Below are 53,932 nucleotides of genomic sequence, written 5' to 3'. Positions count from 1 at the left end.
GTGCGTCGTCCAGGCCGGGCAGCGAGATCGCCAGTTGCACCGAGATGCCGTAGGCCGCGCCGCCGTTCGTCGGGCCGAGGGAGACCTTCGAGTCGATGGCGACTTCTTCCGGCACCTTGACGCTGATCTTCGGGCCGACGGCCTTCATGGCGCCGATGAAGCAGGCGGCGTAGCCGACCGCGAACAGCTGTTCGGGGTTGGTGCCGGGCTTGCCCGAGCCGGGCGAGCTCAGCTTGACGTCGATGGCGCCGTCGCTGGACTTGCCGGCGCCGTCACGGCCGCCGACGGTGTGGGCTTCTGCGGTGTAGAGAACTTTGTCGAGCTTGGTGGTCATGGTGATTTCCTTTGGGCTTGGGGGTGGTGAAAGGGCTTCCTGGGGAGGCCGGGGGAACTAACTCTGGCTGATTTGTGTGTCAGGCGGCTTTGCGGATGCGGTCGCGCAGGGTCTGGATCTGCTGCGTGAGGGCGATCAGCTCGGGGACGGAGCATTCGGCGGCGGCCATGAGGCACTCGGGGACGTTGGCGGCACGGGACTTGAGCTTGCGGCCCGCGGCGGTGAGCGTGATGTGGACGCGGCGCTCGTCTGCGACGTCGCGGACTCGGGCTACGTAGCCGTTGGCTTCGAGGCGCTTGAGGAGCGGGGTGAGGGTGCCGGAATCTAGTGAGAGGCGCTCGCCGAGGGCGGAGACGGTGGGGCCGTCTTGCTCCCAGAGGGCGAGCATCACCAAGTATTGAGGGTAGGTGAGCTGGAGCTTTTCTAGCAGCGGCTTGTAGAGGCGGGTCATTGCCAAGGAGGCGGAGTAGACGGCGAAGCAGAGCTGGTTGTCTAGCTTGAGCAGGTCGTCTGTGTTGGGTTTCGTTGGCATGGGTTGAATTGTAGTTCGCAATTGAATTGTGTGCAATGTAGTTGTTTTGGATTGGTTTTGGGGGTTGCTTTCCGGGGCCGGGACTCGCCCCGGCAGGCGACCTACTTTTCTTTGCTTCGCCAAAGAAAAGTAGGCAAAAGAAAGGCGACCCCACTGTCTGCGACCCCTTCGCTTCGCTACGGGGCAACCTGCGGTGCTCGCGTTTCGCGGGGTCTCGCAGAACTCGCTTCGCTCAAACAGCTGCGAGCCCTGATCCGCGAAACGCTGCGCTCCTCGGCGCAGCCAGAGGGGAGGGGAAATCTCGGGCCGTCGCTTCGCTCGGCCCGGGAACCTCCAACAGCCGGATGCAACGACTGTGCTCGCACTCATGCTGGCGCTGGTGCTCGCAGGCACATCTGCATCTGCATGAGCACACACGCCAGCGGCTCACGCAACGACCAACGCTACGACCAATCCCCGCCGCAGCAGGCGCGAAGCGCCTGCTGCGGCCCACTGGCCGAGCGAAGCGATGGCCCGCTGGTATCCAAATCCCTTCTGTATGCGCCGAGGAGCGCAGCGTTTCGCGGATCAGGGCTCGCCCTTGTTTGAGCGAAGCGAGTTTGGGCGAGACCCCGCGGAACGTGAGCACCGCAGGTTGCCCGTAGCGAAGCGGAGGGACGCAGACAGCAGGGTCGCCTTTCTTTTGCCTACGTTTCTTTGGCGAAGCAAAGAAAAGTAGGTCGGCCGCCGGGCCGAGACCCGGCCCCGGGAAGCAAACCAAGCCAACACCTCAACGAACTACCCCCGAAACCGTTTCCGAGTCAAAGCCAACGCAATCCAAAAAGCAACGACCGCATACAAAGCCAACACACCCGCATGCACCCACCACCCCTCAGGCCACCGATCCATAAACAGCGGCCGCACCAAAGCCACAGCATTCGTCAAAGGCAACCAGGCAGCCACAGAACGCACCACAGAAGGCAACTGCTCCAGCGGAAAAAACACCCCACTCAAAAACATCATCGGCGTCATGAACAACGTGAAGTAGTACGTAAAAAAGTCATACCCCTTAGCCAACGCATTGAAGATCAACGCCACAGAAGAAAACGTGATCCCACACCCGATCAACACCATCCAGGCCACGATCAACTTAGGGCTGTGACTGATCCCGAGCCCAAGCATCACAAACAAGATCGCAGTCACAGTAAAAATCGACTTGAACGCCGCCCACAACATCTCGGCAAGCACGATGTCATCCAGCCCCACCGGCGCATTCATGATCCCGTCCCACGTCTTCTGCACATGCATCCGAGAAAACGCCGAATACAGCGCCTCGAAGCTCGCCGCATTCATCGCACTCATGCAGATCGACCCACTCGCCAGGAACAGGATGTACGGCACCTGCGTGCCATCCACCGTCACCTGCCCGACGAGAGCGCCCATCCCGTAGCCAAACGCCACAAGCCAGATCAGCGGCTCCGCGATGTTCCCGATCAGGCTCGGCAAGGCAAGCTTGCGCCACACCAGCAGGTTGCGCAAAAACACCGGCCACCATCGCATCGACAGCTCGGGCGCGCGCCACACGGAGGGTGAAGGCGGTACAGGTGTCTCGGGAGAAACAGCAGCAGAAGAAGCAGTGGTTGTGTTCATAAAGAAGGCCTAGCCATCCTGGCGAATCTGCCGACCGGTGAGCTTGAGGAAAAGATCTTCCAGATTGGCCGGCCGATGAAAGGTGCGCAGCCCGCCGTGCTGCGTCAGCGCGTCAAGCAGACGCCGCGCATCCTGCGTATAGAAGAACACGGTCTCGCCACTCACCTCCACACGCGCAGCCAGCGCCTGCAGCTCGGCCGACCCGGCCAGCGACAGCGCCCCATTGCCATACACCTCGACCACATCGGGCTCCAGGTGCTCGGCGATCAGGTCACGCGGACGACCTTCGGCGATCTTGCGGCCATGGTCGAGCACCAGCAGCCGCGAACACAGGCGCTCGGCCTCGTCCATGAAGTGCGTGGTCAACAGGATCGACTTGCCCTGCTGCAACAGCACCTGCAACCGCTCCCACATCAGGTGCCGCGCCTGTGGATCAAGCCCGGTGGTGGGCTCGTCGAGCAACAGCAACTTGGGGTCGTTCACCAGCGCACGCGCCAGCGACAGGCGCCGGCGCATGCCGCCCGACAGCTCGCCGGGCTTGGCGTCGGCCTTGTGCGAGAGCGCTGCGAACTCCAGCAGCTGCGGCACGCGCGCACGCACATGCGCCTTGCTGAAGCCGAAGTAGCGGCCGTACACCACGAGGTTCTCGGCACAGCTGAAGTCGGGGTCGAGGGTGTCGAACTGCGACACCACGCCCAGCTGCGCCTTGATGGCCAGCGCGTCGCGCGGCATCTGCAGGCCCAGCGCGTCGATGCTGCCGCCGTCGGGCGCGGTGAGGCCCAGGCACATGCGGATGGTGGTGGTCTTGCCCGCGCCGTTCGGCCCGATCACGCCCAGGCACTCGCCGGGCGCGATCTCGAACGAGAGGTCGTCGACGACCGTGGTCTCGCCGTAGCGCTTGCGCAGCCCACGGACCTGGAACAACGGGGAAGAAGACGAAGAGGAAGGCGAGGAGGGGGTGGTGTGGGATGGCACGCGGCCATTCTGACGCAGCCGGCCGATTGGCGCAGCAGCTACATGCGCAAGCCGCTGAACTCGCTTTTCATCCAGTCGATGAAGGCCCGCGTGCGCGCCGGCAGCAGCCGCGCATTCGGGTAGATCACGCTCACGGGGCGGGGTGCGGGCTCGTAGTCTTCGAGCACCAACTGCAGCCGGCCCTGCGCCACGTGCGGCAGCACCTGGTAGGAGAAGAAGGTGCCGAAGCCCATGCCCGCGGCGCAGGCCTCGATGGCGGGCGCGAGGTGGTTGAACTCCAGGCGGTTGTCAGGCGTCACGTGCACGGTCTTGCCGCCGTCGCGGAACGCCCATTGCGACGGTGCATCGATGCGCCCGCGCACGCAGGGCGCACCCGCCAGGTCGCGCGGATGGCGCGGCACGCCGTGCTGCGCGAGGAAAGCGGGGCTGGCCGCCACCACGCGGCGGATGGTGCCCAGGGTCTGCGCCACCAGCGACGAGTCTTCGAGCGGGCTGATGCGAATGCCGACGTCGATGCCCTCTTCGAGCAGGTTCACGGTGCGGTCGTGCAGCCGCACGCTGCAGCGCACCTTCTCGTGGCGCTGCATGAAGCGCACGATGGCGGGCGCCACGTACATGTGGCCGAACAACACCGGCGCGGTGATGACCAGCTGCCCCGCGGGCTCGCGCGCCTCGGCCTTCAGCGCCTGGTCGGCGGCGTCGGCCGCGAGCAGCACTTCGCGCGCGCTCGGCAGGTAGTGGCGGCCTTCTTCGGTGAGCGACAGGCGCCGCGTGGTGCGATGGAACAGGCGCACGCCCAGGTGCGCCTCGAGCGCGGCGAGCGCGCGCACCACGGCGGGCAGCGAACTGCCGAGCGCCTCGGCGGCGCGGGTCAGGCTGCCCTGGTCGGCAATCTGCACGAAGGTCTGCATGGCTTTGAAGCGATCCATGGCGCGATTAAACCGAAAAACGCAGCAGTCAAATCCGGAAAAGGCTATTCATTCATTTGGTGGAAGAGAGAAGAATCGAGGCCATTCCCACCCGAAGGACTTTTCATGACCGAGAACACCACCACCGCCCGCCAGCCCGCCCGGCCCATCCAGCTCTTCGGCAGCGCCATCTCGGGCCACGTGCACCGCGTGCGCTTCTTCCTCTCGGTGCTGGGCCTGCCCTTCGAGATCGTCGAGCTCAACCTGCGCCAGCGCGAGCACCGCACGCCGGAGTTCCTGGCGCGCAACCCCTTCGGCCAGGTGCCGGTGATCGAGGACGGCGAGGTCACGCTGGCCGACTCCAACGCCATCCTCGTGTACCTCAACGAACGCTACGCCCCCGACCCGGCGCGCTGGATGCCGCGCGACCCGGTGGGCGCGGCGCGCGTGCAGCGCTGGTTCTCGGTGGCGGCCGGCCCGCTGGCCTACGGCCCGGCGGCGGCGCGCATCATGGTGCTGTTCGGCGTGGACGCCGACCGCACCGAGACCGTCAAGCGCTCGCACGCGCTGCTCGCGGTGATGGAGACATGTCTGTCCGAGCAGCCCTTCCTCGCGGGGCCGTCGGCCACGCTGGCCGACATCGCGAACTACGCCTATGTGGCCCATGCGCCCGAGGGCAGCGTGTCGCTCGACGCCTATCCGCAGCTGCGCGCCTGGCTGGCGCGCGTGGAAGCCTTGCCCGGGTTCGTGCCGATGGTGCGTTCGCCGGTGGGCCTGGCGGTGGCGTCATGATCGCCGCACCCTTCCACGCCGGCGAGCGCGCGCTGCAGTCGCTCGTGGGCTCGCGCGAGCAGATGGAGGCGATGGGCCCGCGCGTGATCCGCGACTACATGCCCGACCAGCACCGCGAGTTCTTCGCGCTGCTGCCGTTTCTCGTGGTCGGCAGCCTCGACGCCGACCTGCAGCCGTGGGCCAGCATGCTCGCCGCGCCGGCCGGCTTTGCGCACTCGCCCGACGCGACCCACCTGCGCATCGACGCGCTGCCGGGCGCCGGCGACCCGCTCACCGGCCAGCTCGCGCCCGGTGCGACGCTGGGGCTGCTGGGCATCCAGCCGCACACGCGGCGGCGCAACCGCATGAACGGCACGGTCGAGGCGCTCGACGCGGCGGGCTTCATGGTCGAGGTGCAGCAGAGCTTCGGCAACTGCCCGCGCTACATCCAGGCGCGCGAGCCGGTGTTCGCCGCGCCGCCGGCCAACGAGCCTGCCGTGCAGTGGCTCGACACGCTCGATCTCGCAGCCGAACGGCTCATCGGCGCGTCCGACACGCTGTTCATCGCCACGGCGTATCCCGACGCGGTGGCGATGGGCGACGTGGCCGATGCGCGCTCGCACGGCGTCGACGTGTCGCACCGCGGCGGTCGGCCGGGCTTCGTGCGCGTCGATGCGGGCGGCGTGCTCACGGTGCCCGACTTCAACGGCAACCGCTTCTTCAACACGCTGGGCAACCTGCAGGCGCATCCGCGCGCGGGCCTGCTGTTCGTCGACTTCGACACCGGCGAGTTGCTGCACCTGAGCGCCACGGCGGAGATCGTCACGGACGGGCCTGAAGTGGCGGCGTTCGAAGGCGCGGAGCGGCTGATGCGCTTTCACGTCACGCGCGCGCTGCGCCGTCCGGCCGCACTGCCGCTGCGCTGGGGCGAGGCTGCGTTGTCGCCGCACCTGGCAGGCACCGGCCGCTGGGCCGCGCACTGACTCAGTCGAAGACGGGAATGCGCCCGTTGACTGACGGGCGGTAGTGCCAACTGAGCGCATCGAGATCGGGTGCGCTTCGTTGGCGCAGCAGCGCTTCGAGGCCCGCCGCAGCCAGTGTGCAGGCCAGCGCCTGCCCCGGACACGCATGCAGGCCATGACCGAAGCCAAGCACGCGGCGCCGCGCGCGCACGGGCATGAAGCGGTCGGGCTCGGGGTTGAACGCCGGATCGCGCTGCGCCGAGGCCAGCAGCACCAGCACCGCATCGCCCGCCGCCAGCGAGGTGCCGGCGATCTCGATGGGCTCGATCGCGAAACGGCGCGTGTTCTGCACCGACGGATCGTGGCGCGACGTCTCTTCGACGATGGCGAGCAGCCCGTCGCGCGTGCGCGCCAGCGGGCGCAGCGCGGGCTCGCGCGCCAGCGCAACGAGGCTGTTGCCCAGCAGGCCCGCCGTGGCGTCGCAGGTCTGCGAGAGCAGGCCCACGAGGTTCGCCAGCAGCGCGCGCGCGAGCGGGGCGCTTGCCGCGCTTTCGGCCAGCACCGTCGCCAGCAGCGTGCCGTCGCGCGGCGAGGCGTTCGCGCTCAGGGCTTCGAAGCGGTTCATCAGCGCGCCGGCCGCCACGCTCGCCGCCTGCAGCTGGTCGGCATTCGACAGTGGCGAAAGGCAGGCGACGAAGTCGCGCATCCAGCGGTCCACCTGCGGCAGTGTTGCGTCGTCGAAGCCAAGCAGGTGCGCCATCGCCCGCACGGGCAGCGAAAACAACGCATCGGACAGCGGCGCCTGCGCGGGCACCAGCCGCGCCACGTCGAGCGCGGCGGCGTGCGCCGCATGCAGGTCGAGACCGGCCAGCGCACGCTGCAAGGCCGGCCGGTGCGCCTGGTGCGCCGGGCCGTCGTTCATGCGCACGAGGTGGCCGAACACCTCGCCCGCCGGGCTGCCCACGATCGCGCGCGGGACGGGCTCGACCGCGGGGCGCACGCGCAACGCCCCGTGGGCCTGCAGCACCTGCATGACGACATCGGCGCGGCTCGCGACCCACACGCGCAAGCCGGCGTGCCACGCGAGCGGCGGGCCGTCGCGCAGGGTGGCGTAGTACGGATAAGGGTCGGCATGCGTGGCGGCGGCGACCGGGTCGGCGGGATGAGTGAGCGTGGCGGTAGTCATGGCGCGCAGTGTGCGTTCGCCGCCGCCGACACACTTCGGTCGCGAACGAAGTGTGGGATGCGGCGTCGCTTTAGGATGGCCGCATGGACGACACCACCGCTTCCGACTTCCAGCTCGCCCGCCTCGCCGGCGCCATCGCCGAGCCGGCGCGCGCCCGCATGCTGAACTGCCTGATGGACGGCCACGCCCGCACCGCGACCGAGCTGGCCACGGTGGCCGAGGTGGCGGCCTCGACCGCGAGCGCGCACCTGGCGCGCCTGAAGGAAGAGCGGCTGGTCGAGGTGCTCGTGCAAGGCAAGCATCGCTACTTCCGCCTGGCCAGCGACGACGTGGCCGCCGCGCTCGAAAGCCTCATGGTCGTGGCCGGCGCGCCGCGCCCTGCGGCCACCGTCTTCCAACCCAACACGCCGAGCCGCCTGCGCAGCGCCCGCACCTGCTACGACCACATGGCCGGCACCGCGGGCGTCGCGCTGCACGACCGGCTGCATGCGCAGGGCTGGCTCAGCGGCCTTGCGAGCGGCTCGTACGAACTCACGCCCGACGGCGCCATCGCGCTGGAGAGCCTGGGCGTCGAGGTCGATGCCGTGCGCCGCTCGCGCCGCCGCTTCGCCTGCGCCTGCCTCGACTGGAGCGAACGCCGCCCGCACCTGGGCGGCGCGCTCGGCGCCGCGTGGCTGCAGCTGTCGCTGCGGCGCGGTTGGGTGCGGCAGGAATTCGACGGGCGTGCGCTCACGCTCACGCCGAAGGCGCAGCGCGAAATGCCGGAGTTGTTCGCCTGAGGGCGAAGGCGCTCAGGCCTTGAGCTTGAGCAGATAGATCAGCGGGCCGGCCATCGCCGTGTCGAGTTCGAGAAAGCTCTCGAAGTCCTTGCCCGCCATCCAGTACGGGTCCCAGTTGTTGCGCTTGATGGTCTTCTGCCAGAGGTCGTGCGTGGTGGCGCGTTGCACCGCCTCGAGCAGCTGGCCGCGGCGGTAGGGCGGCACCTTCTTGCCGGTCATCACGCCGCGCCAGTTGGCCAGGTCGGCGTCCACGCCCTGCTGGCGCACCGAGGCGATCCCCTGGAACGGGTGCTTGGACGACACGCCGATGGCGCGCAGCTTGCCGTTGGCGATGTTCTCGGCGAACTCGCTGTAGCCCGAGATGCCGACCGCCGCCTTGCCCGTCTCGAGCGCCTCGACCACCTGCGCGCCACCCGGGTGCGGCTGGTAGTTCAGCGACGCCGAGGCGCCGGCCACGCGCGCCAGCATGCCGGCGAACATGTGGTCCACGCCGCCGGCCGAGCCGCCCGCGATGACCGTGTTGGCGGCATCGGCGCGCAGCTGGGCGACGAGGTCCTTGGGGGTCTTGATGGGCGAGTCGGCCTTGACGGCGACCACCTCGTAGTCGCTGGTGAGGCGCGCCACGGGCGACACATGCGCCAGCGTGACGGCGGGCTTTTGCAGCGCCACCGCGCCGACCATCACCATGCCGCTGACCAGCAGCGCCTCGGGGTCGGCGTCGTACTTCTCGACGTACTTGGCCAGCCCGATGGTGCCACCCTTGCCGCCGATGTTCTCGTAGGTGACGGTGCCCACGGCGCCCGAGGCCAGCAGGGCGGCGCCGAGGGCGCGGCCGGTCTGGTCCCAGCCGCCGCCTTCGTTGGCGGGAATGACGATGCGCAGCTTGCTGCTCAGCGGCGCGTCGGCCGCGCGGGCGTTGCCGGCCCACAGCGCGGCCTGGCCCGCACCGGCGGCAGCGGCCGAGGCTGCCAGCCAGGTGCCGAAGCGGCGGCGGGACAGGGGAAGGGCGGCGGCAGGCGGCGAAGACGGGCGCATCGTGTTTCCAGTTGTGTACGTGACAGCCAATGATGTCCGCGAAACAAGGCAAACACGCCCTCGCCCGCACAGGGAGAAACCCTGAGGGGACAAAGGGGCGAAAGGCGTCGGAGCCTACTGGAAAGCCACTTCCGCGAAGCTTCGCAGCTTGCGGCTGTGCAGCCGGGTGGTGCCTTCCTGGCGCAGGATCTCGATGGCGCGCATGCCGATGCGCAGGTGCTGCTCCACGCGCTCGCGGTAGAAGTGGTTGGCCATGCCGGGCAGCTTGATCTCGCCGTGCAGCGGCTTGTCGCTCACGCACAGCAGCGTGCCGTAGGGCACCCGGAAGCGGAAGCCGTTGGCCGCGATGGTCGCGCTTTCCATGTCCAGCGCCACGGCGCGGCTCTGGCTGAAGCGGCGCTGCGGCTGGTTGCCGGGCAGCAGCTCCCAGTTGCGGTTGTCGGTGCTGGCCACGGTGCCGGTGCGCATGATCGTCTTCAGGTCGGGGCCCTCGCACTTCGTGACGTCGGCCACCGCCTGCTCGAGTGCCAGCTGGATCTCCGACAGCGCCGGGATCGGCACCCACAGCGGCAGCTCCTCGTCGAGCACGTGGTCCTCGCGCACATAGGCGTGGGCCAGCACGTAGTCGCCCAGCTGCTGCGTGTTGCGCAGGCCGGCGCAGTGGCCCAGCATCATCCAGGCGTGCGGGCGCAGCACGGCGATGTGGTCGGTGATGGTCTTGGCGTTGGCCGGGCCGACGCCGATGTTGGTCATGGTGATGCCGCTGTAGTCCTCGCGCACCAGGTGGTAGGCCGGCATCTGCGGCAGGCGCGGCGGCGCGGTGCCCTGGCTGCCGTCCAGCAGGTGGGCGAAGGTGTCGCTGTGGCCCGCGGCCAGCCCGCGCCGGCGCGTGATCACGTTGCCGGGCTCGATGAAGGCGATGTACTCGCTGTTCTCGTCGGCCATGGCCTCGTGGCCCAGGCGCACGAACTCGTCGATGTAGAACTGGTAGTTGGTGAACAGCACGAAGTTCTGGAACCACTCGGGCGCCGTGCCCGTGTAGTGGCGCAGGCGGTGCAGCGAGTAGTCGACGCGCGCCGCCGTGAACAGCGACAGCGGCTGCGGCTCGCCGGGCAGCGCCTCGAAGGTGCCGTTGGCAATGCCGTCGTCCATGGCGCCCAGGTCGGGCAGGTCGAACACGTCGCGCATGAGGGCGCGGCGCTCGGCGCTCATGGTGCCTTCGATGTGGTCGTTCTCGGCGAAGGAGAAGTGGATCGGAATGGGCTGCGTGCTGGTGCCCACCTCGATCTCGACCTGGTGGTTTTCCAGCAGCAGGCGGAACTGGTCGAGGTAGTAGCGCGAGAACAGGTCGGGCCGCGTCAGCGTGGTCTCGTAGCGGCCGGGGCCGGCCACGAAGCCGTAGCTCAGGCCGGCGTTGGCCGGCGGCGTGTGGCGCGAGACGGTGTGCGTGTGCACCCGCACGAACGGGTAGCAGGCCCGCACCCGGCCCGGCAGCGCCTCGCCGGCGACGAAACGCAGCATCGATTCGCGCAGGTGGGCGAGGCCGCCCTGGTAGATGGCTTTGACCTGGTCGAGCGCCTCGGCGGCGTCGGTGAAGCGGGCGGGAGCGACAAAGGTGGGCATGTAGGGCATGCCGTCATTGTGCAATGCGGGCGTGACGCGTGGGCGGTCGCCGCGCGGCGGTGTCGTGCATCGGCGTGCGCTCCGGCGCACCGGGCGCGAAGTGATTAACCTCGATGGTTTCCGCTGAACGAATGCAGGAAGGTGAAGGAATGAAAGTCGCAGTCATGGGTGCCGGCGCGGTCGGCTGTTACTACGGCGCCATGCTGGCGCGCGCGGGCCACGAAGTCGTGCTGATCGGCCGGCCTTCGCATGTGGAGGCGGTGCGCGCGAACGGGCTGCGGCTGGAGACCAAGGCCTTCGATGAACAGGTGCGCCTCGAGGCCAGCACCGAAGCGGGCGCCGTGCAGGGCGCCGACCTGGTGCTGTTCTGCGTGAAGTCCACCGACACCGAATCGGCCGCCGCGCAGATCCAGCCGCACCTCGCGCCCGGCGCGCTGGTGCTCACGCTGCAGAACGGCGTCGACAACGACGCGCGCGTGCGCGCGGCGCTGCCGTCGCACGACGTGGCCGCCGCCGTGGTCTACGTGGCGACCGAGATGGCGGGGCCGGGCCATGTGAAGCACCACGGCCGCGGCGAGCTGGTGATCGCGCCCTCGCGCCGCAGCGAGGAGGTCGCGCAGGCACTGATCTCCGCCGGCGTGCCCACGCAGATTTCCGGCAACGTGCGCGGCGCGCTGTGGGCCAAGCTGGTGCTCAACTGCGCCTACAACGCGCTGTCGGCCGTGTCGCAGCTGCCCTACGGCGAGCTCGTGCAGGGCACGGGCGTGACCGATGTGATCCGCGACGTGGTTGCCGAATGCCTCGCGGTGGCGAAGGCCGAGGGCGTGGTGATCCCGGGTGACGTCGACGCCGCGGTGCGCGGCATCGCACAGTCGATGCCCTCGCAGTATTCGTCGACCGCGCAGGACCTCGCACGCGGCAAGCGCAGCGAGATCGACCACCTCAACGGGCTGGTCGTGCGGCGCGGCGAGGCGCTGGGCGTGCCGACGCCGGCGAACCGGGTGTTGTTCGTGATGGTGAAGCTGCTCGAAAGCAAGCAGCCCCAGGCCGGCGCCTAGCCGGGCATGGGTTCGCGCATCGTCACGAACTCTTCGGCGGCGGTGGGATGGATGCCGATGGTGCTGTCGAACAGCGCCTTCGTCGCACCCGCGCGCATCGCCACCGCAAAGCCCTGCACCACCTCGCCCGCGTCCGCGCCCACCATGTGCAGGCCCACCACGCGATCGCTCTTCTTGTCGACCACGAGCTTCATGAAAGTGCGCTCGCTGCGGCCCGAGAGGGTGTGGCGCAGCGACTTGAACTCGCTGGAGAACACGGTGACCTCGCCGAACCTCGCGCGCGCGTCGATCTCGCTGTAGCCGCAGGTGCCGATGTTGGGATGGGTGAACACGGCGGTGGGAATGAACTCGTAGTCCATGCCGCGCTTGCCCTTGCCGAACAGCGCATCGACCACCACCATCGCCTCGGCCAGCGCCACGGGCGTGAGCTGCACGCGGGTCGACACGTCGCCCACCGCGTAGATCGACGGCACCGAGGTGCGGTAGTGCGCATCGACCGCGATCGCGCCCTTGTCGTCGAGCTTCACGCCCGCGGCTTCGAGGCCGAGGCCCTGCGTGTTGGGCACGCGGCCGGTGGCGAAGAGCACGGTGTCGGCCTCGATCTGCTGGCCGCGCGCGAGCGTGACCACGAGGCCGTCGGGGCCGCGCGCGATCGACGAGGCCTCGCAGTTCAGGCGCACGTCGACGCCGGCCTTGCCCATCTCGTTGGCCAGAAACTGGCGCACGTCGTCGTCGAAGCCGGTGAGCAGGTGGGCGCGGCGGTGCAGCTGCGTCACCTTGGACCCCAGGCCGTTGAAGATCGACGCGAACTCGCAGGCGATGTAGCCGCCGCCCACCACCAGCAGGCGCTTGGGGAACGGGTCGAGGTCGAACATCGCGTCGGAGGTCACGATGTGTTCGCGGCCTGGAATTTCGGGCACGAAGGGCGTGCCGCCGGTGGCCACCAGCAGATGGCGCGCGGTGTGGCGCTTGCCCTCTATTTCCACCGTGTGCGCATCGACCAGCTGGGCCCAGCCGGTGACGAGCGTGACGCCCGAGTTCTTCAGCAGCGAGCCGTAGATGCCATTGAGCCGACTGATCTCCTTGGCGCGCTGGGCCTTGAGGTGCGCCCAGTCGAACTGCGGCGCCGACGGCAGCTTCCAGCCGTAGCCTTCGGCTTCCTCGAAAGACTCGGCATAGCCGGCCGCATAGCTGTAGAGCTTCTTCGGGATGCAGCCCACGTTGACGCAGGTGCCGCCGAGCTCGGCGGCCTCGGCCAGCGCGACGCGTGCGCCGGTCTGCGCCGCCATGCGCGCGGCGCGCACGCCGCCGCTGCCGCCGCCAATGACGAAGAGGTCGAAATCGAATGGTTGCATGAGAAAGACGCTCCTTGCGGCCGACTGTAGCGGCGGGGCGGCGGCGGCGCTTCGGCCGGGGGCATGGCCGTGAAGCACCGCGGCCTGCGAGGGTCTTTGGCGGGGGGCGCTTGACCCTGAAGCTGCTTCAGGGAATCCACTGCAGTCAGGCCCGCGGGAATTCATCGCCACCGGCGACGTTGCCATCGGCCTGTTGCACGACGCAAGGGAGAAACACATGGGCATGCTGGAACGACTCTTCGGTGGACATGGCGGCGCGCGCCACGGCGGTGGTGGTGGGCACCATGGCTCGCAAGGCGGCCATGGGTATGGCCGCGACGCACCGCCACCGCCGCCCGGCGGCAGCGCCTGCCCCGCTTGCCGCGCGGTGAACACGGCCGGTGCACGCTTCTGCCAGCAATGCGGCACGTCGATGCTGCCCGCGGCCTGTCGGCAGTGCGGCACGGCGATGGCGCCCGGCGCGAAGTTCTGCGCGCAATGCGGCCAGTCGACGCAGGCGGCGTAGCGCGGCTGACGCGCGAAAAACGGGGCGGGCCGCCAGCGAGAATCCGCGCTTGTCGGCAATGAAGGAGGGGCCCCATGAAGAACGAATCCAACAGGCAGAAGAAAAAGGACGGCGCGGCACTGGCGTGGCTGCCGGTCCTTGCGTTGTGCGCGATGGCCGTCGCACCGGCCGGCGCGCAGCTCGCGCGCAAGCCGTCGTACTACCAGCAGCAGAACCAGCCACAGCCCGAAGGGCCGGCCGCACAACTCGTGCCGCGCCCCGCAGTGCCCGCCTCGCTGCCGGCACTGCGCAGCCAGGGCGATTTCGACACGCTGGCGCGCGTCTACGACGCCGGCACGCCGATGCAGCTGGCCCATGTGCTGTTCGCGATCGACCGCCAGGCGAAGCCGGCGCGCATGCACTACATCGACACGCCGCGCTTCCAGCTGCATGTGCGCTTCCTGCGCGACACGCGGCTCACGCCGAACACGGTCAAGCGCGAGATCGACCGCAACTACCTCGTGCCCGACCGGCGCTTCCTGTTTGGCACGTTGAGCTGGCAGCAGAACATCGGCACCTTCACCTACGAGTTCTGGGAAGGCGACCGGCTCACGGTGCCCTTGCTGCGCGAGGCCGAAGCGCAGGTGAAGGCCAGCTTCTTCGCGCCGGTGAAGTTCAAGACCAACTCCACGCTGCACGAGCGCATCGCGAAGGAGGCCGGCATCGACTTCGTGAGCCAGGAAGCGCTGATCCGCGAGCAGCCCTTCCTGCCGATGAACCTGGGCACCGCCACCGGCCGCGTGCGCATCGTGAACGACGCCTCGGGCCTGAACGCGCTGTTGCCCGACGACATCGCCGTGCTGCGCGAGGTGCCGATCAACCTGGCGCCGGTGGCCGGCGTGCTCACCGAGCGGCCGTCCACGGCGCTGTCGCACGTCAACCTGCTGGCCAAGGGCTGGGGCATTCCGAACGCGTACGTGCGCGATGCCGCCACGGTGCTGAAGGCGCATGCGGGCCAGTGGGTGGCGCTGAAGGTGGCGGCCTCGGGTTACCAGCTGCGCCGCCTCACGCCGGAAGAAATCGCCGCGCTGCCGCCGCGCGCCGTGCGTGCGGCTGCCACCGGCGCGCTGCCCGGCAGCAAGGCCGCGAAGCCGGACCTGCGCGAGACGCGCCTGCTGCCGCTGGCCTCGCTGCGCGCGCGCCACAGCGTGCAATGCGGCTCGAAGGCGGCCAACCTCGGCGCGGTGTTGGCCGCGCGCATTCCCTCGACCACCGTGCCCGACGGCTTCTGCATTCCGTTCGCGCACTACGACCGCTTCATGCGGTCGAACGGGCTGGCCGAGCGCATCGCGCGCATGCAGCAGCAGCCCGGCTTCGCGGGCGACCCGCAGGTGCGGCAGAAGGCGTTGGCGCAGCTGCGCGACGAGATCGTGCAATGGCCGGTCGAGCCCGCCACCGCGGCGGCCTGGCGCGCGGCGTGGCAGGCGCAGCTGGGCGGGGGCGGCGTGTTCGTGCGCAGCTCGTCCAACTCGGAAGACCTGCCGGGCTTCAGCGGCGCGGGGCTCTACACCACGGTGCCCAACGTGAAGACCGGCGACGCGCTCGAGCTCGCGGTGAAGAAAGTGTGGGCCTCGGTGTTCAACCCCGAGGCCTGGGAGGCGCGCAGCGCCGCGGGCTTCGGCGCCGAGTCGGTGCTGATGGGCGTGTTCGTGCAGACCGCCATCGACTCGACCAACGCCGGCGTGATGATCACGCGCGACCCCTTCGACGCGGGTCACCCGCACGTCACCTACATCTCGGCCAAGCGCGGCATCGGCATCCGCGTGGTCGAGGGCAAGCGCGTGGCGGAGCAGGTGATGTACTCGAGCTGGTCCAAGGCCATCCAGGTGCTCAGCCGTTCGGCCGAGGAGACGGCGCTGCAGCTGGACAAGGACGGCGGCGTGAAGGAAGTGCCCGTGGAAGTCGGCCGCCACGTGCTGACCGACGAACTGGTGGTGCGGCTCGCCGCTGTGGGCGCGGCGGTGAAGCGCACCTTCAATGCGGTCGACCAGGACATCGAGTGGGCGACCGTGGGCGACAAGATCGTGCTGCTGCAGGCGCGGCCGTATGTGGAGCGGCGGCGCTAGGTCGCCGCGCCCTCAGCCCGCCGTGGTGCGCGGGCGGTGGCCCGGCAGCGTGTTCAGCGGAATGCGCAGGTAGGCCACGCCGTTGTCGTCGGGCGGCGGCAGGCGGCCGCCGCGCACGTTGACCTGCATCGACGGCAGGATCAGCGTCGGCACTTCGAGCGTGGCGTCGCGCGCGGTGCGCATGCGCACGAACTCGTCTTCGCCGATGCCGTCGCGCACGTGGATGTTGTGGGTGCGCTGCTGCGCCACCGTGCTCTGCCAGCGCGGCTCGCGCGTGGCGGGCGGGTAGTCGTGGCAGACGTACAGCGTGGTCTCGGGCGGCAGCGCGAGCAGTCGGCGCATCGAGCGGTAGAGCTCGCGCGCGTCGCCACCCGGGAAGTCGGCGCGCGCGCCGCCCAGGTCGGGCATGAAGAGCGTGTCGCCGACGAAGACCGCGTCGTCCACGAGGTAGGCCATGTCGGCCGGCGTGTGGCCGGGCACGCGCAGGGCCTGCGCCTCGATCTCGCCGATGTGAAAGCGCTCGCCGTCCTTGAAGAGGTGGTCGAACTGGCTGCCGTCGGGCAGGAAGTCGCGCTCCAGGTTGTAGAGGCTGCGGAAGGTGGCCTGCACCGTGCGGATGTGTTCGCCGATGGCGATGCGCCCGCCGGCCTGCGACTGCACATGGCGCGCGCCCGAGAGGTGGTCGGCGTGCGCGTGGGTCTCCAGGACCCAGTCGACCTGCAGCGCCTGCGCGTGAACGTACGCCAGCAGGCGGTCGGCCGACGCGGTGTCGGTGTGGCCGGAGCGGAAGTCGTAGTCGAGCACCGGGTCGATGACGGCGGCGCGCTTCGTCGCACGGTCCCAGACCACGTAGGACACCGTGCCCGTCGCGGGATCGAAGAAGGCCTGGGTGGTGGCGCGTGGGGGCATGGGGGTCGGGGTCATCGGCGCTCCTTCTGCGGTGCCTGGAAGCCAGGCATTCATTCATTCAATCAAGCGACAAATATTATATGAATTCATATAATGTTATTTCGCGAACTGTCATCCCCCCATGAAGACCCCGACCCACGCCATCGACCCCCAACTGCTGCGCAGCGCCGCCGGCCAGGCCGTCGCCGTGCTCAAGCTGCTGGCCCACGAGGCCCGGCTGCTGCTGCTGTGCCAGCTCTCGCAGGGCGAGATGTGCGTGAGCGACCTCGAAAGCACGCTGGGCATCCGCCAGCCCACCCTGTCGCAGCAGCTGTCGGTGCTGCGCACCGAAGGCGTGGTGGACACCCGCCGCGAGGGCAAGAACATCTACTACCGCGTGGCCGACCCGGCCCTGCTCGAGATCCTGGCGGTGCTGTACCGCCTCTACTGCCCGAAGGAGAACTGAAGATGCCCACCATCGACTGGCCTCATTTCACGCCCTGGGCCGCACTGGCCGGCGGCGTGCTCATCGGTCTTTCCGCCGCGATGTTCGTGCTGCTCAACGGCCGCATCGCCGGCGTCAGCGGCGTGCTGGGCGGCCTGCTGCGCCCCATGAAGGGCGACATGGCCTGGCGCGCGGCCTTCGTGCTCGGGCTGGTCGGCGCGCCGCTCGTGTATGGGCTGTTCGCCGTGCTGCCCGCGGCGCAGATCGACGCGGGCTACGGCACGCTCGCGCTGGCCGGCCTGCTGGTGGGCGTGGGCACGCGCTACGGCGCGGGCTGCACCAGCGGCCACGGCGTGTGCGGGCTGGCGCGGCGGTCGCCGCGTTCGCTGGTCGCCACGGTGGCTTTCATGGCCGCGGGGTTCGCCACGGTCTTCGTGGTGCGCCACCTGTTGAACCTCTGAATCGGGAGACCTGCCATGTGGACCGCCATTGCTTCCTTGCTCGCCGGCCTTGTCTTCGGGCTGGGCCTCATCGTCTCCGGCATGGCCAATCCGGCCAAGATCCTGGGCTTTCTTGACGTGGGCGGGGCCTGGGACCCGTCGCTCGCCTTCGTGATGGCCGGCGCGGTGGCGGTGAGCACCGTCGGCTTCCTGCTGGCCGGCCGTCGCAAGGAGTCGCTGCTCGGCGGGCCGCTCACGCTGCCCAGCCTGCGCCACATCGACCGCCGCCTGGTCGGCGGCAGCCTGCTGTTCGGCGTCGGCTGGGGCATCGCGGGCTTCTGCCCCGGCCCCGCGCTGGTCTCGCTGGGCACGGGCGAGGTCAAGGCGCTGGTCTTCGTGGGCGCCATGCTGCTGGGCATGGGCCTGTTCGAGCTGCTCGAGCGCCGCCGCTTCGCACGGCGCCCGGCCTCAGCCTGAGAAGGCGCGCGCGTTCAGCCGTACAGGTACTGCGGCAGCCACAGCGTCAGCCCCGGCCAGATGTACATGAACACCATGCACAGGATGACGATCAGCATGTACGGCATCATCCCCGCGAAGATCTGGTTGATCGTCACGTGCGGCGGTGACACCCCCTTCAGGTAGAAGGCCGACATCGCCACCGGCGGCGACAGGAACGCCGCCTGCAGGTTCACGAACACCAGCACGCCGAACAGCAGCGGATCGATCTGGAAGTGCGCCAGCAGCGGCAGGAAGATGGGCACGAAGATCACGATGATCTCGGTCCACTCCAGCGGCCAGCCCAGCACGAAGATGATCGCCTGCGACAGCAGCAAAAACTGCAGCGGCGACAGGTTCATGCTCAGCACCCATTCCTCGACGATGCGCTGGCCGCCCAGCAGCGCGAACACCGCCGAGAACAGCGCCGAACCCACGAAGAGCCAGCAGACCATCGAGGTGGTCTTGAGCGTGAGGAACACCGCCTCCTTGATCTTCTTGAAGTTCAGCGTGCCGGCCTGCCATGCCATCAGGAAGGCGCCGGCCGCACCCACCGCCGCCGACTCGGTGGCGGTGGTGATGCCGAACAGGATCACGCCCAGCACCACCAGCGTGAGCGTGGCCAGCGGCATCACCGACGACACCAGCATGCGCAAAATTTCGAACTGCTCCGCGTCCATGCGCCAGTAGTACCAGCCCAGCAGCGCGAGCGTGAAGAGACAGGCCACCCAGAAGCCGGTGTAGAAGGCCTCGGGCACCGCGGCGGTCTTGGGCGCCTCGACCGCGTCGCCCAACTGCTGCAGGCCACCCTCACTGGCAGGGGCGGCGGCGGGCTCGCTGCCGGGAGGTTCCTCGACGCCGCCGGGGGGTTCCTGCAGGCCGCTGCCTTCGGTGGTGTTCGCGGGTTCGTCGGTGCTCGGCGGCTCGGCCAGACCGGTGCCGGACGGTTCGGCTACAGCCGGCGCGGCGGCTGCCGGATCGCCGGTCTTCTGCGTCGCCTGCTGCGTGGCCACCGGGGCGGCCGCGTTGTTGTCCTTCTGCGAGTAGATGGTCACGTACCACCACACCGAGCCCAGCGTGACCGCGGCCAGCGCCAGCGGCACCAGCGCGCTCAGCAGGCCTCGCAGCAGCATCCACCAGCTCAGGCGCACGCCCTCGACCGCGCCGCGCAAGGCGCGACCCGGCGCCACCACGGCCGCGGCGAGCGCGGGCAGCATGCGCGGGGAGTAGCTGGCCGCGAGGTGGGCCACCCATGGCGTGATGGGGGCACGCTGCTGGTCGATCGGCATCTTGGGCGCCACCTTCGGTTGCAGCACGGCCCAGCCGATCACGTAGATCAGGTACAGCAGGGCGAGGAAGAAGCCCGGGAACATCGCCGCCGCATAGAGCTTGACCACCGACTGCCCGGCCACGGCCGCGTACACGATGATCATCACCGAGGGCGGAATGAGGATGCCCAGCGTGCCGCCGGCCGTGATCACGCCGGCTGCCAGGCGCGTGTCGTAGCCCGCGTTGAGCATGGGGCGCATCGCGATCACGCCCATCAGCACCACCACCGCGCCCACCAGACCGCTCGCAATGCCCCAGAAGGTGCACACGATGAGCGTGGTCACCGCCAGCGAGCCCGGCACGCGGCGGAACGCGAGCTGCACGCTGTGGAACATCTTGTCGACCAGCGCGCCGCGCTCCATCACGTAGCCCATGAGCACGAAGAGCGGAATGGACAGCAGTGTCTCGTTGGTCATGGCCCCGAAGGCGCGCTGCACCATCAGGTCGAAGACCTTGTTGTCGAGCCAGGGCGAGGCGGGGTCGTAGAAGGCGATGAAGCCGAAGAACATGCCCAGTCCCATCAGCGTGAACGCCGTGGGAAAGCCGAGCATGATCACGAAGACGATCAGGCCCAGCATCAGCAGGCCGAGTGCGGGTTCGCTCATGCCGCACCCCCGTTGCCCGTGTCGCTCTTGCGTTGCTGCGCGGCCTGTTCGATGGCGTGGGCCTTTTCGATCACCTCGCGCTTGTCGGCCTCGTTCACGTAGCTGCTGCTGGCGAGCTGGTCGCCGACCACGTCCATTTCTTCGGCGTCCTTCAGTCGCGGCGTCCACACGCCGGTCTTCAGGCACAGCACGCAGCGCACCATCTCGGCGAGGCCCTGCACCAGCAGCACCGCGCCGGCCACGGGAATCACGAACTTGAAGGGGTACACCGGAATCGGGTCGGCGTTGAAGGTCTGTTCGCGCATCGCGAGCGATTCACCGAAGTAGGTCCAGCCCGACCAGGTGAGCGCCACCACGCCGGGCAGGAAGAAAACCGCGAACAGCACGAGGTCGAGCGCGGCCTGCGTGCGCGGCTTCATGCTGCCGTAGAAGAAATCGCCGCGCACATGGCCGGCCTGCGAGAGCGTGTAGGCGCCACCCATCATGAAGAGCGTGCCGTACAGCATGTTGTTGGCATCGAAGATCCAGGCCGTGGGCGCGTTCAGCGCATAGCGCTTGAACACCTCGCCGCACACCAGCAGCATCAGCGCGACGATGAGCCACGAGAAGGTCTTGCCCACCAGCATGCTGAACCGGTCGACGGCGTGGAGGAGGCGTTGGATGGTCATGTTGTGATGGGCAGGGCCCATTCCAGAAACACCGTGGAACCGGCTTTGCCGGGCCACAGGTGTTGCCCCCTGAAAGGGGGTTGGCGAAGCGACACGAAGTGCGCGAAGACTGGGGGTTAGCTTTTCTTCTTGCCGAAGTAGTGGTTGTAGGCCATCTTGAAGTCGACGCCATAGTCGTTCTGCCACTGCAGCGCACGCTCGGCGAACACGCGCTGCGACTCCAGTACCTTCTTGAAGAGCGGGTTCTCGCCGGACTTCTTTTCCACCGTCTTGTCCCAGGCCGCGAGCTGCGCGCGCAGCACGGCGTCGGGTGTCTTGTAGAACTTGATGCCGGCCTTCTTCATGTCGGCATAGTCTTGCGAATTGCGCTGCACCGCCTTCCAGCTCATGTCGGCGCTGGCCGCCTGCACGGCGTAGTCGATGATGGAACGCAGCTCCTGCGGCATGGCGGCGTACTTGCCCTTGTTGAACAGCACCTCGAACTGCTCGCCCGACTGGTGAAAGCTCTGCAGCATGCAGTTCTTCACCACGTCGGGGAAGCCCAGCACGCGGTCGCTCGAGGCGTTGTTGAACTCGGCCGCGTCGATCAGGCCGCGGTCCAGCGCGGGCACGATCTCGCCGCCGGGCAGCGGGTTCACCGCGGTGCCCATCTCGGTGAACATGTCCACGGCCAGGCCCACGGTGCGGAACTTCAGGCCCTTCATGTCCTCGACCTTGGCCACCGGCTTCTTGAACCAGCCCAGCGGCTGCGTGGGCATGGGGCCGTACAGGTACGACACCACCTCCATGTTCAGGCTCTTGTAGATCTCGTCGAGCAGCGCCTTGCCGCCGCCGTAGTTGTGCCAGGCCAGCACGGTGTTGGCGTCCATGCCGAAGCCGGGGCCCGAACCCCACAGCGCCAGCGCCGAGTTCTTGCCGTAGTGGTAGGCCACCACGCCGTGGCCGCCGTCCAGCGTGCCCTTGTTCACCGCTTCGAGCAGCTGGAAGGCGGGCACGACGGCGCCCGAGGGCAGCACCTCGATCTTCAGGCGCCCGCCCGCCATGTCGTTCACCTTCTTGGCGAAGTCGTTGGCGTACTCGTGGAAGATGTCCTTCGCCGGCCAGGTGCTCTGGAAACGCAGCGACGTGGTTTGGGCCATGCTGACCATCGGCGCGGACATCGCGCCTGCGGCCACTGCCGCGCCTTTGAGGAGGCTGCGACGGCGGGGCGATTTGCTGTCTGTCATGTGTCTCTCCATATAGTTCTCTGACCGGAACACCCAGGCCGTCGTCTTCACGTTATGGTTTCGACTGGCCGCGACCGCCATCTTTGGCGCGCCACACCTTGTGACAAACAGGGTTTTCACGAACCGGTGAAAAATTCCATCATCCGGCGTGCAGATCGATCGCCCGCAGCCGCCAAAGGCTCCGGGCTTACCCTAGAGATTCGAGAGAGAAAGCAACCATGAGTGAACCCGTTGGAGAAAAAGGCTACGCCGGCGACGTGACGCCCGAGCAGGCGGCGCAGTGGATGGCGAGCGGCGAGGCCGTGCTGGTGGACGTGCGCACCGATGCCGAGCGCGAGTGGGTCGGCTACGTGCCCGGCGCCGTGCCGCTGGCCTGGAAGCAGTGGCCGGGCATGGCGATCAACCCGGCGTTCGACGACGGCGTGCGCGCCGCCGCGGAGGGCGGCAAGAAGCTGGTGCTGCTGTGCCGCAGCGGCGTGCGCTCGATCGCGGCGGCCAAGCGCGCGACCGAGCTGGGCGCGCAGGCCTACAACATCCTCGAAGGCTTCGAGGGCAACCCGGACGAGAACGGGCACCGCGGCCTGACCGGTGGCTGGCGCCGGCGCGGGCTGCCCTGGCGCCAGAACTAGCCAGAGCTGCGCGCCTCACTCGGCCGTGGCCGGGTCGATCACGCTGTACACCCGGTCCACACGGTTGGCCGGGAAGCCACCGAGCTCCGCGTGCCGGCGCACCAGGGCCTCGTCGGTGGCCTGGTAGACGCAGTAGATCCGGTCGCCGGTCACGTAGCTGTGGATCCACTGGATGTCGGTGCCCATGCTGTTGAGCACGCCGCAGGATTTTTGCGAGATGGCTTTCAGGTCCGCCGCGGTGAACTGGCCGGCGCCGGGGATGTCTCGCTCGATAACGAACTTGGGCATGGCGGTACTCCTGTCTAGAATCGGTCGAAGGCGACCAGTGCCTATGGTGCCGACGCGCAGCCGCCCCGCATTGCCCGTCTCGCCGGACTTGTTGACCGAAACCCCGCCCTCGCTTGCCGGGAGGTGACCATGGATGTCTTGTCGGACGTGCTGCGGACCATCCGCCTGGAGGGCGCGCTGTTCCTGAACGGGGACATGTATGCACCCTGGTGTTTCAAGGTACCCAAGGGAACGGACATCGCGCAGCTGCTCAGGCCCGGCGCGCAACGGCTGGCCATCTGCCACCTCGTGCTGCAAGGCGAATGCTGGGCCCAGGTCGACGGAGAGGCACCGGTTCGTGCGTGCGCCGGCGACGTGATCGCCGTGCCGCATGGCGACTCGCATGCGCTGGGCAGTGGCCTGCACCATGCGGCCATCGACATGTCGCATGTGGTGAGTCCGCGGGCGCCCGAGTTGGAGCGCATCCGCTACGGCGGCCAGGGCGACCGCACCTTGCTGGTATGCAGCTGGTTCGCGTACGAAGGCGACGCGCCCCATCCCGTCATGGCGAACATTCCGCGTCTGTTCACCACGCCGCTGCGCAGCAGGCCGGCGGGCCCGTGGATCGAGCAGTCGGTCCACTTCGTGTTGGGTGATGCGCCGTTGCACACGCCCGGCTCGGAGATGGTTGCCGCCAAGGTGGCGGAAGTGCTGTTTACGGAAGTGCTGCGCGGCTACATCGAATCCATGCCCGCCAACAACCCGGGCTGGCTGGCCGGCCTGCGCGACCCCCACGTGAGCCGCTGCCTGGCGCTGATGCACGCCGAGCCCGCGCGCAACTGGACGGTCGACGCACTGGCGCAGGAAATCCACGTCTCGCGCAGCGTGCTGGCGGACCGCTTCACCGAACTGGTGGGCGCGCCGCCCATGCACTACCTGGCGCGCTGGCGCATGGTCCTGGCCGCCGGCATGCTGCGCAAGGACCAGGGCAACCTGGCGCGCATCGCTGAAGGCGTGGGCTACGAATCGGAAGCCGCTTTCAACCGCGCGTTCAAGCGCGAGTACGGCGTGTCGCCAGGGGCCTGGCGGCACAACGGCGCCTAGCGAGGCGCCGTTGTGGGGTCAGAGCGCCGGAATGCGCAGCTTCTGTCCCGGATAGATCTTGTCGGGGTGCGACAGCATCGGCTTGTTCGCCTCGAAGATCGCGTTGTACTTGTTGGCGTCGCCGTAGTACTTCTTCGAGATGGCCGAGAGCGTGTCGCCGCGCACCACGTCGTGGTACTGGGCGGGCGGCGCGGCCGGGGCGACGAGGTTGTTGTCCACGCTCGTCACGTTGGCCACGTTGCCCGCAGCGAGCGCGGCTTTCTCGCTGGCTTCCTGCGAAGGCGCCTGGCCCGCGAGGGTGACGACGCCGCTACTGGCGGTGTAGGTCACTTCCAGTCCGGTGAGGCCGAGGTTCTGGGTCTCGATGTAGGTCTTGATGGCCGCGGCGGCTGCCGTGTTCGCATCGGGCGTGGCCGCCTGGGCCGACGAACCGCCGAACAGTTTTTCACCGGCTTCCTTGATGAAGCTGAGCAATCCCATGGTTTTCTCCTTGTGCCGTGGTGGATGGAAAAGGCGAATGTAGCGGTGGAACCGGGACCCTCCGCGTAGGCCCGCGCCGCGACTGTCAAAGAGGCGCCAGCAGGAATAACAACAAAGTCGCAATAATCGCGCGCATGTCTTCCCCCTTCCTCGCCATCGACATCGGCAACACCCGGCTCAAGTGGGCGCTTTACGAGGGGGCCTTCCCCGGTGCAGCACTGCAGGCCCATGGTGCCGAGTTTCTCGACCACATCGAACGCCTGGCCGATGGCCCCTGGGCCGAGCTGCCGGCGCCCGGTTCCATGCTGGGCTGCGTCGTGGCCGGCGACACCTTGCGGCGGCGCGCCGAAGAGCAGATCACCGAACGCTTCGACTGCGCCCCGCGCTGGGTGGTGTCGAGCGCGGGCGAGGCCGGCATCGTCAACGGCTACGACCATCCGACGCGGCTGGGCGCCGACCGCTTCGTGGCGATGATCGGCGCGCGCCACCGCATGCTGTCGCAGGGGCCCGAGCGGCCGATGGTGGTGGTGCTGATCGGCACGGCCGTCACCGTGGAGGCGATCGATGCCAGCGGCAAGTTCCTGGGCGGCCTCATCTTGCCGGGCCACGGCATCATGCTGCGCGCGCTCGAGTCGGGCACGGCGGGCCTGCACGTGCCCACCGGCGAGGTGCGCGAATTCCCCACCAACACCAGCGACGCGCTGACCAGCGGCGGCACCTACGCCATCGCGGGTGCGGTCGAGCGCATGGTGCAGCACGTGCGCTCGCACTGCGGCGCCGAGCCGGCCTGCTTCATGACCGGCGGCGCGGGCTGGAAGATGGCGCCCGCCATGAACGGAGATTTCGAACTGGTCGAGAGCCTGATCATGGACGGCCTGCTCGTCATCGCGAAGGCACGGGCCCCGGCGGCGGCCGGCTGACCCGTCCTCACCGCCTCGTCAGGGCTCGGGCTTCATCAGCGCCTCGCCCATGGCCTGGAAGGCGGGCAGGGTGAGCGGGTCGTTGCCCGCGTTGGCGGCGATCGGGTGCGCGGCGTAGCGCACGATCACCATCTCGGCCTTCGGATCGACGTAGATGCTCTGGCCGTGAATGCCGCGCGCCATGTACGCGCCGTGCGGGTTGTGCGAGACCCACCACATGTTCCGGTAGCTCCAGCCCGGCAGCAGCGCGTAGCCCGCCTTCGCGAACTTCGCCGGATCGGCGCCGCGCTGGATGTCGTCGACCACCGCCTTGGCGATCGCCTGCTGCCCGTTGGGCGCGCGACCGCCGTTGCGCAGCGTCTCGCCGAAGCGCGCGATGTCGCGCAGCACGGTGTTCAGGCCGCCGCCGCCCGACTCGGTGCCGATGCGGTCGACCATGAAATACGCGTCCTGCTCGGCGCCGATGCGGCGCCAGATCTTCTCGCTTAGCAGGTCGGCCAGCGAGCGGTTGGACGCGCGGCGCACGATCCAGGCCAGCACCTCGGCGTTGACCGTCTTGTAGGCAAAGGCGTCGCCGTGCGTGCCTTCCTTCTTGAGCGTGGCCAGGAATTCGTAGAACGACTTCGGGCCCGCGTAGTTGGCGCCCTGCGTGAGCATGCCGCCGGCGCGCGCATAGTCCCAGACCTCGGCCTTCGGGTCGGCGTAGTTCTCGGAGTAGCGCACGCCGATGGTCATGTCCATCACCTGGCGCACCGTGGCGTCGCCGTAGGCCGTGTCCTTGAGCTCGGGCAGGTACTTGGTGACCGGCGCCGACGGGTCGAGCGTGCCTTCCTGCGCGAGGATGGCCGCCAGCGTGCCCACGAAGGACTTGGTGACCGACATCGCCAGGTGCGGCCGCTCGGGCGTGAGCGCGCCGAAGTACTTCTCGTAGACCACCTGGCCGCGGTGCAGCACCAGGATGCCGTCGGTGTAGGTGCGCGCGATCATCTGGCCGAAGGTCTGCGCCTCGCCACCGCCCATGGGCTGGAAGCGCACGGCCTCGATGTCGATGCGGGGCTTGGCCGCCGGCAGCGGGCTGGCGGCGCCGGGGCCGCGCCACACGTTGGCCGTGGGCACCGTCTCGCGCACGTGCGAGAAGCTCCAGCGGATGCGCGGGTACACGCCGCCGACCGGGTTGTCGAAGGTGATCTGCTTGTCGGGCGGCGGCGGAAAGCCCTGCATCCAGCCCAGCGCCTCGACCGAGGTGGCGGCGGGATCGGGCAGCGCGGGCGCCGGCGGGGTCTGGGCGAGGCTGGTGTTCACGGCAAGAAGGGTGAAGGCGGCGGCCAGCGCCGTGCGTTGAAAGAAGAGAAACGACGACACAGAAGAAGAGGGCATGCAACGGGCTCCAGTGGACGACAGAAAGGGAACGGAAATCAACAGCTTCAGCGGCCGCTGAACCGCGCAGGCCGGCGCTCGATGAAGGAGCGCACGCCCTCGGCCGCGTCCTCGCTGTTCGACAGGCGTTTCTGCGTCTCGATGAATTCCGCCACGGCCGCCAGCGGCCCGTGTTCGATCGCCTTGAGCACGTTGAGCCGCGTGGCCTGCACGGCCAGCGGCGCCTGGGCCGCGATGCGCTGCGCGATCTGCAGCGCCGCGTCGAGCTCCTGCCCGGCCGGCACCACCTTCTGCACGAAGTTCAGGCGATAGGCCTCGGCGCTGTCGAATTCGTCGGCCGTGAGCAGGTGCAGCATCGCGTTGCCCAGCCCCGCGCGCTCGGCCATGCGCAGCGTGGCGCCGCCCGTGGCCATGATGCCGCGTTGCACTTCCATCTGCGAGAAGCGGCAGTTGTCGGCCGCCACCACGATGTCGGCGCCCAGCATGAGCTCGATGCCCACCGTGAAGCAGATGCCCTTGACGGCCGCCACCATCGGCTTGGTGCGGCGGCGGTAGCCCTCCAGGCCGAAGTCGTGCGGCTCCACCAGCCCGGCCGGAATCGCCTTCTCGCCGCGCTTCATGTATTCGGTGACCGCCGGCAGGTCCAGGCCCGCCGTGAAGTGGTCGCCGAACGCATGCAGCACGCCCACGCGCAGGCTGGGGTCGTCGTCCAGGCGCGTGTAGGCCTCGGCCAGCTGCTTGAACATCGGCGGCGTCCAGCCGTTGCGCTTGGCGGGCCGGTTGATGCCGATCAGCAGCACGTGGTCGAGCACCTGCGTGTCGATGCAGCCTTCGGCGGGCGGGGTGGTGGGGGTCGCAGTCATCGGTCTTTGTCTCCTTGTTGTTGTCGTCGTGGCGTTGCGGATCAGTACGTGTAGACGCCGCGGCCGGTCTTGCGACCCAGCTGGCCGGCGGCGACCATTTCCTTCAGCAGCGGGCAGGGGCGGTACTTGGAGTCGCCGAACTGCTCCAGGTACACCTCCATCACGGCCAGGCACACATCGAGGCCGATCATGTCGGCCAGCGCCAGCGGGCCGATGGGCTGGTTGCAGCCCAGCTTCATGCCGGCGTCGATGTCCTCGGCCGTGGCCAGGCCCTCGGCCAGCACGAAGAAGGCCTCGTTGATCATCGGCACCAGGATGCGGTTGACCACGAAGCCCGGCGCGTTCTTCACCGTGATGGGCGACTTGCCCAGCTTCTCGGCCAGCGCCTTCACCGCGTCGTGCGTGGCGTCACTCGTGAGGTAGCCGCGGATCAGCTCCACGAGCGCCATCATCGGCACCGGGTTGAAGAAGTGCATGCCGATGAAACGGTCGGCGCGCGAGGTGGCGGCGGCCAGCTGCGTGATCGAGATCGACGAGGTGTTCGACGCGATGATCACCTCGGGGCCCACCAGCTCGTCGACCTGCTTGAGGATCTTGAGCTTGAGCGCGTGGTTCTCGGTGGCGGCCTCGATGACCAGCTGCGCGCCCTTGAGGTCGTTGTAGTCGGTCGAGCCCTTGATCAGCGCCAGCGCGGCGGCCTTCTGCTCGGCCGTGAGTTTTTCCTTCTTGATGAGGCGGTCGAGGCTGCCCGAGATGGTGGCGATGCCCTTGTCGACGGCCGCCTGGGCCACGTCGATCATCACCACGTTGACACCCGACACCGCGCAGGCCTGGGCGATGCCGTTGCCCATGGTGCCGGCGCCGATGATGCCCACAGTCTGAATCGTCATGAAAAATGCTCCTTGAAACAAAAAAAGAAAATCGGAGGCGAGGGCGGGCGCAAGGCCGCCATCGCGCAATGGCGGTCATTGTGAATCAGCCCGAAGTGGCCGCCGTTCCCGTGGGCGACACCGGCCCGGGGTGGCTTACAGTGCTGCGATTGTTTTCAACCCCATTTTTTCGAGCCCTCGCATGACCACCCTCGGCACTCCCCTGTCCCCTTCCGCCACCCGCGTGATGCTGCTCGGCTCCGGCGAGCTCGGCAAGGAGGTGCTGATCGCCCTGCAGCGCCTGGGCGTCGAGACCATCGCCGTCGACCGCTACGAGAACGCCCCCGGCCAGCAGGTGGCGCACCACGCGCGCACCATCACCATGAGCGACCCCGACCAGCTCAAGGCGCTGATCGAGGCCGAGAAGCCCGCGCTGGTGGTGCCCGAGATCGAGGCCATCGCCACGCCCATGCTGCAGCAGCTGGAAGACGCGGGCGTGGTGCGCGTGATTCCCACGGCCCGTGCCGCCCGCCTCACGATGGACCGCGAAGGCATCCGCCGCCTGGCCGCCGAGACGCTGGGCGTGCCCACCAGTCCCTACAAGTTCTGCGACTCGCTGGCCGAGCTGCAGGCCGCCATTGACGCCGGCATCGGCTATCCCTGCATCGTCAAGCCCGTGATGAGCAGCTCCGGCAAGGGCCAGAGCAAGATCGACGGCCCCGCCGACGTGCAGAAGGCCTGGGACTACGCCATGGCCGGCGGCCGCGTGAGCCATGGCCGCGTGATCGTCGAGGGCTTCATCGACTTCGACTACGAGATCACGCTGCTGACCGTGCGCGCGAAAGACTCGGCGGGCGCTGTCGAAACCAAGTTCTGCGACCCCATCGGCCACGTGCAGGTCAGCGGCGACTACGTGGAAAGCTGGCAGCCGCACCCCATGGCGCCGGCCGCGTTGCAGAAGGCGCAGCAGATCGCGCAGGCCGTCACGGCCGACCTCGGCGGGCAGGGCCTGTTCGGCGTCGAGTTGTTCGTGAAGGGCGACGAGGTCTGGTTCAGCGAGGTCAGCCCGCGCCCGCACGACACCGGCATGGTCACCATGGCCACGCAGTGGCAGAACGAGTTCGAGCTGCACGCGCGCGCCATCCTCGGCCTGCCGGTCGACACCTCGCTCAAGAGCCCGGGCGCCAGCGCCGTGATCTACGGCGGCGTGGACGCCACCGGCATCGCCTTCGACGGGGTGGCCGAGGCGCTGCAGGTGCCCGGCAGCGACATCCGCCTGTTCGGCAAGCCCGAGAGCTTCGTCAAGCGCCGCATGGGCGTGGCGCTGGTGCATGCGGCCGACACCGACACGGCCCGCAAGCTCGCCAAGGAAGCCGCTTCGCGCGTGAAGCCGCGCACGGCCTGAACGGCCGAACCCTCCGGGTGAACCCGCGAGCCGGGCCCCGGTAGCCAGTTTTCGCAAGCGACCCCGCAGCGGTGCGGGCATGGTGCGGGTCTTGTCGCCAGGACGCCGGTCGGGTGCGGGTGCATGCGGATAGCCCGCAGGCGCCCCGCCCTCCACACTGAGCGCTCCGTTCGATTCACCGGAGACACCATGCTGCATCCCCAGGCGCGCGCCTTGCTGGATTTCATCGAAGCGCGCGGCATTCCGCCGACCCACACCCTGTCGCCCGCCGACGCGCGGGCCTACTACCGCGAGCGCCGCACCGCCACGCAGCCGCTGCCGGCCGAGGTCGCCGAGGTGCGCGACCTCGCCGCCGACGGGCCGCACGGCACCATTGCGGGGCGGCTGTACAAGCCGCTCGGCGCGGGCCCGGGCCCGCTGCCCGTGCTGGTGTACTACCACGGCGGTGGCTGGGTCATCGGCGACCTCGACACGCACGACGTGCTGTGCCGCGAGCTGGCCAACGGCGCGGGCTGCGCGGTGGTCGCGGTCGACTACCGCATGGGCCCCGAGCACCGCTTTCCCACCGCCGTGGACGACGTGCTCGCCGCCACCCGCTGGGTGCGCCGCGAAGCCGCCGCGCTGGGGCTCGATGCCAGCCGCCTTGCGGTGGGCGGCGACAGCGCGGGCGGCAACCTCGCGGCCGTGGCGTCGATCGCCGCGCGCGATGCGGGCGACCTGCCGATCGTGTTCCAGCTCCTGATCTACCCGGCCACCGACATGCGCCGCGGCCATCCGTCGCACCAGGCGAACGGGCAGGGCTACCTGCTCACGCGCGACACCATGACCTACTTCCACGACCACTACATCACCGACGCGAAGCACGACCTCGACTGGCGCGCCTCGCCGCTGCTGCACACCGACCTGGCGGGCCTGCCGCCAGCGCTCGTGCTCACGGCCGGCTACGACCCGCTGCGCGACGAAGGCGCGGCGTATGCCGAGGCGCTCACGGCCGCTGGCAACCGCGCGAACTACGTGTGCTTCGAGCGCCAGATCCATGGCTTCATCACCATGGGCAAGGTGCTCGACGAGGCCCACACCGCCGTCGCGTTGTGCGCGGCGGAACTGCGCCGCGCGTTCGCGCCGGCCTAGGGAAAGTCCCCGCGCAAATGGATGCCGCGCCCAAGGCCCCCGCCGCTACGATCCAGCGAACACGACGCCACCCCCCGGTCGGACGTCGTCGACCGATGCAGGAGACAGACACCATGCAGCGAACCAGGACGTCGACGCCTTCGGGCGGCGATGCACGGCAGGGCGAACGCCTCATGTGGCTCACGCCGCAGCGCGTCTTCTACGCCGGGCTGCTCGGCGCCGCGGCCGAGCGCGCCATGGGCGGGCACGGCGTGTACGTGTCGCCCGCCGGTGCGCCGCCCAACCGTATCCGCATCGGCGGCGGGGCCTGGCAGAGCGGCGAGTTCATCGTGGTGCCGCCGCACGTGCCGCACCAGGTCGAGAGCGCCTGCCCGCTGATCTTCAACCTGCTGATCGAATCGGAGTCGGTCGATCCCGCGCGCATGCCGGCCTTTTTGCAGCACTGCGGCCCGGTCGATGCGCCGGCCTTCGTGCAGCGCATGCGCGAGGTCCATGCCCACCTGCTGGCGGCCTCGGCGCGCGGCATCGACTTCGACGGCTTCGATTTCGACGCGCTGTTCTTCGACGGCCCGCTCACGCCGCGTCCGCTCGACGCGCGCATCCGCAAGGTGGTCGACATGCTCGTGGCCGACCCGGCCGCGCCCGCCTCGGCGGAAGACTGCGCGGCCTCGGTGCACCTGTCGTTCTCGCGCTTCCTGCACCTGTTCAAGCAGGAGACGGGCATGGCCTTTCGCGGCTTCCGGGCCTGGAAGCGCGCGCGCAGCCTGCTGCGCTACGTGCACCAGAGCGGCACGCTCACCGACATCGCGCTGGACACCGGCTACCCCGACTCCACGCACTTCAGCCATTCGATCCGCCAGGTCTACGGGCTCAAGCCCAGCGACATCGTGGCGGGCTCGCGCCGCCTCGCGCTGCACGACGCGGCCGGCGGGTTCCGGCAGTAGGCGCAGGCGGGACGGCATCGCATGCAGATCCTCCAACTCCTGCTCTCGGGCATCGCGCAAGGGTGCATCTACGGCCTCATCGCGCTGGGCTTCGTGCTGATCTACAAGGCCACCGAAACGGTGAGCTTCGCGCAGGGCGACCTGATGATGCTCGGCGCGTTCGGTGCCTTCGCGGGCATGTCGCTGTTCGGCATGCCGTTTTGGCTCGCGGCGCTGCTGGCCGTGGTGGCCATGGCGGCCTTCGGCGTGCTGCTCGAGCTGGTGGTGATCCGCCCGATCCTCGGGCAGCCGCAGTTCTCGATCGTGATGCTGACCATCGGCATCGCCTACGTGGCGCGCGGCATCATCACCATGGTGCCGGGCATCGGCACCGACACCCACACGCTGGCGGTGCCCTACAAGGACCAGATCTGGAAGCTCGGCGAACTGGTGGTGAACCTCGAGCAGTTCGTGATCATCGTGGCCACCGCGATCCTGTGCGGCCTGCTGTACGCCATGTTCCGCTACAGCAAGCTGGGCATCGCGATGCAGGCCTCGTCGCAGAACCAGCTCGCGGCCTACTACATGGGCATTCCGGTGAAGCGGCTCAACGGGCTGGTGTGGGGGCTCGCCGCAGCGGTGGCCGCCATCGCGGGCATGCTGCTGGCGCCCATCACCTTCGTGCACGCCAACATGGGCTTCATCGGGCTCAAGGCCTTTCCTGCCGCGGTGGTCGGTGGCTTCGGCAGCCTGCCGGGCGCGATCGTCGGCGGGCTGGTGATCGGCATCGTCGAGTCGTTCGCGGGCTTCTATCTGCCCGACGGTTTCAAGGACACGGCGCCGTACATCGTGGTGCTGCTGATGCTCATGATCAAGCCGAACGGATTGTTCGGCGAGAAGCTGCGCAAGAAGGTGTAAGTCTCATATGCGCTTCATCTTCAAGACCAGCTACGACCAGGACATCCGCCTTGCGCGGCACGGCGGCCACGTGCTCTGGTACAGCCTGCTCGTGGCCTTCCTGCTTGTCGCGCCGTGGGTCATCGACGAGTACTGGCTCGCGCAGCTGACCTTCGTGCTGATCTACGGCATCGTCGGCCTGGGGCTGATGCTGCTGGCAGGCTTCACGGGGCAGTTCTCCATCGGGCACGCGGCGTTCCTGGGAACGGGTGCGTACACGCAGGGCGTGCTGACGAACATGGGCGTGCCGTTCCCGCTCGCGCTGCTCGCGTCGGCGGCGCTGTCGGCGGCGGTGGGCGTGGTGGTGGCGATGCCGGCGCTGCGCGTGAAGGGCATCTACCTGGGCATCGCGACGCTGTCCTTCGGCTTCATCGTCGAGGAGGTGTTCGCGCGCTGGGAAAGCGTGACGGGCGGCAACGCGGGCCTGCATGTGAAGTCGCCGCAGCTGTTCGGCTGGTCGCTGGGCTCGGGCGAGGGCTTCTACTTTCTGTGCCTGGTGGTTGCGGTGGTGTCCACGCTGGGCATCCTGAACCTGCTGCGCTCGCCGACGGGGCGCGCCTTCGTCGCCATCCGCGATTCGGAGATTTCGGCGCAGAGCATGGGCATCCACCTGGCGCGCTACAAGACGATGTCGTTCGCGATCTCGGCCGCGCTCGCGGGCTTGGGCGGTGCGCTGTACGCGCACAAGCTGAGCTTCATCTCGCCGGACCAGTTCAACATCCTGCAGTCGATCGACCTGCTGCTGATGGTGGTGATCGGCGGGCTGGGCTCGGTGCACGGCGCGTTCCTCGGCGCGATTTTTCTCATCGCGATGCCGCAGCTGATCTCGATGGGCAAGGACTGGCTGCCGGCGGTGGTCGGCCAGGCGCCCGGCCTGCAGGGGCTGGTGTACGGGCTGGTGCTGATCGCCTTCGTGCTGTTCGAGCCGTTGGGGCTGTACGGGCGCTGGCTCAAGATCCGCACCTGGCTGCAGCTCTTTCCGTTCTACCGCAAGGGGTTGTTCAAGCGGCAGAAGTCGTTCACCAAATCGGACCGGCTGAGATGAGCAACGACGTCCTTCTTTCCGCGAAAGACCTGAGCGTGCGCTTCGGCGGCGTGCTGGCGGTCAACAAGGTGAGCTTCGATGTGCGGCGCGGCGAGGTGTTCACGCTGATCGGCCCGAATGGCGCGGGCAAGACGACGGTGTTCAACCTGATCAGCCGCATCTACACGCCGACCACGGGCGAGATCACCTGGCATGGCGAGGCGGGCGGGGCGATCGCGCTCACGCAGCAGGCGCCGCACGCGATTGCCGCGCTCGGCATTGCGCGCACCTTCCAGAATATCGAGCTGTTCGAGCATGCGACGGTGCTGCACAACCTGCTGATCGGACGCCACACGCACCGGCAGACAGGCTTCTGGAGCGAAGTGTTCTTCACGCCGGCCACGCGCCGCGCCGAGATCGCGGCGCGCGAGAAGGCGGAGCAGGTGATCGACCTGCTCGACCTGCAGCACTACCGCGACTCGATGGTGGCGGGGCTGCCCTACGGCGTGCGCAAGGTGGTGGAGCTGGCGCGCGCGCTGTGCACCGAACCGAAGCTGCTGCTGCTCGACGAGCCTTCTTCGGGGCTCAATGTCGAGGAGACGGCGGACATGGCGTTCTGGATTCAGGACATCCAGCATGAGCTGGGGGTGTCGGTGTTGATGGTCGAGCACGACATGTCGCTTGTTTCCAAGGTGTCGGATCGCGTGCTCGCCATGAATCAAGGCGAGGTGCTGGCTACGGGGTCTCCGCGTGAGGTGCAGGCGGATTCGCGGGTGATCGAGGCTTACCTCGGGACTGTGGATGACGTGAGCAGTTTGCGGAGGGTGGTGGCGTGACTTGCTTCTTCGTTACCTCTTTGGAGACGCCCGGTGCACGGCACGGCGCGGTCGCCCCCACTGCGCCGGCCGCTTCGCGGCTCCCCTGCGGTGCTCGCGTTTCGCGGGGTCTCGCAGAACTCGCTGCGCTCAAACAGCTGCGAGCCCTGATCCGCGAAACGCTGCGCTCCTCGGCGGCACAGAGGGGGCGCCCACGCCGCACCGCACACCGGGCTTCGTCGTGGCGTGATGGCTCTGCGCGTTCCGCCTTGACCTCGGGAGCACACGCATGAGCGACGTCGTACTCCAACTGCTCAACGTCGAAAGCGCCTACGGCCCGATCAAGGCCATCCGCGGCGTGAGCCTGAAGGTGCGCAAGGGGGAGATCGCGACGGTGCTCGGCTCCAATGGCGCGGGCAAGACGACGATCCTCAAGACCATCTCCGGCATCATCGATCCGCGCAAGGGCAGCATCGAGTTCCAGGGCCTGGACATCACGGCCAAAGACCCGGCCTTCATCGTGCAGCAGGGCCTGAGCCACGTGCCCGAAGGGCGCGAGGTGTTCCCGCTGCTCTCGGTGAAGGACAACCTGCTGATGGGCGCCTACACGCGAAAAGACCGCGACGGCGTGGCGCGGGACATCGAGACCGTTTTCACCTACTTCCCGATCCTGCGCGAGCGCGCCACGCAGGACGCCGGCCTGCTCTCGGGCGGGCAGCAGCAGATGCTGGCCATCTCGCGCGCCATCATGGCGGCGCCGCACCTCATTCTTCTGGACGAACCCAGCCTGGGCCTGAGCCCCAAGCTCACCAAGGAGATCTTCGAGATCGTGGTGCGCATCAACCGCGAGCGCGGCACCACCATCCTGCTGGTGGAACAGAACGCGAACATGGCGCTCAACGCCGCCGACCACGGCTATGTGCTGGAGAACGGCCGCATCGTGATGGAAGACTCGTGCGAACGCCTGCGCGAGAAGGACGACATCAAGGAGTTCTACCTGGGTGTCAAGGACGACGGCGTGCGCGGCGAGCGGCGCTGGAAAAAGAAGAAGACCTGGAGGTAGCCGTCGCCATGCAAGGACTCTGGGATCTGCGAACCATCGAACCCGGCCACGACATCCTCGTGCCCGGCGACACGCTCTCGGCCATGTTCTGGAACGCCGTGCGCCAGCGCGGCGACAACATCTGGATGCGGCAGAAGGAGCTGGGCATCTGGCGCAGCTGGAGCTGGCGCCAGACGGCCGAGGCCGTGCGCGAAATCGCGGCCGGCCTGCAGGCCATCGGCTTCACGCGCGGCGAGTGCGCGTCCATTCTTTCGAACACCGTCATCGAATGGGTGCTGGCCGACCTGGCCGTGCTCAGCTGCGGGGGTGTCTCCAACGGCATCTACCCGACCGACGCTGCTTCGCAGGTGCAGTACCTGTGCGAAGACTCGCGCACCACGGTGCTCTTCGTGGAAGACGACGAGCAGCTCGACAAGGCGCTCGAAGTGCGCGCCCGCCTGCCCGGCCTGCGCCGCGTGGTCGTGTTCGACATGGAAGGCCTGCGCGAACTCGACGACCCGGGCGTGATGAGCTTGGACGCGCTGCGCGCCCTCGGCCGCACGCACCTGGCGGGCGACCCGCAGGCGGTGGAGCGCAGCGTGGCGGCCTGCCGGCCCGAAGACCTGGCGATTTTGGTCTACACCTCGGGCACCACCGGCAAGCCCAAGGGCGCCATGCACAGCCATGCGGGGCTGGTGTACACCGCGCGCGGCTACAACACGCTCATCGCGCAGGACGAGAAGGACGAGCGCATGTGCTTCCTGCCGCTGTGCCACATCGCCGAGCGCATGGGCGGCGAGTACTTCGCGATGTACACGGGCTCGATCCTCAACTTCGTCGAGAACCCCGAGACGGTGCCCGAGAACGTGCGCGAGATCGCGCCCACGGTGTTCACCGGCGTGCCGCGCGTGTGGGAGAAGTTCTATTCGGGCGTGATGATCGCGCTGAAGGAGGCCAGCCCGCTGCAGCAGGCCGCCTACCACTGGAGCATCGGCGTGGGTGAGACCATCGCCAACAAGGTGCTCGCGGGCCAGGAGATCGGCACGGGGTTGCGCCTGAAGTTCCGGCTCGCGCGGCTGCTGGCGCTGGACAACGCGCGCAAGCTCATCGGCATCCACCGCGCGCGCTTTCTCGTGACCGGCGCGGCGCCCATTTCGCCCGAGCTGGTCAAGTGGTACCTCGCGCTGGGCGTGCCCATGCTTGAGGTGTGGGGCATGACGGAGTCGTGCGGCGCCTCCACGGCCGTGCCCGTCACCCGCATCAAGCCCGGCTCCATCGGCCCGGCCACGGGCTACAACGAGGTGCGCATCGATCCGGCCACCAACGAGATCCTGGTGCGCGGCCCCAACGTCTTCATGGGTTACCTCAATCTGCCCGAGAAGACGGCCGAGACCATCGACGCCGACGGCTGGCTGCACACGGGCGACGTGGGCGTGATGGACGAGGACGGGTATTTCCGCATCACCGACCGGATGAAAGACATCATCATCACGGCAGGCGGCAAGAACGTGACCCCGAGCGAGCTGGAGAACGAGCTCAAGTTCAGCCTCTACATCACCGATGCCGTGGTGATCGGCGACAAGAGGCCCTACCTCACGGTGATCGTCATGATCGACCAGGAGAACGTCGAAAAATTCGCGCAGGACCACGACGTGCCGTTCAGCAACTACGAGAGCCTGACACGCACGCAGGAAGTGCAGGACCTGATCCAGGGCGAGATCGATCGCGTCAACGCCAAGTTCGCGCGCGTCGAGCAGATCAAGAAGTTCTTCCTGCTCGAGACGCAGCTCAGCGCCGAGGACGAGGAGCTCACGCCCACGATGAAGCTCAAGCGCAAGCTGGTGCAGACCAAGTACGCGCAGCGCATCGACGCCATGTACCGCTGACCTCTTTTTTGCCAACCCGAGGAGACAACGCTATGACGAAGCTCAAGACATTGACGACGCTGGCCGTGCTGGGCTTGATCGCGACGCTCGCGTCCGCGCAGCAGCAGGGCGTGAGCAAGGACGAGATCCGCATCGGCACGATCCAGGACCTGTCGGGTCCGCTGGCGGGCTTCGGCAAGCAGGCGCGCAACGGCATGCAGCTGCGCGTGGACGAACTCAACGAGCAGGGCACGCTCAACGGGCGCAAGCTCAAGCTCTTCGTCGAAGACTCGGGCTACGACCCGAAGAAGGCGGTGCTGGCGGCGCAGAAGCTGGTCAACCAGGAAAAGATCTTCATCATGGCCGGCCACATCGGCACGGCGCAGAACATGGCGGCGATGCCGGTGCAGTTCGACAAGAACGTCGTCAACTACATGCCGATCACCGCGGCGCGCGAAATGTATGAGCCGCTGAACCGGCTGAAGTATTCGTTCGCGGCCACCTACTACGACCAGATCCGCCTGGCGCTGCCCAAGATGATCAAGGACAAGGGCGCCAAGAAGGTCTGCACGATCTACCAGGACGACGAGTTCGGTCTCGAAGTGCAGCGCGGCGCCGAGGCCGGCCTGAAGGCCGCGGGCATGGAGCTGGCCGAGAAGACCTCGTTCAAGCGCGGCGCCACCGACTTCAGCTCGCAGGTCGCCAAGATGAAGGCCGCCAACTGCGACCTCGTGGTGCTCGGCACCATCATCCGCGAGACCATCGGCACGGTGGGCGAGTCGCGCAAGACCGGCTTCAACCCGACCTTCCTGGGCTCGAGCGCGGCCTACACCGACCTGATCCACAAGCTCGGCGGCAAGGCCATGGACGGCGTGTACGCCACCATGACGGTGCAGAACCCCTACACCGACGAGCAGTCGCAGCCGCTGCGCTTCTGGGCCAACAAGTACAAGACCAAGTTCAACGAAGACCCGACCGTGTTCTCGGTGTACGGCTACGTGATCATCGACTCGTTCATCAAGGCCGCGACCAAGGCCGGCCCGAACCTGACGACCGACAGCTTCATCAAGGCGATGGACAGCATCACCTTCGAGCCCGACATGTTCGGCAGCCCGAAGAGCACCTACACCGCCACCAAGCGCCTGGGCAACGACCAGTCGCGGCTGTCGCAGATCAAGGACGGCAAGTGGGTGGTGGTGTCTGACTACGTGACACCGTAAGCCAGCGCCGCCCCGGTACCGTGCCGGGGCGAGCGGCTATATTCCGCGAAATCCCCTTCGCGAGACCGCCGCCATGCCCCAGTACTGGTTGATGAAATCCGAGCCCGACGAGGTCTCGATCGACGATGCCCTCGCCGCGCCCGACGCCACCGTGGCGTGGACCGGCGTGCGCAACTACCAGGCACGCAACTTCATGCGCGACGGCATGAAGGTCGGCGACGGCGTGCTGTTCTATCACTCGAGCTGCCCCGAGCCCGGCATCGCCGGCATCGCGCGCGTGGCCTCGGCCATCAAGCCCGACCCGACGCAGTTCGACCCGAAGTCGCCGTACTACGACGCCGGCGCGAAGAAGGAAGACCCGCGCTGGCTGCTGGTCGATGTGCAGGCGGTGCGCAAGACCCGGCTGCTGGCGTTGCCCGAGCTGCGCGCCAAGCCCGAGCTGGCCGATCTGGTCATCCTGCGCAAGGGCAACCGGCTGTCGATCACGCCGGTGGAGCCGGCGCACTGGAAGGTCATCGAGAAGATGCTGGCCTGAACCTGTTCAGGCGACTTTCGACAGGATCGGGAACAGCTTGCCGAGTCCGTCGGCCATCACCTCGACCGCGAGCGCCGCGAGGATCAGGCCCATCAGCCGCGTCATGATGTTGATGCCGGTCTTGCCGAGCACCCGCGCGATCGGCTGCGCGAGCGAAAAGGCCAGTGCGGTCGCCAGCGCTACGACCACGCCATAGCCGACCAGCAGCCCCAGCTCCCACAGGTGCTGTGTCTTGTCGGCGTAGATCACCACGGTGGAGATCGCGGCCGGGCCGGTGAGCAGCGGAATGGTGAGCGGCACCACCGCGATGGAGGCGCCCATCGACGCCTTCACTTCCACCGCGCGCAGCTCGTCGACGTTGGTCTTGCTCTCGGCCGGTTGCGCGTTGAGCATCGAGATCGAGCTCATGAGCAGCAGCAGCCCGCCGCCGACCTGGAAGCTCGCGATCGAGATGCCGAAGAAGGACAGCAGCTGCAGCCCGATGAGCGCGCTCACGGCAATGACCACGAAGGCGCTGAAGGCCGACATGCGCACCGTGCGCTTGCGCTGGGCGTCGGAGTAGTCCTGCGTGTAGTGGATGAAGAAGGGCACGATGGCCAGCGGGTTGACGATGGCCACCAGCGTGACCAGCGGCTTGATGAGGTCCATGGAGGTGCTCATCGTTATCGTCCTCCGGTCACGTCGAGCAGGGCCATGGTGGTGTAGCTGGCCTCGGGCGAGAGCAGCCACAGGACGGCGCCGGCAATTTCTTCGGCGGTGCCGCTGCGCTTCATCGGCACGCCTGGGCCCATCTCGGCGGCGCGGCCAGGCTGGCCGCCGGAGGCGTGGATGTCGGTGTCGATCACGCCAGGGCGCACCGCGTTCACGCGGATGCCTTCGTCGGCCACTTCCTTGGCCAGGCCGATGGTCAGGGTGTCGATGGCTGCCTTGCTGGCCGCGTAGTCGACGTACTGGCCGGGCGAGCCGATGCGCGCGGCGCCGCTGGAGATGTTGACGATGGCGCCGCCTTCGCCGCCGTGCTTCGTGCTCATGCGCTTCACCGCCTCGCGCGCGCAGACGAAGCTGCCGATCACGTTGATGCGGAACATGCGCTCCAGGCGCGCCACGCTCATTTCGTCGACGCGCGCCTGCACGTCGACCACGCCGGCGTTGTTCACGAGCGCCGTGAGGCGCCCGAGCTTGGCGTCGACCTTCGCGAACATCGCGAGCACCTGGGCTTCGTCGCCCACGTCGGCCTGCACCGCCATGGCGGTGCCGCCGCCCGCGCGGATGGTGCGCACCACCTCGTCGGCGGCCAGCGAGTTGCTGGCGTAGTTCACGGCCACGGCATAGCCGCGCTTCGCGGCGAGCAAGGCCGTGGCGGCACCGATGCCGCGCCCACCGCCGGTGATCAAGAGCACCTGGTCCAAATCCCACCTCCTGCAGAGAAACTGTGCGTCAGTTAAAACCGACGGCCTGGATTACATCACCGAGGGCTGGCGCATGAGCACGAGCGCCGCGCCGCCCCAAGCCAGCTCGCACCGCAGTGCGCAGCACGGAGGTTACTGAATGCACAAGACCATCGACTATTACTTTGCGCCACAGAGCCCGTGGACCTATCTGGGGCATACCCGCTTTGCCGCCATCGCCGCGGCCGCCGGCGCCACCGTGCGCGTGCGGCCCATCGACATGGGCAGCGTGTTCCCCGTGTCGGGCGGGCTGCCGCTGGGCAAGCGCGCACCGCAGCGCCAGGCCTACCGGCTGCTCGAGTTGGCGCGCTTCTCGAAGCACCTGGGCCTGCCGCTGAACCCGAAGCCGAAGTTCTTTCCGGTGGCCGGCGACGATGCGGCGCGGCTGATCATCGCGGTCGACCTGCACGACGGCACTCAAGCCGCGATGCGCATCAGCGCCGCGGTGTTCGCGGCCGTGTGGGTGCAGGAGCGGAACATCGGCGACCCGAACCTGCTCGAAGCCCTGGTCGCGGAATGCGGCCTGCCGGCCAAGCGCGCCGAGCAATCGCAAAGCCAGGCGGTGCAGGAGCGTTACGAGGCTTACACGCAGGAAGCGATCGACATCCAGGTGTTCGGCGCGCCGAGCTACGTGATCGACGGCGAGATCTTCTGGGGCCAGGACCGGCTCGATTTCGTCGAGCGGGCGCTGCGCGCGTAACGGCGCAAGCCGACCCGCTTTTTCTTTTTCATTCCCTCGTTTCAGGAGAACCCCATGGGCCAATTCATCGACCTCACCGCCAAGGATGGCTTCACTTTTCCCGCCTACGTGGCCGAGCCCGCGGGCACGCCGCGCGGCGCCGTGGTGGTGGTGCCGGAAATCTTCGGCGTGAACTCGCACATCCGCTCGGTGGCCGACGGCTACGCGGCCGACGGCTACCTGGCCGTGGCGCCGTCGACCTTCCACCGCGTCAAGCCCGGCGTCGAGCTGGGCTACAGCGACGACGACATGAAGACCGGCTTCGGCTACAAGACCGCGGTCGAGGCGCTGCCCGCGCCCGGCGTGCTGCAGGACCTGGAAGCCGCGATCGCCTACGCCTCGAAGGCGGGCAAGGTCGGCATCGTCGGCTACTGCTGGGGCGGCCTGCTGGTCTGGCGCGCCGCGGCCCTGCTGCCGGGCCTGGCCGCTGCCGCACCGTACTACGGTGGCGGCATGACGACGCCGGAAGAAAGCGCGCGCCAGCCGAAGGTGCCGGTGCTCGCGCAGTTCGGCAACCGCGACCACTGGATTCCGCTGGACACCATCGAGGCCTTCAAGAAGGCGCACCCCGAGGTGGAAGTGCATGTCTACGAAGCCGACCACGGCTTCAACTGCGACCAGCGCGGCTCGTACAACGCCGAGGCGGCGAAGCCGGCGCGTGAACGCGTGCTGGCCTTCTTTGCCAAGCACGTCGGCTGATCCGGCACGCTTCAAGCAAAAGCCCGGCAGTGCCGGGCTTTTTTCATTTCTATTTCTTGGCGCCGACCCGGGTCTGCAGGAAGTCGAGCAGCGCGCGCAGCGCCGCGCTGTTGTGGCGCCGCTGCAGGTAGGCGGCCGACAGCCACATGTCCTTGCGCGCATAGCCTTCGAGCACCGGCACCAGCTCGCCGCTGTCGATGTGCGACTGCACGAGCAGCGAGGGCAGGTAGATCACGCCGAAGCCGCGCATCGCGACGCGGATCAGCGGCGCGCCCTCGGTGCAGTCCATGCGGCTCTTGACCTGCACGTCCAGCGGCTGGCCGTTGTCATCGAAGCGCCACGCGGGCTGCGTGCCCAGCAGCGAATGGGTCAGCGCCTCGTGCTGGGCGAGCTCCTGCGGGTGCGCGGGCTTGCCGTGCTTCTTCCAGTAGACCGGCGAGGCGCAGACCACCATGTGGATGAGCCGCAGCTTGCGCACGATGAGGTTGGCGTCTTCCACCGGGCCGCTGCGGATGTCGACGTCGATGCCTTCCTCGGCGAGGTCGACGGTGCGGTTGGTCAGTTGCAGGCTGATGCTCACGTCGGGGTAGTGGCGCATGAAGTCGGCCAGCAGGTCGGGGAATTCGCCGTTGCCCATGCCGTGCGGCGCCGAGATGCGCAGCCGGCCGCCGGGCTGGCTGGCGCGCTCCTGCAACTCGGCCTGGGTGAGCTCGACCATTTCGAGCATCGGCGTGCTGCGCTCGAGCAGCAGCTGGCCGGCGTCGGTGAGGCTGACGGAACGCGTGGAGCGGTTGAGCAGGCGCACGCCGAAGCGGGTCTCGAGTTCGGCGACGTACTTGCTGACCGTGGCCTTCGACATGTCGAGCCGCTTGGCGGCCAGGGAGAAGCTGCCGTGCGAGGCGACTTCCCGGAAGGTTTTGATCAGATCGAGACTGTCCATGTCAGTGAAACCCGTTGTTTTTCGCGAGGGAGCGCGGTGTGCCGATTCTCGGGGGTTTTGCCGGATAGGACTGGCGCGGGGTTCTGGTGTAAGCCGGAAGCAGTCAGGCGCCTTGTGCCCGGTTTTTTGCGTGCACGACTTTGTTGACTGATTGTTTCGCTACAGGAAACACCGTGTCTCTGAACCGAGTGTTTTCCCGAAGGAATTCCGGCTGACACTCGCCGCACAGGCGAGCCAACGTGCAAGCCTGGTGGACATCCCATCTAGCCGAACACAAGGAACAGACATGAAGACCTCGCACATTTTCGCAGCCGCCGCCCTGACCCTCCTGGCCGCCACCGGCGCCCAAGCCGAGACGTACCAAGGCGTGACCCAAGTGATCTCGTCCAAGAGCCGCGACGAAGTCAACGCCGAAGCCCAGCGCACCGCCGCAGCCCCGAACCAGAACGTCGTGCGCGGTTCGCGCGGCGCGGAAACCGTGGCCGTGTCGAAGGACCGTTCGATCGTCGAAGCCGAAGCCATCCGCACCGCCTACGCTCCCGACCAGAACGTGACCTCGGGTTCGCGCGTCAACAGCAAGGTCATCTCGACCATGGTGAACCCGATGGACGCACGCGTTCAAGCCCAGCAAGGTTCGGGCGCCGTCGCCAAGTAATTGGCCGCGAAGCCAGCCGCCTTCCGGGGCGGCCCGAGCTGACAAGAAAAGCCACGCATCTGCGTGGCTTTTTTCATGGGCGCTCAGCGCGTGCGGGCGAGGTAGCGCTTGCGCCAGAAGATCAGGACCAGCAGCACCGCGATGACCAGCATGGCCGACATCGCGATCCAGAAGCCGTCCGCCTTGTGCACCAGCGGAATGAACTCGAAGTTCATGCCGAAGATGCCGGCGATGAGGTTGAGTGGCAGGAAGATGGCCGTGAGCACGGTCAGCACCCGCATGATGTCGTTGGCCCGGTGGCCCTGGACGCTGAAGTGCATCTGCACGGCCGTCTCGGCGTTCTGCTCGAGCCGGTGCACGTGGTGCACCACGCGCTGGATGTGCTCCAGCACGTCGCGGCTGCGCACCATGATCAGGTCGCGCTCGCGCTGCGCGGTCTCGCCCTGCGGCACGGGCAGGGTTTCGAGCGAATCGATCCAGTCCTGCATGGCGGCGCGCTGGTCTTCGCAGATCTCGTCCAGCCGGTGCAGCGACTGGCGCGCCTCCATCAGCGCGCTCCAGTTGGTGAAGCGGCTGCGCGGGTCGATGAGCTCGGTCTGCCAGTGGTCGAGCTGCTTCGTGAGCTCGCGCCGCATGTCGAGGTAGCCGTCGACGATCAGGTTGACGATGCGCAGCATCAGGTCGGCGGGGCTCGCCGGCAGGCGGGCCGAGGTGGCGCGCACGTCGAGCGCGGGCGTGCCGCGGTCGTCGGACGAGGCGGCCGCCAGCAGCCGGGCGGCGAAGGCGTCGCGCACCGTGCCGTCCTCGGGGTGCACCGACAGCAGCACGCGGTCGAACACCGCGAAGCCGACGGGGCGGGTGTCGATGCGGCGCAGCACCGGCGGGCCGCCGCGCGAGGGGCGTTGCGGCAGCGAAGGCTCCCCGCTGTTGCCGGTTTCAGCGCCGTTGCCCGTGGCCAGGCGGCGGAACACCAGCACGTCGTACAGCGAGGTGTAGTCGTAGTGCGAGGGCAGCTGGTCGTTGAGCAGGTCGGCCACGTGCAGGTCGACCAGCTGGGTCTGGCACAGCGTCTGCAGGATCTGCTGCACCTCGGGCTGGGCGGCGCGGAATTCGTCGCGCGTCAGCGAAATCCAGAGGTAGCTGGCGGGGGCGCAGGCGCCCGGCACGGCCAGCGGCGCCAGCGAGGCGTGCTCGCTGACCTGCGAGCGGCTGATTTCGAAGATGCGCATGGACACTCGCCCCCGGTGGTTCTTCTTCCACGCCAGAAGTGCCGTGGAGGTGCGGCAGGCATGCCGCAGTAGCTATTATTTTTGTAGCAACCGAGCGGCGTCAAGCGCGAAGTAGGTCAGCACGCCGTCGGCGCCGGCGCGCTTGAAGGCCAGCAGGCTTTCGAGCACCACGGCGTCGTGGTCGAGCCAGCCGTTCTGGGCTGCGGCCTTCAGCATGGCGTACTCGCCGCTCACCTGGTAGGCGAAGGTCGGCACTCGGAACTCGTCCTTCACGCGGCGCACGATGTCCAGGTAGGGCATGCCGGGCTTCACCATGACCATGTCGGCGCCTTCGGCGATGTCGATGGCGACCTCACGCAGGGCCTCGTCGCTGTTGCCCGGGTCCATCTGGTAGACCTTCTTGTTGCTCTTGCCGAGCGTCGCGGCCGAGCCGACGGCGTCGCGGAAGGGGCCGTAGAAGGCGCTGGCGTACTTGGCGCTGTAGGCCATGATGCGCGTGTGGATGTCGCCGCGGGCTTCGAGCGCGGTGCGGATCGCGCCGATGCGGCCGTCCATCATGTCGCTCGGCGCCACAATATCGACGCCTGCTTGCGATTGTGTGAGTGCCTGCTTCACCAGCACTTCAACGGTGGCGTCGTTGAGGATGTAGCCCGTCTCGTCGAGCAGGCCGTCCTGGCCGTGGCTGGTGTAGGGGTCGAGTGCCACGTCGGTCATCACGCCCAGCTCGGGGAAGCGCGCCTTGAGCGCGGCCACCACGCGGGGAATCAGCCCGTCGGGGTTGAAGGCCTCGTCGCCCGCGGGCGTCTTGAGGCTGGCGTCGATCACCGGGAACAGCGCCATCACCGGGATGCCGGCCTGCACGCACTGCTCGGCCACGGGCAGCAGCAGGTCCAGGCTCAGGCGGTCCACGCCGGGCATCGAGGGCACGGCGTCGCGGCGCTTCTCGCCTTCCTGCACGAACACCGGGTAGATCAGGTCGTTCGTCGTCAGCGCATGCTCGCGCACGAGGTTGCGGGTGAAGGCATCGCGGCGCAGCCGTCGCGGGCGGCCGGCGGGGAACATCGCGAGCGGGGAAAATGGTGACGTCATATATCTAAAATTGTGCCTGAAGCGTGAAATCGCAGCCCAGCGCTGCTGGAGGCAAGTTGTCTGACAACTACGGAAATTAATAGAACTTAAGTTCTAGATTTTTGTTGTAAAAGTCAAAGAAACTGCCTCAATCGCTTGAAACCTTGTTTCGTCTTTGTTAAATTCTGAAGCGGGCGGCTTGCCGCTCCCCGCTTTTCCTCCCTGAGCGGGTGCCTTGATGTGTGACAGCAAAAGGGCTTCCCAGCCCGACGTGAAGACGTCGGGCTTTTTTTTGCCCGAAACCTTGGCAAAGGGCCCCGAAGAGGGGTCAGTGTGCAGCCACCACTAAACTGCCGCCATGCTCTGGGTCAAATCTCTTCACATTGTTTTCATTGCCAGCTGGTTTGCCGGGCTGTTCTATCTGCCGCGGATCTTCGTCAACCTGGCGATGGTGCCGCCCGAGTCGGTCGCGGAGCGTGAGCGCCTGCTGCTGATGGCGCGCAAGCTGCTGCGCTTCACCACCTTCCTGGCCGTGCCGGCACTGGTGTTCGGCGCCTGGCTCTGGCTGGGCTACGGCATCGGGCGCGGCCCGGGCAACGGCTGGATGCACGCCAAGCTGGCCCTGGTGCTGGTGGCCATCGGCTACCACCATGGCTGCGGCGTGCTGCTGCGCCGTTTCGCGGCGGGCGGCAACCGTCGCAGCGACCGCTGGTACCGCTGGTTCAACGAGCTGCCCGTGCTGCTGCTGCTGGGCATCGTGATCCTGGTGGTGGTGAAGCCCTTCTGAGCCCGTGTCGACGGTAGACATGCCGCACAAGTCTGCCGCGCTCCCCCTGGCGCTGGCCTATGCGGCGCTGATCGTCTATGCCAGCCTGTACCCCTTCGCCGACTGGCGTGACCAGGGGATCGCGCCCTGGGCCTACCTGTCGGCGCCCTGGCCCAAGTACTGGACGGGTTTCGACTTCGGGGTGAATGTGGCGGGCTACGTGCCCTTCGGTTTTCTGTGTGCGCTGAGCGTGCTGCGCACGGGCAGCAGTCACAGTGTGTGGCGTGCGCTGTTGCGCGCCACGGTGGCGGGCGCGGCGATCGCCTTTGCCATGGAGACGCTGCAAAGCTATCTGCCGGCGCGCATTCCTTCCAATGTCGACCTGGGGTTGAACACCGCCGGCACGGTGCTCGGCGCGGTGCTGGCCGCGGCGCTGGAGCGGCTCGGTGCGATCGCCCACTGGAGCCGCGTGCGCTCGCAATGGTTCGTCGAGGACGCGCGCGGCGGTCTCGTGCTGCTCGCGCTCTGGCCCTTTGCGCTGCTGTTCCCCGCCGCCGTCACCTTCGGCCTCGGCCAGGTGTTCGAACGGCTGGAGACGACGATTTCCGAGTGGCTGCTCGACACGCCCTTCATCGACTGGCTGCCGGTGCGCCAGTTCGAGCTGGAACCGCTGGTGCCGGCCGTGGAGCTGCTGTGCGTGATGCTCGGGGCGCTGGTGCCGTGCCTGCTGGGCTACCTGGTGGCACGCAACGTTGTGCAGCGCGCGGTGCTGCTGCCGCTCATCCTGCTCGCGGGCGTCGCGGCCTCGGCACTGTCGGCGGCCATGAGCTACGGCCCCGAGCATGCGTGGGCCTGGCTCGATCTGCCGGTGCAGGTCGGGCTGGCCGCGGCGGTGTTCGCGGGCGTGCTGCTGCTCTTTGCGCCGCGTCGGCTGTGCGGGGCGCTGCTGCTCATGGGGCTCGTGCTGCAGCTGAGCCTGCTGAACCAGGCACCCGAGAGCGCCTACTTCGCACAGACCCTGGCCACCTGGGAGCAGGGCCGCTTCATCCGCTTCCATGGCCTGGCCCAGTGGCTGGGCTGGGGCTGGCCCTTCGCGGTGCTGGTCTACGTGGTGGCCGCGCTGTCGCGGCGCCGTCGTCCGGCGCCGCCCTGAGCGCGCTCATAAAATCGGTCGATGCCCAGCACCACTCCCGCCGCGCCGTCCGGCTACTACGGCCGCCACATCTTCTTCTGCCTGAACGAACGCAAGAACGGCGAAGACTCCTGTGCCCTGCACAACGCGCAGGAAGGCTTCGACCGCTGCAAGGCCAAGGTGAAGGAGCAGGGGCTCGCCGGGCCCGGCAAGGTGCGCGTCAACAAGGCCGGCTGCCTTGACCGCTGTGCGGGCGGGCCCGTGGCCGTGGTCTACCCGGAGGCTGTCTGGTACACCTTCGTGGACGCCGAGGACATCGACGAGATCGTCGAGTCGCACCTGAAGAACGGCCAGGTCGTCGAGCGGCTGCTGCTGCCGCCCGACGTCGGCCGCTGAACTTTCCCGCGGACCCCGTGCTCGTACCGTGCACGTTGCCGGCATCGCCGGCCCAGCCAACCCCAGCGCCATGAACTCCCAGACCGAAAAAATCAGCCTCCAGGGCGCCGCGGGCGTGATCGAGGTGCAGCGCGACCTGCCGTCCGGCAGCGCGCGCGGCATCGCGGTGATCGCCCATCCGCACCCGCTGTTCGGCGGCACGATGGACAACAAGGTCGTGCAGACCCTGGCCCGCGCCTTCGTGTCCTGCGGCTGGACGGCCGTGCGCTTCAACTTCCGCGGCGTCGGCGCCAGCGAAGGCGTCCACGACGAAGGGCGCGGCGAGCTCGAGGACATGCTGCATGTCGTCGGCCAGCTCGCACCCGAGGGCCAGTTGGCCATCGCCGGTTTTTCCTTCGGTGCCTTCGTGGCCAGCTGCGCGGCCGAGAAGCTCTGGGCCGCACGCGACGTGCGGCAGTTGGTGCTGGTGGGCACGGCCGCCTCGCGTTTCTCGGTGGCCACGCTGCCGGCCGAAGCGCACGAGCGCGCGCTGGTGGTCCATGGCGAAGCCGATGACACCGTGCCTCTCGCCGCCGTGATGGACTGGGCGCGTCCCCAGTCACTCCCTGTCACGGTTATTCCCGGGGGCGGCCATTTCTTTCACGGACAATTGCCGCTGCTCAAAAGCCTGGTCGCCCGCCATCTGCGCGCGGGCACCGAATGAAAGCCTTTCAGGCTTGTTTTCGCCTCTTCCCACACTCTCCATGAATCGTTTTTTCACTGCGCTTCGCGCACTGGTGCTGACCGCTGCTGCCTCGGTTGGCGTGATCGCCGCCGCCCAGATGCCGGCCCCGCCTGAAATCGCCGCGCGCAGCTACCTGCTGCTGGACGTGACCGCGAACCAGATCCTGGCGCAGAAGGACATCGACAGCCCGGTCGAGCCGGCCTCGCTCACCAAGCTGATGACCGCGTACGTCGCGTTCGACGCGCTGCGCGCCAAGAAGATCACGCTGACCCAGACCCTGCCGGTGAGCCCGCGCGCCTGGAAGATGCCCGGTTCGCGCATGTTCATCGACCCCAAGATGCAGGTGCCGGTGGAAGACCTGATCAAGGGCGTGATCGTGCAGTCGGGCAACGACGCCACGGTCGCGTTGGCCGAAGGCGTGGGCGGCACGGTGGAGCACTTCGTCGAGATGATGAACGCCCAGGCCAAGGTGCTGGGCATGAAGAACACCACCTACAAGAACCCCGAAGGCCTCACGGCGCCCGGCCACACGACCACGGCGCGCGACCTGAGCATCCTGGCCACGCGCCTGGTGCGCGACTTCCCCGAGGAAGCCAAGTACTACGCCATCAAGAAGTACCGCTACCCGGGCACCCCATCGACCAACGACACCAACCGCAACCTGCTGCTGTTCCGCGACCCGACCGTCGACGGCCTGAAGACCGGCCACACCGACGCCGCCGGCTACTGCATGATCGCCACCGCCAAGCGCGACTTCCCGAACCTGACCGGCGGCCGCCGCCTGCTGTCGATCGTGCTGGGCGCCAGCAGCGAAGCCGTGCGCGCCAACGAGTCGCAGAAGCTGCTGAACTGGGGTTACACGGCCTACGACGCCGTGCGCCTGTTCGACGCCGGCCAGCCCGCCGCCACGCCCGCCGTCTGGAAGGGCAAGGCCAACGTGCTGAAGCTGGGCCGCCCCGAGGCCATCGTGGTCGCGGTGCCGACCGGTTCCGCCAGCAAGATCAAGACGCAGGTGTCGCGCCCCGACCCGCTGGTCGCGCCGTTCACCAAGTACCAGGCCGTCGGCTCGCTCAAGGTCACGCTGGACGACCAGCCCCTGGCGGACGTGCCGCTGGTCGCCCTGGAACCGGTCGAGCAGGCCGGCGTCTTCGGCCGCGCCTGGGGCGCCGTGCGTCTCTGGATCAAATAAGAGACAGGGAAAAGAGGCCTTGAAACGGGTGGTGGCGGGCGCTTCAGGCGCCTGACATTGCCATTTCAGACCTGCCTGCTATACTCGTGGGCTTTTCGGAATTTTCCGAAGGGTTTCACGTTTTCGTTATTCCCGGCTTCCTTGAGTCACGACCAAGGGCGGTTTCACTACCAAAGTCGGGTTGTTTTGGGACTAATTCATTCATGCCAACCATCAATCAACTGGTGCGTCAGGGTCGAACGGTCGAAAAGATCAATTCGAAGAGCCCTGCCATGCAGAACTCGCCGCAACGTCGCGGTGTCTGCACCCGCGTCTACACCACGACGCCCAAGAAGCCCAACTCGGCGCTTCGTAAAGTTGCCAAGGTCCGTCTGACCAATGGCTTCGAAGTCATTTCCTACATCGGCGGCGAAGGCCACAACCTGCAAGAACACAGCGTCGTGCTGGTTCGCGGCGGTCGTGTCAAGGACTTGCCCGGTGTGCGTTACCACATCGTGCGCGGTTCGCTCGACCTGCAAGGTGTGAAAGACCGCAAGCAGTCGCGTTCCAAGTACGGCGCGAAGCGTCCCAAGAAGGCTTAAGCCTTCCTGTCGTCAAAAACAAAGCGGTGTTCGATGGCCTTGGCGGGCTTGTCGAACGAAGTGACCCACTGTCGGGTCGAGTAAGTGAGAGTCCTGACTGACTCTCGCGGTATCGGAAACGATGCCAACTGAAGCAAAGAGGTTAGAAAAATGCCACGTCGTCGCGAAGTCCCCAAACGTGAAATCCTGCCGGATCCCAAGTACGGCAATGTCGAGCTGTCCAAATTCATGAACGTGATCATGGAAGGCGGCAAGAAGGCTGTTGCCGAGCGCATCATTTACGGTGCCCTCGACTTCATCGAGAAGAAGAACCCGGACAAGGACCCCCTCGAAGCGTTCACCGTTGCCATCAACAACGTGAAGCCGATGGTCGAAGTGAAGTCGCGCCGCGTCGGTGGTGCGAACTACCAGGTGCCGGTCGAAGTCCGTCCTGTCCGTCGCCTCGCCCTGTCGATGCGCTGGATCAAGGAAGCTGCCCGCAAGCGCGGTGAGAAGTCGATGGCCCTGCGTCTGGCCAACGAACTGATGGAAGCCACGGAAGGCCGTGGCGGTGCCATGAAGAAGCGCGACGAAGTGCACCGCATGGCAGAAGCCAACCGCGCCTTCAGCCACTTCCGCTTCTAAAAATCACACGTCTCTTGAGCGTTGGGGGTTGAGTACCGGGCGAAATCGCCCGTGCTCGACGCCCAGCGCTCAACGCATTTAAACCCGAAAGTACACCATGTCCCGCAAGACCCCCATCGAGCGCTACCGCAACATCGGTATCTCCGCGCACATCGACGCCGGCAAGACCACCACCACCGAACGTATCCTGTTCTACACGGGCGTGACCCACAAGCTCGGCGAAGTGCACGATGGCGCGGCAACGACCGACTGGATGGAGCAAGAGCAAGAGCGTGGCATCACGATCACCTCGGCTGCCGTGACCTGCTTCTGGAAGGGCATGGACCACTCGCTGCCCGAGCACCGCATCAACATCATCGACACCCCCGGCCACGTGGACTTCACCATTGAAGTCGAGCGCTCGATGCGCGTGCTGGACGGCGCCGTCATGGTGTACGACTCGGTCGGCGGCGTGCAGCCCCAATCGGAAACCGTCTGGCGCCAGGCCAACAAGTACAAGGTGCCGCGTCTGGCGTTCGTCAACAAGATGGACCGCATCGGCGCCAACTTCTTCCGCGTTCGCCAGATGATGGTCGACCGCCTGAAGGCCAACCCCGTGCCGATCGTGATCCCGATCGGTGCCGAAGACAAGTTCCAGGGCGTGGTCGACCTGCGTCTGATGAAGGCGATCTTCTGGGACGAGGCCTCGCAAGGCATGAAGTTCGAAACGCGCGAGATCCCCGCCGAGCTGGTCGAGCTGGCCAAGGAATGGCGCGAGAAGATGGTCGAAAGCGCGGCCGAAGCTTCGGAAGAGCTGATGAACAAGTACCTTGAAGAAGGTGACCTGACGCTCGAAGAAATCACCCACGGTCTGCGCACGCGCACGATTGCCGGCGAAATCCAGCCGATGCTGTGCGGCAGCGCGTTCAAGAACAAGGGCGTGCAGCGCATGCTCGACGCCGTGATCGAACTGATGCCTTCGCCGCTGGACATTCCTCCGGTGCACGGCACGGACGACGACGAGCAAGACGTGACCCGCAAGGCCGACGACGGCGAGAAGTTCTCGGCGCTGGCATTCAAGCTCATGACCGACCCGTACGTCGGTCAGCTGACCTTCGTGCGCGTGTACTCGGGCGTTCTGAGCAAGGGCGACACCGTCTACAACCCGGTCAAGGGCAAGAAAGAACGTATCGGCCGTATCGTGCAGATGCACGCCAACGAACGTCTCGAAATCGAAGAAATCCGTGCCGGCGACATCGCCGCCTGCGTGGGCCTGAAGGACGTCACCACGGGCGAAACCCTGTGCGACCCGAACGCCATGATCACGCTGGAGCGCATGGAATTCCCCGAGCCCGTGATCTCGCAGGCCGTCGAGCCCAAGACCAAGGCCGACCAGGAAAAGATGGGCATCGCCCTGCAGCGCCTGGCTTCGGAAGATCCGTCGTTCCGCGTGCGCACCGACGAAGAATCCGGCCAGACCATCATCTCCGGCATGGGCGAACTGCACCTCGAAATCATCGTGGACCGCATGAAGCGCGAATTCGGCGTGGAAGCCAACGTGGGCAAGCCGCAAGTGGCTTACCGCGAAACGATCCGCAAGACCGTCGAAGAAGCCGAAGGCAAGTTCGTTCGCCAGTCGGGTGGTAAGGGCCAGTACGGTCACGTCATCCTGAAGATCGAGCCGCAGGAAGCCGGCAAGGGCTTCGAGTTCGTCGACGCCATCAAGGGCGGTGTGGTTCCTCGCGAATACATCCCCGCAGTGGAAAAGGGCGTTGTGGAAGCACTGACGCAAGGCGTGCTGGCGGGCTACCCCGTCGTCGACGTCAAGGTCACGCTGCACTTCGGTTCGTACCACGACGTGGACTCGAACGAAATGGCGTTCAAGATGGCCGCGATCTTCGGCTTCAAGGAAGGCGCCCGCAAGGCCAGCCCGGTCATCCTCGAGCCGATGATGGCCGTGGAAGTCGAAACGCCTGAAGACTACGCCGGCAACGTGATGGGCGACCTGTCCAGCCGTCGCGGCATGGTGCAGGGCATGGACGACATGATCGGTGGCGGCAAGCTCATCAAGGCTGAAGTCCCGCTGTCGGAAATGTTCGGCTACTCGACGACGCTGCGCTCGGCCACGCAAGGCCGCGCCACGTACACGATGGAGTTCAAGCACTACGCTGAAGCTCCCCGTAACGTCGCTGAAGCCATCGTGGCCGCTCGCTCGAAGTAAGTTTCAAGAATGTGGGGCCGCGCAGTGCGCGGCCCTTCTTGTCTGCGATCCGGTGCCGCCCTGTTCCCGTGCGGGGCGAACCAGCAATCGGATGCAGACATAAAACCAACACACGGGACATGCTCTTTCAAGGATTGAAAAATGGCAAAAGGTAAATTCACCCGCACCAAGCCGCACGTGAACGTGGGCACGATCGGTCACGTTGACCACGGCAAGACCACGCTGACGGCTGCGATCGCCACCGTGCTGTCGGCCAAGTTCGG

General features: G+C 67.6%; 57 protein-coding genes (1 of these 57 cut by a window edge). 34 read left to right on the top strand and 23 right to left on the bottom strand.

Annotated elements, in window-relative coordinates; all coding sequences use genetic code 11:
• From VHAB30_RS29265 to VHAB30_RS29245, 5 genes are all read right to left on the bottom strand, one after another.
• On the bottom strand, positions 1–334 hold the 5' portion of the coding sequence (locus VHAB30_RS29265) for an organic hydroperoxide resistance protein (RefSeq protein ID WP_062481095.1). 92 nt of this gene lie to the left of the window's left edge; 334 of the gene's 426 nt are visible here — the first part of the coding sequence; the start codon lies at positions 332–334; its stop codon lies beyond the left edge, outside the window.
• 79 nt (positions 335–413) lie between these two features.
• Entirely contained in the window at positions 414–866 is a 453-nt protein-coding gene (locus VHAB30_RS29260; RefSeq protein ID WP_159279528.1) for a MarR family winged helix-turn-helix transcriptional regulator, read from the bottom strand.
• A gap of 777 nt (positions 867–1,643) precedes the next feature.
• On the bottom strand, positions 1,644–2,495 hold the full coding sequence (locus tag VHAB30_RS29255; RefSeq protein ID WP_159279527.1) for an ABC transporter permease: 852 nt from the start codon (positions 2,493–2,495) through the stop codon (positions 1,644–1,646).
• A 9-nt stretch (positions 2,496–2,504) separates the two neighbouring features.
• On the bottom strand, positions 2,505–3,470 hold the full coding sequence (locus VHAB30_RS29250) for an ATP-binding cassette domain-containing protein (RefSeq protein WP_235926963.1): 966 nt from the start codon (positions 3,468–3,470) through the stop codon (positions 2,505–2,507).
• A gap of 38 nt (positions 3,471–3,508) precedes the next feature.
• The gene (locus tag VHAB30_RS29245) at positions 3,509–4,399 is read right to left on the bottom strand and encodes a LysR family transcriptional regulator (RefSeq protein ID WP_159274760.1); all 891 of its coding nucleotides are present in this window, start codon (positions 4,397–4,399) and stop codon (positions 3,509–3,511) included.
• A gap of 105 nt (positions 4,400–4,504) precedes the next feature.
• On the opposite strand from VHAB30_RS29245, the gene VHAB30_RS29240 reads away from it, so the two are divergent.
• A complete protein-coding gene (locus tag VHAB30_RS29240; RefSeq protein WP_159279525.1) occupies positions 4,505–5,170 on the top strand; it encodes a glutathione S-transferase family protein in 666 nt (221 codons plus the stop codon).
• Entirely contained in the window at positions 5,167–6,132 is a 966-nt protein-coding gene (locus tag VHAB30_RS29235; RefSeq protein WP_159279524.1) for a pyridoxamine 5'-phosphate oxidase family protein, read from the top strand. The genes VHAB30_RS29240 and VHAB30_RS29235 overlap by 4 nt, the downstream gene beginning before the upstream one ends.
• Position 6,133: 1 nt before the next feature.
• Here VHAB30_RS29235 and VHAB30_RS29230 read toward each other — a convergent pair whose 3' ends face one another.
• Positions 6,134–7,297 (bottom strand): cytochrome P450, encoded by a 1,164-nt coding sequence (locus VHAB30_RS29230; protein ID WP_159279523.1) that lies wholly within the window; start codon positions 7,295–7,297, stop codon positions 6,134–6,136.
• 83 nt (positions 7,298–7,380) lie between these two features.
• On the opposite strand from VHAB30_RS29230, the gene VHAB30_RS29225 reads away from it, so the two are divergent.
• Complete coding sequence (locus VHAB30_RS29225; RefSeq protein ID WP_159279522.1) at positions 7,381–8,076, top strand: ArsR/SmtB family transcription factor; 696 nt, start codon at positions 7,381–7,383, stop codon at positions 8,074–8,076.
• 12 nt (positions 8,077–8,088) lie between these two features.
• Here VHAB30_RS29225 and VHAB30_RS29220 read toward each other — a convergent pair whose 3' ends face one another.
• Together VHAB30_RS29220 and VHAB30_RS29215 are read right to left on the bottom strand one after the other, a co-directional pair.
• Complete coding sequence (locus tag VHAB30_RS29220; RefSeq protein WP_174250308.1) at positions 8,089–9,111, bottom strand: Bug family tripartite tricarboxylate transporter substrate binding protein; 1,023 nt, start codon at positions 9,109–9,111, stop codon at positions 8,089–8,091.
• A 114-nt stretch (positions 9,112–9,225) separates the two neighbouring features.
• Positions 9,226–10,743 (bottom strand): AMP nucleosidase, encoded by a 1,518-nt coding sequence (locus VHAB30_RS29215; protein ID WP_062481401.1) that lies wholly within the window; start codon positions 10,741–10,743, stop codon positions 9,226–9,228.
• A gap of 140 nt (positions 10,744–10,883) precedes the next feature.
• Between VHAB30_RS29215 and VHAB30_RS29210 the strand changes: the two genes are divergently transcribed.
• Positions 10,884–11,792, top strand: a complete 909-nt coding sequence (locus VHAB30_RS29210; protein WP_159279521.1) for a ketopantoate reductase family protein — start codon at positions 10,884–10,886, stop codon at positions 11,790–11,792.
• On the opposite strand, the gene gorA is transcribed toward VHAB30_RS29210, so the two are convergent.
• Positions 11,789–13,147, bottom strand: coding sequence for a glutathione-disulfide reductase (gene gorA / locus VHAB30_RS29205; RefSeq protein WP_159279520.1), 1,359 nt, complete (start codon positions 13,145–13,147; stop codon positions 11,789–11,791). The two genes, VHAB30_RS29210 and gorA, sit on opposite strands and share 4 nt — an antisense overlap.
• 223 nt (positions 13,148–13,370) lie before the next feature.
• On the opposite strand from gorA, the gene VHAB30_RS29200 reads away from it, so the two are divergent.
• Positions 13,371–13,652 (top strand): double zinc ribbon domain-containing protein, encoded by a 282-nt coding sequence (locus tag VHAB30_RS29200; protein WP_308789343.1) that lies wholly within the window; start codon positions 13,371–13,373, stop codon positions 13,650–13,652.
• A gap of 74 nt (positions 13,653–13,726) precedes the next feature.
• A complete protein-coding gene (locus tag VHAB30_RS29195) occupies positions 13,727–15,757 on the top strand; it encodes a PEP/pyruvate-binding domain-containing protein (RefSeq protein WP_159279518.1) in 2,031 nt (676 codons plus the stop codon).
• Positions 15,758–15,769: 12 nt separating this feature from the next.
• On the opposite strand, the gene VHAB30_RS29190 is transcribed toward VHAB30_RS29195, so the two are convergent.
• The gene (locus tag VHAB30_RS29190) at positions 15,770–16,681 is read right to left on the bottom strand and encodes an MBL fold metallo-hydrolase (RefSeq protein ID WP_159279517.1); all 912 of its coding nucleotides are present in this window, start codon (positions 16,679–16,681) and stop codon (positions 15,770–15,772) included.
• A 106-nt stretch (positions 16,682–16,787) separates the two neighbouring features.
• Here VHAB30_RS29190 and VHAB30_RS29185 point away from each other — a divergent pair, with 106 nt between their 5' ends.
• From VHAB30_RS29185 to VHAB30_RS29175, 3 genes are read left to right on the top strand one after another with little or no spacing between them, the layout of a single operon-like run.
• Positions 16,788–17,111 (top strand): ArsR/SmtB family transcription factor, encoded by a 324-nt coding sequence (locus tag VHAB30_RS29185; RefSeq protein ID WP_062478840.1) that lies wholly within the window; start codon positions 16,788–16,790, stop codon positions 17,109–17,111.
• Between the two features lie 2 nt (positions 17,112–17,113).
• Positions 17,114–17,551: a YeeE/YedE family protein gene (locus tag VHAB30_RS29180; protein WP_159279516.1), complete on the top strand. Its 438-nt coding sequence runs from the start codon at positions 17,114–17,116 to the stop codon at positions 17,549–17,551.
• Positions 17,552–17,566: 15 nt separating this feature from the next.
• Positions 17,567–18,007: a YeeE/YedE family protein gene (locus tag VHAB30_RS29175; protein WP_159279515.1), complete on the top strand. Its 441-nt coding sequence runs from the start codon at positions 17,567–17,569 to the stop codon at positions 18,005–18,007.
• A gap of 14 nt (positions 18,008–18,021) precedes the next feature.
• Here VHAB30_RS29175 and VHAB30_RS29170 read toward each other — a convergent pair whose 3' ends face one another.
• From VHAB30_RS29170 to VHAB30_RS29160, 3 genes are all read right to left on the bottom strand, one after another.
• Positions 18,022–19,959 (bottom strand): TRAP transporter large permease subunit, encoded by a 1,938-nt coding sequence (locus VHAB30_RS29170; protein ID WP_159279514.1) that lies wholly within the window; start codon positions 19,957–19,959, stop codon positions 18,022–18,024.
• Complete coding sequence (locus tag VHAB30_RS29165) at positions 19,956–20,627, bottom strand: TRAP transporter small permease subunit (RefSeq protein ID WP_159279513.1); 672 nt, start codon at positions 20,625–20,627, stop codon at positions 19,956–19,958. The genes VHAB30_RS29170 and VHAB30_RS29165 overlap by 4 nt, the downstream gene beginning before the upstream one ends.
• 116 nt (positions 20,628–20,743) lie before the next feature.
• Entirely contained in the window at positions 20,744–21,853 is a 1,110-nt protein-coding gene (locus VHAB30_RS29160; RefSeq protein ID WP_159279512.1) for a TRAP transporter substrate-binding protein, read from the bottom strand.
• A 218-nt stretch (positions 21,854–22,071) separates the two neighbouring features.
• On the opposite strand from VHAB30_RS29160, the gene VHAB30_RS29155 reads away from it, so the two are divergent.
• On the top strand, positions 22,072–22,482 hold the full coding sequence (locus VHAB30_RS29155) for a rhodanese-like domain-containing protein (protein WP_062478826.1): 411 nt from the start codon (positions 22,072–22,074) through the stop codon (positions 22,480–22,482).
• A 15-nt stretch (positions 22,483–22,497) separates the two neighbouring features.
• On the opposite strand, the gene VHAB30_RS29150 is transcribed toward VHAB30_RS29155, so the two are convergent.
• Entirely contained in the window at positions 22,498–22,770 is a 273-nt protein-coding gene (locus VHAB30_RS29150; RefSeq protein ID WP_159279511.1) for a DUF4242 domain-containing protein, read from the bottom strand.
• Between the two features lie 129 nt (positions 22,771–22,899).
• Here VHAB30_RS29150 and VHAB30_RS29145 point away from each other — a divergent pair, with 129 nt between their 5' ends.
• Complete coding sequence (locus VHAB30_RS29145) at positions 22,900–23,853, top strand: AraC family transcriptional regulator (RefSeq protein WP_159279510.1); 954 nt, start codon at positions 22,900–22,902, stop codon at positions 23,851–23,853.
• An 18-nt stretch (positions 23,854–23,871) separates the two neighbouring features.
• Here VHAB30_RS29145 and lysM read toward each other — a convergent pair whose 3' ends face one another.
• On the bottom strand, positions 23,872–24,333 hold the full coding sequence (gene lysM / locus VHAB30_RS29140; RefSeq protein WP_062478819.1) for a peptidoglycan-binding protein LysM: 462 nt from the start codon (positions 24,331–24,333) through the stop codon (positions 23,872–23,874).
• Between the two features lie 134 nt (positions 24,334–24,467).
• On the opposite strand from lysM, the gene VHAB30_RS29135 reads away from it, so the two are divergent.
• Complete coding sequence (locus VHAB30_RS29135) at positions 24,468–25,253, top strand: type III pantothenate kinase (protein WP_062478816.1); 786 nt, start codon at positions 24,468–24,470, stop codon at positions 25,251–25,253.
• A gap of 18 nt (positions 25,254–25,271) precedes the next feature.
• Here VHAB30_RS29135 and VHAB30_RS29130 read toward each other — a convergent pair whose 3' ends face one another.
• From VHAB30_RS29130 to VHAB30_RS29120, 3 genes are read right to left on the bottom strand one after another with little or no spacing between them, the layout of a single operon-like run.
• Positions 25,272–26,630, bottom strand: a complete 1,359-nt coding sequence (locus VHAB30_RS29130; RefSeq protein WP_159279509.1) for a serine hydrolase domain-containing protein — start codon at positions 26,628–26,630, stop codon at positions 25,272–25,274.
• Between the two features lie 47 nt (positions 26,631–26,677).
• Positions 26,678–27,493, bottom strand: coding sequence for a crotonase/enoyl-CoA hydratase family protein (locus VHAB30_RS29125; RefSeq protein WP_062478810.1), 816 nt, complete (start codon positions 27,491–27,493; stop codon positions 26,678–26,680).
• Positions 27,494–27,534: 41 nt separating this feature from the next.
• Positions 27,535–28,383, bottom strand: coding sequence for a 3-hydroxybutyryl-CoA dehydrogenase (locus VHAB30_RS29120; RefSeq protein ID WP_062478806.1), 849 nt, complete (start codon positions 28,381–28,383; stop codon positions 27,535–27,537).
• A 181-nt stretch (positions 28,384–28,564) separates the two neighbouring features.
• Between VHAB30_RS29120 and purT the strand changes: the two genes are divergently transcribed.
• The 10 genes from purT (at position 28,565) to VHAB30_RS29070 (ending at position 39,279) form a co-directional block, all read left to right on the top strand.
• Entirely contained in the window at positions 28,565–29,767 is a 1,203-nt protein-coding gene (gene purT, locus VHAB30_RS29115) for a formate-dependent phosphoribosylglycinamide formyltransferase (RefSeq protein WP_159279508.1), read from the top strand.
• 189 nt (positions 29,768–29,956) lie between these two features.
• Positions 29,957–30,898, top strand: a complete 942-nt coding sequence (locus VHAB30_RS29110; protein WP_159279507.1) for an alpha/beta hydrolase — start codon at positions 29,957–29,959, stop codon at positions 30,896–30,898.
• 113 nt (positions 30,899–31,011) lie between these two features.
• The gene (locus VHAB30_RS29105; protein WP_095950254.1) at positions 31,012–31,842 is read left to right on the top strand and encodes a helix-turn-helix domain-containing protein; all 831 of its coding nucleotides are present in this window, start codon (positions 31,012–31,014) and stop codon (positions 31,840–31,842) included.
• A gap of 21 nt (positions 31,843–31,863) precedes the next feature.
• The gene (locus VHAB30_RS29100; protein WP_159279506.1) at positions 31,864–32,739 is read left to right on the top strand and encodes a branched-chain amino acid ABC transporter permease; all 876 of its coding nucleotides are present in this window, start codon (positions 31,864–31,866) and stop codon (positions 32,737–32,739) included.
• A gap of 7 nt (positions 32,740–32,746) precedes the next feature.
• On the top strand, positions 32,747–33,823 hold the full coding sequence (locus VHAB30_RS29095) for a branched-chain amino acid ABC transporter permease (RefSeq protein WP_062478791.1): 1,077 nt from the start codon (positions 32,747–32,749) through the stop codon (positions 33,821–33,823).
• The gene (locus VHAB30_RS29090) at positions 33,820–34,638 is read left to right on the top strand and encodes an ABC transporter ATP-binding protein (RefSeq protein ID WP_095747054.1); all 819 of its coding nucleotides are present in this window, start codon (positions 33,820–33,822) and stop codon (positions 34,636–34,638) included. Before VHAB30_RS29095 ends, VHAB30_RS29090 begins: the two co-directional genes overlap by 4 nt.
• A 268-nt stretch (positions 34,639–34,906) precedes the next feature.
• The gene (locus VHAB30_RS29085; protein WP_159279505.1) at positions 34,907–35,680 is read left to right on the top strand and encodes an ABC transporter ATP-binding protein; all 774 of its coding nucleotides are present in this window, start codon (positions 34,907–34,909) and stop codon (positions 35,678–35,680) included.
• A gap of 8 nt (positions 35,681–35,688) precedes the next feature.
• The gene (locus tag VHAB30_RS29080; RefSeq protein WP_159279504.1) at positions 35,689–37,545 is read left to right on the top strand and encodes an AMP-dependent synthetase/ligase; all 1,857 of its coding nucleotides are present in this window, start codon (positions 35,689–35,691) and stop codon (positions 37,543–37,545) included.
• Positions 37,546–37,577: 32 nt separating this feature from the next.
• The gene (locus VHAB30_RS29075; protein WP_062478783.1) at positions 37,578–38,744 is read left to right on the top strand and encodes an ABC transporter substrate-binding protein; all 1,167 of its coding nucleotides are present in this window, start codon (positions 37,578–37,580) and stop codon (positions 38,742–38,744) included.
• A gap of 73 nt (positions 38,745–38,817) precedes the next feature.
• Positions 38,818–39,279: an EVE domain-containing protein gene (locus VHAB30_RS29070; protein WP_159279503.1), complete on the top strand. Its 462-nt coding sequence runs from the start codon at positions 38,818–38,820 to the stop codon at positions 39,277–39,279.
• Between the two features lie 6 nt (positions 39,280–39,285).
• Here the strand turns inward: VHAB30_RS29070 and VHAB30_RS29065 are convergent, their stop codons facing one another.
• Both VHAB30_RS29065 and VHAB30_RS29060 read right to left on the bottom strand, forming a co-directional pair.
• The gene (locus VHAB30_RS29065; protein ID WP_056576614.1) at positions 39,286–39,939 is read right to left on the bottom strand and encodes a MarC family protein; all 654 of its coding nucleotides are present in this window, start codon (positions 39,937–39,939) and stop codon (positions 39,286–39,288) included.
• Between the two features lie 2 nt (positions 39,940–39,941).
• Positions 39,942–40,688, bottom strand: coding sequence for an SDR family oxidoreductase (locus tag VHAB30_RS29060; protein WP_159279502.1), 747 nt, complete (start codon positions 40,686–40,688; stop codon positions 39,942–39,944).
• Between the two features lie 139 nt (positions 40,689–40,827).
• On the opposite strand from VHAB30_RS29060, the gene VHAB30_RS29055 reads away from it, so the two are divergent.
• Together VHAB30_RS29055 and VHAB30_RS29050 are read left to right on the top strand one after the other, a co-directional pair.
• Entirely contained in the window at positions 40,828–41,427 is a 600-nt protein-coding gene (locus VHAB30_RS29055) for a 2-hydroxychromene-2-carboxylate isomerase (protein WP_159279501.1), read from the top strand.
• A 54-nt stretch (positions 41,428–41,481) separates the two neighbouring features.
• On the top strand, positions 41,482–42,165 hold the full coding sequence (locus VHAB30_RS29050; protein ID WP_070061880.1) for a dienelactone hydrolase family protein: 684 nt from the start codon (positions 41,482–41,484) through the stop codon (positions 42,163–42,165).
• A gap of 49 nt (positions 42,166–42,214) precedes the next feature.
• Here the strand turns inward: VHAB30_RS29050 and VHAB30_RS29045 are convergent, their stop codons facing one another.
• A complete protein-coding gene (locus VHAB30_RS29045; RefSeq protein ID WP_159279500.1) occupies positions 42,215–43,105 on the bottom strand; it encodes a LysR family transcriptional regulator in 891 nt (296 codons plus the stop codon).
• Between the two features lie 286 nt (positions 43,106–43,391).
• On the opposite strand from VHAB30_RS29045, the gene VHAB30_RS29040 reads away from it, so the two are divergent.
• Positions 43,392–43,760: a hypothetical protein gene (locus VHAB30_RS29040; protein ID WP_062478764.1), complete on the top strand. Its 369-nt coding sequence runs from the start codon at positions 43,392–43,394 to the stop codon at positions 43,758–43,760.
• Between the two features lie 83 nt (positions 43,761–43,843).
• On the opposite strand, the gene VHAB30_RS29035 is transcribed toward VHAB30_RS29040, so the two are convergent.
• Positions 43,844–44,989 (bottom strand): magnesium transporter CorA family protein, encoded by a 1,146-nt coding sequence (locus VHAB30_RS29035; protein ID WP_159279499.1) that lies wholly within the window; start codon positions 44,987–44,989, stop codon positions 43,844–43,846.
• A gap of 75 nt (positions 44,990–45,064) precedes the next feature.
• Positions 45,065–46,078 (bottom strand): porphobilinogen synthase, encoded by a 1,014-nt coding sequence (gene hemB / locus VHAB30_RS29030; RefSeq protein WP_235926962.1) that lies wholly within the window; start codon positions 46,076–46,078, stop codon positions 45,065–45,067.
• A gap of 337 nt (positions 46,079–46,415) precedes the next feature.
• Here hemB and VHAB30_RS29025 point away from each other — a divergent pair, with 337 nt between their 5' ends.
• From VHAB30_RS29025 to VHAB30_RS28985, 9 genes are all read left to right on the top strand, one after another.
• Positions 46,416–46,844, top strand: coding sequence for a CopD family protein (locus VHAB30_RS29025; protein ID WP_062478845.1), 429 nt, complete (start codon positions 46,416–46,418; stop codon positions 46,842–46,844).
• Between the two features lie 19 nt (positions 46,845–46,863).
• Positions 46,864–47,976, top strand: coding sequence for a VanZ family protein (locus VHAB30_RS29020; RefSeq protein ID WP_095950245.1), 1,113 nt, complete (start codon positions 46,864–46,866; stop codon positions 47,974–47,976).
• A 21-nt stretch (positions 47,977–47,997) separates the two neighbouring features.
• Entirely contained in the window at positions 47,998–48,351 is a 354-nt protein-coding gene (locus VHAB30_RS29015; protein WP_062478851.1) for a (2Fe-2S) ferredoxin domain-containing protein, read from the top strand.
• 70 nt (positions 48,352–48,421) lie between these two features.
• A complete protein-coding gene (locus VHAB30_RS29010) occupies positions 48,422–49,054 on the top strand; it encodes an alpha/beta hydrolase (RefSeq protein WP_159279498.1) in 633 nt (210 codons plus the stop codon).
• Positions 49,055–49,094: 40 nt separating this feature from the next.
• A complete protein-coding gene (locus VHAB30_RS29005) occupies positions 49,095–50,264 on the top strand; it encodes a D-alanyl-D-alanine carboxypeptidase family protein (protein ID WP_159279497.1) in 1,170 nt (389 codons plus the stop codon).
• Between the two features lie 203 nt (positions 50,265–50,467).
• Positions 50,468–50,845, top strand: a complete 378-nt coding sequence (rpsL, locus tag VHAB30_RS29000; protein WP_013543948.1) for a 30S ribosomal protein S12 — start codon at positions 50,468–50,470, stop codon at positions 50,843–50,845.
• A 150-nt stretch (positions 50,846–50,995) separates the two neighbouring features.
• Entirely contained in the window at positions 50,996–51,469 is a 474-nt protein-coding gene (gene rpsG / locus VHAB30_RS28995; RefSeq protein ID WP_007829591.1) for a 30S ribosomal protein S7, read from the top strand.
• Positions 51,470–51,566: 97 nt separating this feature from the next.
• Positions 51,567–53,669: an elongation factor G gene (fusA, locus tag VHAB30_RS28990; protein WP_062478855.1), complete on the top strand. Its 2,103-nt coding sequence runs from the start codon at positions 51,567–51,569 to the stop codon at positions 53,667–53,669.
• Positions 53,670–53,810: 141 nt separating this feature from the next.
• Positions 53,811–53,932, top strand: a 122-nt coding sequence (locus VHAB30_RS28985) for a GTP-binding protein (RefSeq protein ID WP_235926911.1), incomplete at its 3' end; no start/stop codon positions are given.

Origin of the sequence: Variovorax boronicumulans (assembly GCF_009811375.1) — a bacterium.
In the GTDB taxonomy this organism is placed as follows: domain Bacteria; phylum Pseudomonadota; class Gammaproteobacteria; order Burkholderiales; family Burkholderiaceae_C; genus Variovorax; species Variovorax boronicumulans.
Note: the sequence above shows the minus strand (reverse complement) of the source record. Positions and strands in the feature narration are given on the sequence as shown.

Excerpts from the sequence above, each read along its gene's own strand:
- VHAB30_RS29260 (WP_159279528.1), bottom strand. The coding sequence starts at position 866 with ATGCCAACGAAACCCAACACAGACGACCTGCTCAAGCTAGACAACCAG.
- VHAB30_RS29255 (WP_159279527.1), bottom strand. The coding sequence starts at position 2,495 with ATGAACACAACCACTGCTTCTTCTGCTGCTGTTTCTCCCGAGACACCT.
- VHAB30_RS29245 (WP_159274760.1), bottom strand. The coding sequence starts at position 4,399 with ATGGATCGCTTCAAAGCCATGCAGACCTTCGTGCAGATTGCCGACCAG.
- VHAB30_RS29240 (WP_159279525.1), top strand. The coding sequence starts at position 4,505 with ATGACCGAGAACACCACCACCGCCCGCCAGCCCGCCCGGCCCATCCAG.
- VHAB30_RS29235 (WP_159279524.1), top strand. The coding sequence starts at position 5,167 with ATGATCGCCGCACCCTTCCACGCCGGCGAGCGCGCGCTGCAGTCGCTC.
- VHAB30_RS29230 (WP_159279523.1), bottom strand. The coding sequence starts at position 7,297 with ATGACTACCGCCACGCTCACTCATCCCGCCGACCCGGTCGCCGCCGCC.
- VHAB30_RS29225 (WP_159279522.1), top strand. The coding sequence starts at position 7,381 with ATGGACGACACCACCGCTTCCGACTTCCAGCTCGCCCGCCTCGCCGGC.
- VHAB30_RS29220 (WP_174250308.1), bottom strand. The coding sequence starts at position 9,111 with ATGCGCCCGTCTTCGCCGCCTGCCGCCGCCCTTCCCCTGTCCCGCCGC.
- VHAB30_RS29215 (WP_062481401.1), bottom strand. The coding sequence starts at position 10,743 with ATGCCCTACATGCCCACCTTTGTCGCTCCCGCCCGCTTCACCGACGCC.
- VHAB30_RS29210 (WP_159279521.1), top strand. The coding sequence starts at position 10,884 with ATGAAAGTCGCAGTCATGGGTGCCGGCGCGGTCGGCTGTTACTACGGC.
- gorA (WP_159279520.1), bottom strand. The coding sequence starts at position 13,147 with ATGCAACCATTCGATTTCGACCTCTTCGTCATTGGCGGCGGCAGCGGC.
- VHAB30_RS29200 (WP_308789343.1), top strand. The coding sequence starts at position 13,371 with ATGCTGGAACGACTCTTCGGTGGACATGGCGGCGCGCGCCACGGCGGT.
- VHAB30_RS29195 (WP_159279518.1), top strand. The coding sequence starts at position 13,727 with ATGAAGAACGAATCCAACAGGCAGAAGAAAAAGGACGGCGCGGCACTG.
- VHAB30_RS29190 (WP_159279517.1), bottom strand. The coding sequence starts at position 16,681 with ATGACCCCGACCCCCATGCCCCCACGCGCCACCACCCAGGCCTTCTTC.
- VHAB30_RS29185 (WP_062478840.1), top strand. The coding sequence starts at position 16,788 with ATGAAGACCCCGACCCACGCCATCGACCCCCAACTGCTGCGCAGCGCC.
- VHAB30_RS29180 (WP_159279516.1), top strand. The coding sequence starts at position 17,114 with ATGCCCACCATCGACTGGCCTCATTTCACGCCCTGGGCCGCACTGGCC.
- VHAB30_RS29175 (WP_159279515.1), top strand. The coding sequence starts at position 17,567 with ATGTGGACCGCCATTGCTTCCTTGCTCGCCGGCCTTGTCTTCGGGCTG.
- VHAB30_RS29170 (WP_159279514.1), bottom strand. The coding sequence starts at position 19,959 with ATGAGCGAACCCGCACTCGGCCTGCTGATGCTGGGCCTGATCGTCTTC.
- VHAB30_RS29165 (WP_159279513.1), bottom strand. The coding sequence starts at position 20,627 with ATGACCATCCAACGCCTCCTCCACGCCGTCGACCGGTTCAGCATGCTG.
- VHAB30_RS29160 (WP_159279512.1), bottom strand. The coding sequence starts at position 21,853 with ATGACAGACAGCAAATCGCCCCGCCGTCGCAGCCTCCTCAAAGGCGCG.
- VHAB30_RS29155 (WP_062478826.1), top strand. The coding sequence starts at position 22,072 with ATGAGTGAACCCGTTGGAGAAAAAGGCTACGCCGGCGACGTGACGCCC.
- VHAB30_RS29150 (WP_159279511.1), bottom strand. The coding sequence starts at position 22,770 with ATGCCCAAGTTCGTTATCGAGCGAGACATCCCCGGCGCCGGCCAGTTC.
- VHAB30_RS29145 (WP_159279510.1), top strand. The coding sequence starts at position 22,900 with ATGGATGTCTTGTCGGACGTGCTGCGGACCATCCGCCTGGAGGGCGCG.
- lysM (WP_062478819.1), bottom strand. The coding sequence starts at position 24,333 with ATGGGATTGCTCAGCTTCATCAAGGAAGCCGGTGAAAAACTGTTCGGC.
- VHAB30_RS29135 (WP_062478816.1), top strand. The coding sequence starts at position 24,468 with ATGTCTTCCCCCTTCCTCGCCATCGACATCGGCAACACCCGGCTCAAG.
- VHAB30_RS29130 (WP_159279509.1), bottom strand. The coding sequence starts at position 26,630 with ATGCCCTCTTCTTCTGTGTCGTCGTTTCTCTTCTTTCAACGCACGGCG.
- VHAB30_RS29125 (WP_062478810.1), bottom strand. The coding sequence starts at position 27,493 with ATGACTGCGACCCCCACCACCCCGCCCGCCGAAGGCTGCATCGACACG.
- VHAB30_RS29120 (WP_062478806.1), bottom strand. The coding sequence starts at position 28,383 with ATGACGATTCAGACTGTGGGCATCATCGGCGCCGGCACCATGGGCAAC.
- purT (WP_159279508.1), top strand. The coding sequence starts at position 28,565 with ATGACCACCCTCGGCACTCCCCTGTCCCCTTCCGCCACCCGCGTGATG.
- VHAB30_RS29110 (WP_159279507.1), top strand. The coding sequence starts at position 29,957 with ATGCTGCATCCCCAGGCGCGCGCCTTGCTGGATTTCATCGAAGCGCGC.
- VHAB30_RS29105 (WP_095950254.1), top strand. The coding sequence starts at position 31,012 with ATGCAGCGAACCAGGACGTCGACGCCTTCGGGCGGCGATGCACGGCAG.
- VHAB30_RS29100 (WP_159279506.1), top strand. The coding sequence starts at position 31,864 with ATGCAGATCCTCCAACTCCTGCTCTCGGGCATCGCGCAAGGGTGCATC.
- VHAB30_RS29095 (WP_062478791.1), top strand. The coding sequence starts at position 32,747 with ATGCGCTTCATCTTCAAGACCAGCTACGACCAGGACATCCGCCTTGCG.
- VHAB30_RS29090 (WP_095747054.1), top strand. The coding sequence starts at position 33,820 with ATGAGCAACGACGTCCTTCTTTCCGCGAAAGACCTGAGCGTGCGCTTC.
- VHAB30_RS29085 (WP_159279505.1), top strand. The coding sequence starts at position 34,907 with ATGAGCGACGTCGTACTCCAACTGCTCAACGTCGAAAGCGCCTACGGC.
- VHAB30_RS29080 (WP_159279504.1), top strand. The coding sequence starts at position 35,689 with ATGCAAGGACTCTGGGATCTGCGAACCATCGAACCCGGCCACGACATC.
- VHAB30_RS29075 (WP_062478783.1), top strand. The coding sequence starts at position 37,578 with ATGACGAAGCTCAAGACATTGACGACGCTGGCCGTGCTGGGCTTGATC.
- VHAB30_RS29070 (WP_159279503.1), top strand. The coding sequence starts at position 38,818 with ATGCCCCAGTACTGGTTGATGAAATCCGAGCCCGACGAGGTCTCGATC.
- VHAB30_RS29065 (WP_056576614.1), bottom strand. The coding sequence starts at position 39,939 with ATGAGCACCTCCATGGACCTCATCAAGCCGCTGGTCACGCTGGTGGCC.
- VHAB30_RS29055 (WP_159279501.1), top strand. The coding sequence starts at position 40,828 with ATGCACAAGACCATCGACTATTACTTTGCGCCACAGAGCCCGTGGACC.
- VHAB30_RS29050 (WP_070061880.1), top strand. The coding sequence starts at position 41,482 with ATGGGCCAATTCATCGACCTCACCGCCAAGGATGGCTTCACTTTTCCC.
- VHAB30_RS29045 (WP_159279500.1), bottom strand. The coding sequence starts at position 43,105 with ATGGACAGTCTCGATCTGATCAAAACCTTCCGGGAAGTCGCCTCGCAC.
- VHAB30_RS29040 (WP_062478764.1), top strand. The coding sequence starts at position 43,392 with ATGAAGACCTCGCACATTTTCGCAGCCGCCGCCCTGACCCTCCTGGCC.
- VHAB30_RS29035 (WP_159279499.1), bottom strand. The coding sequence starts at position 44,989 with ATGCGCATCTTCGAAATCAGCCGCTCGCAGGTCAGCGAGCACGCCTCG.
- hemB (WP_235926962.1), bottom strand. The coding sequence starts at position 46,078 with ATGACGTCACCATTTTCCCCGCTCGCGATGTTCCCCGCCGGCCGCCCG.
- VHAB30_RS29025 (WP_062478845.1), top strand. The coding sequence starts at position 46,416 with ATGCTCTGGGTCAAATCTCTTCACATTGTTTTCATTGCCAGCTGGTTT.
- VHAB30_RS29020 (WP_095950245.1), top strand. The coding sequence starts at position 46,864 with ATGCCGCACAAGTCTGCCGCGCTCCCCCTGGCGCTGGCCTATGCGGCG.
- VHAB30_RS29015 (WP_062478851.1), top strand. The coding sequence starts at position 47,998 with ATGCCCAGCACCACTCCCGCCGCGCCGTCCGGCTACTACGGCCGCCAC.
- VHAB30_RS29010 (WP_159279498.1), top strand. The coding sequence starts at position 48,422 with ATGAACTCCCAGACCGAAAAAATCAGCCTCCAGGGCGCCGCGGGCGTG.
- VHAB30_RS29005 (WP_159279497.1), top strand. The coding sequence starts at position 49,095 with ATGAATCGTTTTTTCACTGCGCTTCGCGCACTGGTGCTGACCGCTGCT.
- rpsL (WP_013543948.1), top strand. The coding sequence starts at position 50,468 with ATGCCAACCATCAATCAACTGGTGCGTCAGGGTCGAACGGTCGAAAAG.
- rpsG (WP_007829591.1), top strand. The coding sequence starts at position 50,996 with ATGCCACGTCGTCGCGAAGTCCCCAAACGTGAAATCCTGCCGGATCCC.
- fusA (WP_062478855.1), top strand. The coding sequence starts at position 51,567 with ATGTCCCGCAAGACCCCCATCGAGCGCTACCGCAACATCGGTATCTCC.